Origin of the sequence: Streptomyces sp. NPDC048637 (assembly GCF_040650675.1) — a bacterium.
Lineage (GTDB): Bacteria > Actinomycetota > Actinomycetes > Streptomycetales > Streptomycetaceae > Streptomyces.
In genome coordinates this window covers 1-56,344 of sequence record NZ_JBEZHQ010000047.1, presented here as the reverse complement: position 1 = coordinate 56,344, position 56,344 = coordinate 1, and the positions used below count along the sequence as shown (strand labels likewise).

General features: G+C 70.1%; 50 protein-coding genes and 1 pseudogene (1 of these 51 cut by a window edge). 33 read left to right on the top strand and 18 right to left on the bottom strand.

What is annotated here, in order from left to right:
• Positions 1-632, top strand: the 3' portion of a protein-coding gene (locus tag AB0C46_RS35890; RefSeq protein ID WP_362833160.1) for a 3-oxoacyl-ACP reductase family protein. 187 nt of this gene lie to the left of the window's left edge; 632 of the gene's 819 nt are visible here — the last part of the coding sequence; its start codon lies beyond the left edge, outside the window; its stop codon occupies positions 630-632.
• Between the two features lie 31 nt (positions 633-663).
• Here AB0C46_RS35890 and AB0C46_RS35885 read toward each other — a convergent pair whose 3' ends face one another.
• From AB0C46_RS35885 to AB0C46_RS35860, 6 genes are all read right to left on the bottom strand, one after another.
• Positions 664-1,335 carry a FadR/GntR family transcriptional regulator gene (locus AB0C46_RS35885; protein WP_362833159.1) on the bottom strand — a complete coding sequence of 224 codons (672 nt, stop codon included), beginning with the start codon at positions 1,333-1,335 and terminating at the stop codon, positions 664-666.
• 58 nt (positions 1,336-1,393) lie between these two features.
• Entirely contained in the window at positions 1,394-2,434 is a 1,041-nt protein-coding gene (locus AB0C46_RS35880; RefSeq protein WP_362833158.1) for a hypothetical protein, read from the bottom strand.
• A 222-nt stretch (positions 2,435-2,656) separates the two neighbouring features.
• Positions 2,657-4,261: a glycerol-3-phosphate dehydrogenase/oxidase gene (locus AB0C46_RS35875; RefSeq protein ID WP_362833157.1), complete on the bottom strand. Its 1,605-nt coding sequence runs from the start codon at positions 4,259-4,261 to the stop codon at positions 2,657-2,659.
• A gap of 2 nt (positions 4,262-4,263) precedes the next feature.
• Entirely contained in the window at positions 4,264-5,826 is a 1,563-nt protein-coding gene (glpK, locus tag AB0C46_RS35870) for a glycerol kinase GlpK (protein WP_362833155.1), read from the bottom strand.
• 49 nt (positions 5,827-5,875) lie between these two features.
• Positions 5,876-6,664 carry an MIP/aquaporin family protein gene (locus AB0C46_RS35865; RefSeq protein ID WP_018087788.1) on the bottom strand — a complete coding sequence of 263 codons (789 nt, stop codon included), beginning with the start codon at positions 6,662-6,664 and terminating at the stop codon, positions 5,876-5,878.
• Between the two features lie 229 nt (positions 6,665-6,893).
• Positions 6,894-7,658, bottom strand: a complete 765-nt coding sequence (locus AB0C46_RS35860; protein WP_362833154.1) for an IclR family transcriptional regulator — start codon at positions 7,656-7,658, stop codon at positions 6,894-6,896.
• 261 nt (positions 7,659-7,919) lie between these two features.
• On the opposite strand from AB0C46_RS35860, the gene metH reads away from it, so the two are divergent.
• The 4 genes from metH (at position 7,920) to AB0C46_RS35840 (ending at position 16,046) form a co-directional block, all read left to right on the top strand.
• Entirely contained in the window at positions 7,920-11,429 is a 3,510-nt protein-coding gene (gene metH, locus AB0C46_RS35855; RefSeq protein WP_362833153.1) for a methionine synthase, read from the top strand.
• 245 nt (positions 11,430-11,674) lie between these two features.
• Positions 11,675-12,388 (top strand): HAD family phosphatase, encoded by a 714-nt coding sequence (locus AB0C46_RS35850; RefSeq protein ID WP_362833152.1) that lies wholly within the window; start codon positions 11,675-11,677, stop codon positions 12,386-12,388.
• Positions 12,389-12,750: 362 nt separating this feature from the next.
• Entirely contained in the window at positions 12,751-14,358 is a 1,608-nt protein-coding gene (locus AB0C46_RS35845) for an ABC transporter substrate-binding protein (protein WP_362833151.1), read from the top strand.
• 89 nt (positions 14,359-14,447) lie between these two features.
• Entirely contained in the window at positions 14,448-16,046 is a 1,599-nt protein-coding gene (locus AB0C46_RS35840) for an ABC transporter substrate-binding protein (RefSeq protein ID WP_362833150.1), read from the top strand.
• Positions 16,047-16,138: 92 nt separating this feature from the next.
• Here the strand turns inward: AB0C46_RS35840 and AB0C46_RS35835 are convergent, their stop codons facing one another.
• Positions 16,139-16,810 (bottom strand): response regulator transcription factor, encoded by a 672-nt coding sequence (locus tag AB0C46_RS35835; protein WP_020929992.1) that lies wholly within the window; start codon positions 16,808-16,810, stop codon positions 16,139-16,141.
• Between the two features lie 13 nt (positions 16,811-16,823).
• A complete protein-coding gene (locus AB0C46_RS35830) occupies positions 16,824-17,810 on the bottom strand; it encodes a RecB family exonuclease (protein ID WP_362833148.1) in 987 nt (328 codons plus the stop codon).
• Between the two features lie 175 nt (positions 17,811-17,985).
• Between AB0C46_RS35830 and AB0C46_RS35825 the strand changes: the two genes are divergently transcribed.
• The 3 genes from AB0C46_RS35825 to AB0C46_RS35815 all read left to right on the top strand — a co-directional run bounded on the left by AB0C46_RS35825 (position 17,986) and on the right by AB0C46_RS35815 (position 21,047).
• On the top strand, positions 17,986-19,248 hold the full coding sequence (locus tag AB0C46_RS35825; protein WP_362833146.1) for a site-2 protease family protein: 1,263 nt from the start codon (positions 17,986-17,988) through the stop codon (positions 19,246-19,248).
• Positions 19,249-19,342: 94 nt separating this feature from the next.
• Positions 19,343-20,269: a tRNA (adenine-N1)-methyltransferase gene (locus tag AB0C46_RS35820; RefSeq protein WP_362833145.1), complete on the top strand. Its 927-nt coding sequence runs from the start codon at positions 19,343-19,345 to the stop codon at positions 20,267-20,269.
• A gap of 202 nt (positions 20,270-20,471) precedes the next feature.
• A complete protein-coding gene (locus AB0C46_RS35815; protein ID WP_362833177.1) occupies positions 20,472-21,047 on the top strand; it encodes a hypothetical protein in 576 nt (191 codons plus the stop codon).
• Positions 21,048-21,092: 45 nt separating this feature from the next.
• Here AB0C46_RS35815 and AB0C46_RS35810 read toward each other — a convergent pair whose 3' ends face one another.
• Positions 21,093-21,386, bottom strand: a complete 294-nt coding sequence (locus AB0C46_RS35810) for a ferredoxin (protein WP_362833143.1) — start codon at positions 21,384-21,386, stop codon at positions 21,093-21,095.
• 249 nt (positions 21,387-21,635) lie between these two features.
• On the opposite strand from AB0C46_RS35810, the gene arc reads away from it, so the two are divergent.
• From arc to prcA, 6 genes are all read left to right on the top strand, one after another.
• Entirely contained in the window at positions 21,636-23,402 is a 1,767-nt protein-coding gene (gene arc / locus AB0C46_RS35805) for a proteasome ATPase (protein WP_362833142.1), read from the top strand.
• A 276-nt stretch (positions 23,403-23,678) separates the two neighbouring features.
• Positions 23,679-25,190, top strand: coding sequence for a depupylase/deamidase Dop (gene dop / locus AB0C46_RS35800; RefSeq protein ID WP_362833141.1), 1,512 nt, complete (start codon positions 23,679-23,681; stop codon positions 25,188-25,190).
• Positions 25,191-25,379: 189 nt separating this feature from the next.
• On the top strand, positions 25,380-25,598 hold the full coding sequence (locus AB0C46_RS35795; RefSeq protein ID WP_042157149.1) for a ubiquitin-like protein Pup: 219 nt from the start codon (positions 25,380-25,382) through the stop codon (positions 25,596-25,598).
• Positions 25,599-25,769: 171 nt separating this feature from the next.
• Complete coding sequence (locus AB0C46_RS35790) at positions 25,770-26,066, top strand: endonuclease domain-containing protein (RefSeq protein WP_362833139.1); 297 nt, start codon at positions 25,770-25,772, stop codon at positions 26,064-26,066.
• Positions 26,018-26,863, top strand: a complete 846-nt coding sequence (gene prcB / locus AB0C46_RS35785; RefSeq protein ID WP_362833138.1) for a proteasome subunit beta — start codon at positions 26,018-26,020, stop codon at positions 26,861-26,863. Before AB0C46_RS35790 ends, prcB begins: the two co-directional genes overlap by 49 nt.
• A gap of 91 nt (positions 26,864-26,954) precedes the next feature.
• A complete protein-coding gene (gene prcA, locus AB0C46_RS35780; RefSeq protein WP_362833136.1) occupies positions 26,955-27,788 on the top strand; it encodes a proteasome subunit alpha in 834 nt (277 codons plus the stop codon).
• A 48-nt stretch (positions 27,789-27,836) separates the two neighbouring features.
• Here the strand turns inward: prcA and AB0C46_RS35775 are convergent, their stop codons facing one another.
• The gene (locus AB0C46_RS35775; protein ID WP_362833134.1) at positions 27,837-28,958 is read right to left on the bottom strand and encodes a LacI family DNA-binding transcriptional regulator; all 1,122 of its coding nucleotides are present in this window, start codon (positions 28,956-28,958) and stop codon (positions 27,837-27,839) included.
• A 121-nt stretch (positions 28,959-29,079) separates the two neighbouring features.
• On the opposite strand from AB0C46_RS35775, the gene AB0C46_RS35770 reads away from it, so the two are divergent.
• The 13 genes from AB0C46_RS35770 (at position 29,080) to AB0C46_RS35710 (ending at position 42,076) form a co-directional block, all read left to right on the top strand.
• Positions 29,080-30,339 (top strand): MFS transporter, encoded by a 1,260-nt coding sequence (locus AB0C46_RS35770; protein WP_362833132.1) that lies wholly within the window; start codon positions 29,080-29,082, stop codon positions 30,337-30,339.
• Between the two features lie 9 nt (positions 30,340-30,348).
• Entirely contained in the window at positions 30,349-31,710 is a 1,362-nt protein-coding gene (pafA, locus tag AB0C46_RS35765; RefSeq protein WP_018087769.1) for a Pup--protein ligase, read from the top strand.
• A gap of 135 nt (positions 31,711-31,845) precedes the next feature.
• Entirely contained in the window at positions 31,846-32,832 is a 987-nt protein-coding gene (locus AB0C46_RS35760) for an FKBP-type peptidyl-prolyl cis-trans isomerase (RefSeq protein ID WP_362833130.1), read from the top strand.
• A 68-nt stretch (positions 32,833-32,900) separates the two neighbouring features.
• On the top strand, positions 32,901-33,275 hold the full coding sequence (locus AB0C46_RS35755) for an FKBP-type peptidyl-prolyl cis-trans isomerase (protein WP_018087767.1): 375 nt from the start codon (positions 32,901-32,903) through the stop codon (positions 33,273-33,275).
• A gap of 139 nt (positions 33,276-33,414) precedes the next feature.
• Entirely contained in the window at positions 33,415-34,383 is a 969-nt protein-coding gene (locus tag AB0C46_RS35750) for a WYL domain-containing protein (RefSeq protein WP_362833128.1), read from the top strand.
• A 16-nt stretch (positions 34,384-34,399) separates the two neighbouring features.
• Complete coding sequence (locus AB0C46_RS35745; protein ID WP_159747659.1) at positions 34,400-35,350, top strand: WYL domain-containing protein; 951 nt, start codon at positions 34,400-34,402, stop codon at positions 35,348-35,350.
• Between the two features lie 55 nt (positions 35,351-35,405).
• Positions 35,406-35,660, top strand: a complete 255-nt coding sequence (locus tag AB0C46_RS35740; protein WP_362833127.1) for a hypothetical protein — start codon at positions 35,406-35,408, stop codon at positions 35,658-35,660.
• Positions 35,661-35,676: 16 nt separating this feature from the next.
• Positions 35,677-35,880 (top strand): hypothetical protein, encoded by a 204-nt coding sequence (locus AB0C46_RS35735; RefSeq protein ID WP_362833126.1) that lies wholly within the window; start codon positions 35,677-35,679, stop codon positions 35,878-35,880.
• A 218-nt stretch (positions 35,881-36,098) separates the two neighbouring features.
• Entirely contained in the window at positions 36,099-36,398 is a 300-nt protein-coding gene (gene tatA, locus AB0C46_RS35730; protein ID WP_362833124.1) for a Sec-independent protein translocase subunit TatA, read from the top strand.
• A 66-nt stretch (positions 36,399-36,464) separates the two neighbouring features.
• Positions 36,465-37,424, top strand: coding sequence for a twin-arginine translocase subunit TatC (gene tatC, locus AB0C46_RS35725; protein ID WP_362833123.1), 960 nt, complete (start codon positions 36,465-36,467; stop codon positions 37,422-37,424).
• Between the two features lie 862 nt (positions 37,425-38,286).
• Positions 38,287-41,103: a DEAD/DEAH box helicase gene (locus AB0C46_RS35720; RefSeq protein ID WP_362833121.1), complete on the top strand. Its 2,817-nt coding sequence runs from the start codon at positions 38,287-38,289 to the stop codon at positions 41,101-41,103.
• 174 nt (positions 41,104-41,277) lie between these two features.
• Positions 41,278-41,634 carry an L-rhamnose mutarotase gene (locus tag AB0C46_RS35715; protein ID WP_362833120.1) on the top strand — a complete coding sequence of 119 codons (357 nt, stop codon included), beginning with the start codon at positions 41,278-41,280 and terminating at the stop codon, positions 41,632-41,634.
• Between the two features lie 76 nt (positions 41,635-41,710).
• Positions 41,711-42,076, top strand: a complete 366-nt coding sequence (locus AB0C46_RS35710; protein ID WP_362833118.1) for a VOC family protein — start codon at positions 41,711-41,713, stop codon at positions 42,074-42,076.
• 83 nt (positions 42,077-42,159) lie between these two features.
• On the opposite strand, the gene AB0C46_RS35705 is transcribed toward AB0C46_RS35710, so the two are convergent.
• The 4 genes and pseudogenes from AB0C46_RS35705 to AB0C46_RS35690 form a co-directional block, all read right to left on the bottom strand.
• On the bottom strand, positions 42,160-42,888 hold the full coding sequence (locus tag AB0C46_RS35705) for an SRPBCC domain-containing protein (protein WP_362833117.1): 729 nt from the start codon (positions 42,886-42,888) through the stop codon (positions 42,160-42,162).
• Between the two features lie 67 nt (positions 42,889-42,955).
• Positions 42,956-43,300: pseudogene (locus AB0C46_RS35700) on the bottom strand (ArsR family transcriptional regulator); the annotation flags it as partial.
• Positions 43,297-43,779, bottom strand: coding sequence for an ABA4-like family protein (locus AB0C46_RS35695; protein ID WP_362833116.1), 483 nt, complete (start codon positions 43,777-43,779; stop codon positions 43,297-43,299). The gene AB0C46_RS35695 and the pseudogene AB0C46_RS35700, both read right to left, overlap by 4 nt.
• A complete protein-coding gene (locus AB0C46_RS35690; protein WP_362833175.1) occupies positions 43,776-44,741 on the bottom strand; it encodes a hypothetical protein in 966 nt (321 codons plus the stop codon). Before AB0C46_RS35690 ends, AB0C46_RS35695 begins: the two co-directional genes overlap by 4 nt.
• A 187-nt stretch (positions 44,742-44,928) precedes the next feature.
• Here AB0C46_RS35690 and AB0C46_RS35685 point away from each other — a divergent pair, with 187 nt between their 5' ends.
• Entirely contained in the window at positions 44,929-45,582 is a 654-nt protein-coding gene (locus AB0C46_RS35685) for a MerR family transcriptional regulator (RefSeq protein ID WP_362833174.1), read from the top strand.
• Between the two features lie 128 nt (positions 45,583-45,710).
• On the opposite strand, the gene AB0C46_RS35680 is transcribed toward AB0C46_RS35685, so the two are convergent.
• Positions 45,711-46,568: a siderophore-interacting protein gene (locus AB0C46_RS35680; RefSeq protein ID WP_362833114.1), complete on the bottom strand. Its 858-nt coding sequence runs from the start codon at positions 46,566-46,568 to the stop codon at positions 45,711-45,713.
• A 49-nt stretch (positions 46,569-46,617) separates the two neighbouring features.
• Complete coding sequence (locus AB0C46_RS35675) at positions 46,618-47,532, bottom strand: 5'-3' exonuclease (protein WP_362833173.1); 915 nt, start codon at positions 47,530-47,532, stop codon at positions 46,618-46,620.
• A 227-nt stretch (positions 47,533-47,759) separates the two neighbouring features.
• On the opposite strand from AB0C46_RS35675, the gene AB0C46_RS35670 reads away from it, so the two are divergent.
• The 4 genes from AB0C46_RS35670 (at position 47,760) to AB0C46_RS35655 (ending at position 53,135) form a co-directional block, all read left to right on the top strand.
• Positions 47,760-49,019, top strand: coding sequence for a glycine betaine/L-proline ABC transporter ATP-binding protein (locus AB0C46_RS35670; RefSeq protein WP_362833113.1), 1,260 nt, complete (start codon positions 47,760-47,762; stop codon positions 49,017-49,019).
• Entirely contained in the window at positions 49,012-51,618 is a 2,607-nt protein-coding gene (locus AB0C46_RS35665) for an ABC transporter permease/substrate binding protein (RefSeq protein ID WP_362833112.1), read from the top strand. The genes AB0C46_RS35670 and AB0C46_RS35665 overlap by 8 nt, the downstream gene beginning before the upstream one ends.
• A gap of 268 nt (positions 51,619-51,886) precedes the next feature.
• The gene (locus AB0C46_RS35660) at positions 51,887-52,327 is read left to right on the top strand and encodes a hypothetical protein (RefSeq protein WP_362833110.1); all 441 of its coding nucleotides are present in this window, start codon (positions 51,887-51,889) and stop codon (positions 52,325-52,327) included.
• Between the two features lie 64 nt (positions 52,328-52,391).
• On the top strand, positions 52,392-53,135 hold the full coding sequence (locus tag AB0C46_RS35655; protein WP_362833108.1) for a helical backbone metal receptor: 744 nt from the start codon (positions 52,392-52,394) through the stop codon (positions 53,133-53,135).
• Positions 53,136-53,143: 8 nt separating this feature from the next.
• Here AB0C46_RS35655 and AB0C46_RS35650 read toward each other — a convergent pair whose 3' ends face one another.
• Positions 53,144-54,289 carry a TDT family transporter gene (locus AB0C46_RS35650; RefSeq protein WP_362833107.1) on the bottom strand — a complete coding sequence of 382 codons (1,146 nt, stop codon included), beginning with the start codon at positions 54,287-54,289 and terminating at the stop codon, positions 53,144-53,146.
• An 86-nt stretch (positions 54,290-54,375) separates the two neighbouring features.
• Here AB0C46_RS35650 and AB0C46_RS35645 point away from each other — a divergent pair, with 86 nt between their 5' ends.
• Positions 54,376-55,305: a LysR family transcriptional regulator gene (locus AB0C46_RS35645; protein WP_362833105.1), complete on the top strand. Its 930-nt coding sequence runs from the start codon at positions 54,376-54,378 to the stop codon at positions 55,303-55,305.
• 228 nt (positions 55,306-55,533) lie between these two features.
• Here the strand turns inward: AB0C46_RS35645 and AB0C46_RS35640 are convergent, their stop codons facing one another.
• Positions 55,534-56,232 carry a gamma-glutamyl-gamma-aminobutyrate hydrolase family protein gene (locus AB0C46_RS35640; RefSeq protein ID WP_362833103.1) on the bottom strand — a complete coding sequence of 233 codons (699 nt, stop codon included), beginning with the start codon at positions 56,230-56,232 and terminating at the stop codon, positions 55,534-55,536.
• Positions 56,233-56,344 lie beyond the last annotated feature (112 nt).

Sequence of the window (56,344 nt, the reverse complement as noted above, 5' to 3'; positions counted from 1 at the left end):
ACCGGAACGGGCAGGACCAGGCCGAGCAGGTCGCCAAGGAGATCGGGCGGGCCGGCGGGCAGGCCTGGGCGGTACGGGCCGACAGTGGTGACGCGGAAGCGGTGTGGGCGTCGGTGGCCGGCACCGCCGACCGGTTCGGGCGGCTGGACATCCTGGTGAACAACGCGGGCATCGGTGTGCTCGGACCGTTCGAGGGGATCTCCCTCGACGAGGTCGACCGGGTGCTGTCGACCAATGTCCGGGCGCCCTTCCTGGCGGCGCAGGCCGCGGCCGCGCATCTGACCGAGGGCGGACGGATCATCTCCATCGGCAGCTGTTTGGCCGAGCGGGTCGCCTTCCCCGGCGGCACCCTCTACGCCACGAGCAAGGCCGCGCTCACCGGCCTGACCAAGACGCTGGCGAAGGAGCTGGGGCCGCGCGGCATCACCGCCAACCTCGTGCACCCGGGCCCCATCGACACCGATATGAACCCCGCCGACGGCGAGAGCGCGGAGATGCAGGCCGGGCTCACCGCGCTGGGGGTGTACGGCCGGGCCTCGGATGTCGCGGCGACCGTGGCCCATCTGGCGGGCGACGGCGGACGGTACATCACGGGCGCCTCGATCGCGGTGGACGGCGGCTTCGCGGCCTGACCCCGGGCGCGGCGGCGGGCGCCGGCCGGCCTCACAGCGACGCGCGCAGCCACTGCTCCACGCTCGCGATGTGCACGGTCGCCCAGGCCCGCGCCGCCTCCGCGTCCCGGTCGCGCAGCGCGCCGAGGATCGCCCGGTGCTCGGTGAGGGTGCGGGCCACCGCGTCCTTCTGCGTCAGTCCCCGCCAGACCCTGGCCCGGGTGGTTGGCCCGGACAGCCCGTCCAGCAGCGAGCAGAGCACGGAGTTGCCGGACGCCGCGACGATCCCGCGGTGGAACTCCAGATCGCAGGCGACCAGGTCCTCGACCGAGGGGCTCGGCCCCAGCGCGTCCAACTGGGCCTCCAGGAGGTCCAGTTCCTCCAGGCCGATCCGGCCGGCCGCCATCGCGGTGGCGGCCGGCTCCAGGATCCGGCGGACGGCGAGGAACTCCAGCACCGTGTCATCGCGGTGGAAGTCGACCACGAAACTCATGGCCTCCAGCAGGAGTTGCGGATCGAGGCTGGTGACGTAGGTGCCGTCGCCCTGGCGCACATCCAGGATGCGGATGAGGGAGAGCGCGCGCACTGCTTCACGCAGTGAGTTGCGGGACAGTCCGAGCTCGGCCGCCAGCTCGCTCTCCTTCGGCAGCCGGTCGCCCGGCCGCAGCGCCCCGGAGACGATCATGCCCTTGATCTTCTCGATGGCCTCGTCGGTGACCGCCATGCCGACCTCCCCGCTGCACCCGCCCGGATACGCCACAGACGTCCGATGTCTTGGCTCATTATGACCGGTCACGCCGGCCCCAGCCGCTCCCGTACGCGGCCCAGTCCTCCTCCGTGGCGGCGAAGTCGACATACAGCGCCGTTCCGAACCGCCGGCGGCCCGGGTCCTCCCGGGTCAGCCCCAGACGTATGCCCCGCACCGCGGCCCGTACCGTCTCCGCCGAGGCGTGATGGCCGACGCTCTCGGTGTGGAAGAACGGCAGCCCCATCAGCAGATCGGTGCGCGGCCCCGTCGCCGCCAGTGCCAGCCGGGTCTGCTGCGCCACATAGCCGCCGTAGAGGCTCTCGGCCGGCAGCCCGGTGTCGTACGACATCAGCGCGATCTGGTCGACCCGGCGCGCCACCTGACCGAAGAACCGCTGGGATATCCACTTGCGGTGGCCCGTCAGCGCCCCGCTGACCGTGTGCAGTCCGGGCAGCGGGTCGATCTGGTGGACGGCGACGGACAGCACCGCGCCCCGGCCCCGGACCGCGGGCCCGAGCCGGTCCAGCAGCCGCAGATAGTCGGGGTTGTCGGAGTGCAGCGGCTCCAGATCGAGATGGACCCCGGCGAACCCGGCCGCCAGCACCTGACGGGCACTGGCCACGATCGCCGCACGGGCCGAGGCGTCCGACAGCCGGAGCCCGCCTCGCTCGCCCGGCTCGTACACCAGCCGGTCGCCCAGCCAGGCATGCACCCGCACCGACGGCAGCTCGCGGTGGAGCGCGGAGATCAGCCGGCCGGCCCGCGGATAGGCCTCGCGGGCCGGCGGCAGGGTGCCGTCGTGCTCCAACGGCCCGGCGTGGACGTACAGATCACGGATTCCGGAGCCCTCGATACGCCGGCGCAGCGTCGCCACATCGGAGGCGTCCCGCCGGCCGTCCACCCAGGCATGGCCGAGCCAGAGCGCATCGCGCCCGCGGGTCGTGGCCTCCGGCGCGGCCTCGCCCGCGTACTGGGCGCGCAGCGCCGTCCCCGCGACCGTCACCGGCAGCACGATCAGCACGGCGACCGTCCAGGCCGCCCATTTCACCGCACGCCGCCATCGTGGCCGAGCCATCGTCATCCCCCCGTTGATGCGTTCCGTCCCACATCATCGCAGCCGCCACTGACAGTCACCGCCGATGGCCATCCCGCCCCGTCCCGCCCCGCTCCGCACGCGGAAACGGCGATGGGGCGGCCCCGTGGACCGCCCCATCGTCACTCGCTGCACGCGCCATGGCGTGCCGTCAGCTGTTCTCAGCCGTGGTCCGCAGCTGTTCTCGGCCGCGGTCCGCCGGCGTCAGTCCGTCAGCATGTCCTTGACCTTGGCCCGGACGTCCTCCGAGTCGAGGCCCCGGATCATCAGGGTCGTACGGCGGCGCAGCACATCGTCGACCGTCTCGGCCCACTCGTGGTCGCGGGCGTAGGCGACCTGCGCCCAGATCTCCGGGGCGTCGGGGTGGATGCGCTCGGCCAGTGCCGGGTTCTCGTTCGCCAGCCGGGCGATGTCGAAGGACAGCGAGCCGTAGTGGGTGGCGAGGTGCCGCGCGGTCTCCGGGGCCATCCGCGGGCCGGGCGTACCGCCGTCGACGAGCAGCCGGTGCGCGACCGCGTTCGGGTTGGCGATACCGGGCAGCGGGAGCTTCTTCGGCAGATGCGCGATCGGCTCCATGTCCTCGGCCAGCGGGTGTCCGGGCAGCGCGGCCAGCTTGTTCATGACCGTACGGCCGATGTGGCGGAAGGTCGTCCACTTGCCGCCGGCGACCGACAGCATGCCGCCGCTGCCCTCGGTGACGACCGTCTCGCGCTTGGCCTTGGAGGTGTCGCCGGGGCCGCCGGGCAGCACCCGCAGACCCGCGAAGGAGTAGGTGATCAGATCGCGGGACAGCTGCTGGTCGCGGATGGAGAAGGCGGCCTCGTCCAGGATCTGGGTGGTGTCCTTCTCGGTGACCGCGACATCCGCCGGGTCGCCCTCGAACTCCTCGTCCGTGGTGCCCAGCAGCAGCATGTCCTCCCAGGGGAGGGCGAAGGTGATGCGGTACTTGTCGATCGGGGTGGCCAGCGCGGCCTTCCAGGGCGCGGTCCGCTTGAGGACCAGGTGCGCGCCCTTCGACAGCCGGATGGAGGGGGCCGCGTTCGCGTCCTCCATCTTGCGCAGGTGGTCCACCCACGGGCCGGTCGCGTTGAGCACCAGGCGGGCGTTGACGCCGAACTCCTGGCCGTCCATCCGGTCCTTGAGTTCCGCGCCGGTGACCCGGCCCTGGGTGAAGCGCAGACCGGTGACCTCGGCGTGGTTGAGGACCGTGGCGCCGGCCGCGGCCGCCGCACGGACGGTCATCAGGGCCATCCGCGAGTCGTTCATCTGGTCGTCGCCGTACACGGCAACGGCCTTGAGGTTGTCCGTCCGCAGCTCCGGCACGTCGCGCTGCGCCTTGGCCGGGGATATGACATGGCCGACGCCGTCGCCGAATGCGGACAGCGCGGAGTAGGCAAAGACACCCGCGCCGAGCTTGGCCGCGCCGTGCGGGCCGCCCTTGTAGACGGGCAGGTAGAAGGTCAGGGGGTTGGCGAGATGCGGTGCCACCTGGCGGGAGACCGCACGCCGCTCGAAGTGGTTCTCCGCCACGAGCTTGACCGCGCCGGTCTGCAGGTAGCGCAGACCGCCGTGCAGCAGCTTGGAGGAGGCGGAGGAGGTGGCGCCGGCGAAGTCACCGGCGTCCACCAGGGCCACCCGCAGCCCGGCCTGTGCGGCGTGCCAGGCGGTGGAGATGCCCAGGATGCCGCCGCCGATCACCAGGAGGTCGTACGTCGCCTTGGAAAGCTGCTCCCGGGTCTCGGCACGGCTCGCGTGCGAACCACTGGCCGGGTGCGTCCCGAGTGCCGGGACGCTCTGCAGGGTGCTCATGTTTACTCCTCGTCCTCGATCCAGCCCATGGTCCGCTCGACGGCCTTGAGCCAGCTCTTGTACTCGCGGTCACGGGTGGCCGCATCCATCCGGGGGGTCCACTCGGCGGCCCGGCGCCAGTTGGCGCGCAGCTCGTCGGTGCTGGACCAGAAGCCGACGGCCAGTCCGGCCGCGTAGGCAGCGCCGAGGCAGGTGGTCTCGGCGACCATCGGGCGCACCACAGGCGCGTCCAGGAAGTCCGAGATGGTCTGCATCAGCAGGTTGTTGGAGGTCATACCGCCGTCGACCTTGAGCGCAGTCAGCTCGACGCCGGAGTCCTTGGTCATGGCGTCGGTGATCTCGCGGGTCTGCCAGGCGGTGGCCTCGAGCACGGCACGCGCGATGTGCGCCTTGGTGACATAGCGGGTCAGGCCCGCGATGACACCGCGCGCGTCCGAGCGCCAGTAGGGGGCGAACAGGCCGGAGAAGGCCGGCACGAAGTACGCGCCGCCGTTGTCCTCGACCGTACTGGCCAGGGTCTCGATCTCGGCCGCGCTGTTGATGAGCCCCATCTGGTCGCGCATCCACTGGACGAGCGAGCCGGTGACGGCGATGGAGCCTTCCAGGGCGTAGACCGGCTGCTGGTCGCCGATGCGGTAGCCGACCGTGGTCAGCAGCCCGTTGTAGGAGTTGACCGGCTCGTGACCGGTGTTCATCAGCATGAAGGTGCCGGTGCCGTACGTGGACTTGGCCTCACCCTGCTCGAAGCAGGTCTGGCCGAACAGCGCGGCCTGCTGGTCACCGAGCGCCGAGGCGACCGGGACACCGGCCAGCACGCCGTCGACGGTGCGGCCGTAGACCTCGGCGGAGGACTTGATCTCCGGCAGGACGGCCGCCGGGATCTCCATCGACATGAGGATCTTGGGGTCCCACTCAAGGCGGTGGAGGTTCATCAGCATGGTGCGCGAGGCGTTGGTGACGTCGGTGACGTGCACTCCGCCGTTGACACCGCCGGTGAGGTTCCAGATGACCCAGGAGTCCATCGTGCCGAAGAGGATGTCGCCGCGCTCGGCGCGCTCGCGCAGGCCCTCGACGTTGTCGAGCAGCCAGCGGATCTTCGGGCCCGCGAAGTACGAGGCCAGCGGCAGGCCGGTCTCCCGGCGGAAGCGGTCCTGGCCGACGTTGCGGCCGAGCTCCTTGCAGAGCGCGTCGGTGCGGGTGTCCTGCCAGACGATGGCGTTGTGGACCGGCTCACCGGTGGTCCGGTCCCACAGCACGGTGGTCTCGCGCTGGTTGGTGATGCCGATCGCCTTGACGTCGGCGGCGGTGAGCCCGGCCTTGTGGACGGCGCTGTCGACGACCTGCTGGACGTTGGCCCAGATCTCGGTGGCGTCGTGCTCCACCCAGCCCGGCTTCGGGAAGATCTGCTCGTGCTCCTTCTGGTCGACCGAGACGATCCGGCCGTCCTTGTCGAAGACGATGCAGCGGCTGGACGTGGTGCCCTGGTCGATGGCCGCGATGAACGGGCCATGCCCGTGGGAGGAAGCGCCGTGGCCGTGCGAGGAGGTGCTGGGGGTGTCGCTCATGGGTTGCTCCAAGAAGTCTGTGCGGGCGGAGTCGGGGCGGTCCGGCGGCTCAGGCGAAGGCCACCTGGTAGATGCCTCCGGCGATGGCTCCGCCGATGAGCGGGCCGACGACCGGGATCCAGGCGTAGCCCCAGTCTGAACCGCCCTTGTTCCGCAGCGGCAGAAGGGCGTGCACGATGCGCGGACCGAGGTCGCGGACCGGGTTGATGGCGTACCCGGTCGGACCGCCCAGCGACAGACCGATGCCGGTGACCACCAGCGCGACCAGGAGCGTGCCGATGACGCCGACGCCCTTGCCGTTGTCGCTCAGCCCGAGCGTGAGGATCGACAGCACGAGCACGACGGTGGCGATGATCTCGGTGAGCAGGTTCTGCGCCACGTTCCGGATCTCCGGGCCCGTGGAGAAGATGCCGAGGACCGGTCCGGCCTTCGGGGCGGCCGACTGGTCGACCATGCCCTCTTCGCCGGTGTGGTCCGCCAGGACCTCGGGGTCACTCAGGTGGGCCTGGAACTGCCCCATGTAGGTGATCCACACCAGCACCGCGCCGATCATGGCGCCGAGCATCTCGCCGGCCAGGTAGACCGGCACCTGGCTCCACTCGATGCCGCCCTGGATGGCGATGCCGATGGTGACCGCAGGGTTGAGGTGTGCGCCGGACTTCGCGGCGATATAGGCACCCGTGAGGACGGCGAAGCCCCACCCGAAGGCGATGGCGACCCATCCGGCGTTGAACGCCTTGGAGCGCTTGAACGTGACGGCGGCGCAGACGCCACCGCCGAGCAACAGCAGAACAGCGGTACCGATGGTCTCGCTGATGAAGATGTCGGAGCTGGACACCCGCGACTCCTTTGTCCTTCGTCCAGGGGAAGGCGAACCCCGGGTCCCGTCCGGTGGTCCGCGCCCTCCTAGAGGGCGGTGGTCGGCCCGCGGCAATGCCCCACCATAGCGAATATTGCCGTTAGGTGTTCGACAATGCCGACCGACGAACGGCAGTTTTGTTCACCGGTAGAACCCCGTCAAGGGTTCCGTGGCGAAAAACTTAGGTGAACTTATGGTGTGAAACCGGTCAGAATCGCCCTGCACCAAGATCCCGGGACACGGCGCGTGCGCAATCCCTCACGGCAGCGATGATTTCCGGCCGCAGCTCGCCGTCCTGGCAGACCCGCTCCACCGCTCCCGTGACCCCTACCGCACCCACCGGCATCCGCCGCCGGTCATGGATCGGCGCGGCCACCGAGGCCACGCCCTCCCAGGTCTCCTCCACGTCCGCCGCCCAGCCGCGCGCCCGGGTCAGGTCCAGCAGCCCCTCGAAGTCCCCGAGCCCGGTCACCGTGTGCGGGGTGAATGCCGCCCGGTCCGCCTCGACGATCTCGCTGTGCGCCACCGGGTCGTACGCCGAGAGCACCTTGCCCAGCGCCGTGCTGTGCAGCGGCTGCATCGCGCCCACCTCCAGCACCTGCCGGCTGTCGTCCGGCCGGAAGACGTGGTGGACGATCAGGACGCCCTGCTGGTGCAGGACGCCCAGATAGACCGCCTCACCGCTGGAGCGGGCCAGATCGTCGGTCCATACGAGGGCGCGGGCGCGCAGCTCGTGCACGTCCAGGTAGCTGTTGCCCAGCCGCAGCAGTTCCGCGCCCAGCTGATAGCGGCCGGAGGCGGCGTCCTGCTCGACGAAGCCCTCCTGCTGCAGCGTGCGCAGTATCCCGTGGGCGGTGCCCTTGGCCAGTCCCAGGGAGGAGGAGATGTCGGAGAGCCCCAGCCGCCGTTCCCCTCCTGCGAGCAGCCGCAGCATCGCTGCGGCGCGCTCCAGCGACTGGATGGTGCGTGCCATCGGGCAACCTCCGAAGTTTTGCGGTTCGACAATGCTGAACGATATCGGTCCATGCCGACTGAAGTCAGCGGTCTGGAGTTTCTTGTCGAGCGCACCGGAGTCTGTCAACGATCACGGATAGTGCAGGCAGGGGGGTGGAGCGGTGCTGTCCAGGGCGTGAAACGGGGAACACGTGTACCGGACCGGCAGCTACGCTGGCCGGGTGCGCCCTCTGAAGGAGGGTGCAAAGCCGACAGCCGTCGCAACCACGGGAGCATCTCCATGGCCTCGAACACGCCATCGTCCGACAGCACGTCCCGCATCGCCTCGTTCCGTGAGGCCCTGGCCTCGCGGGTGGTGGTCGCGGACGGCGCGATGGGCACCATGCTGCAGGCGCAGGATCCGTCCATGGAGGACTTCCAGCAGCTGGAGGGCTGCAACGAGATCCTCAATGTGACCCGGCCCGACATCGTGCGGTCGGTGCACGAGGAGTACTTCGCGGTCGGTGTCGACTGCGTGGAGACCAACACCTTCGGCGCGAACTTCGCGGCGCTGGCCGAGTACGACATCCCCGAGCGGGTCTTCGAGCTCTCGGAGTCCGGTGCGCGCATCGCCCGGGAGGTCGCCGACGAGTTCACGGCCTCGACCGGGCAGCAGCGCTATGTGCTCGGGTCGATGGGCCCCGGCACCAAGCTCCCGACCCTGGGACACGCCCCGTACGTCACCTTGCGCGATGCCTACCAGCAGAACGCCGAGGGCATGATCGCCGGTGGTGCGGACGCGCTGCTGGTGGAGACCACCCAGGACCTGCTGCAGACCAAGGCCGCCATCCTCGGCGCCCGCCGCGCCCTGCAGGCCACCGGCAGCGACCTCCCGGTGATCTGCTCGGTCACCGTCGAGACGACCGGCACGATGCTGCTGGGCTCGGAGATCGGCGCGGCGCTGACCGCGCTGGAGCCGCTGGGCATCGACATGATCGGCCTGAACTGCGCGACCGGCCCGGCCGAGATGAGCGAGCACCTGCGCTACCTGGCCCGGCACTCCCGCGTCCCGATCGCCTGCATGCCCAACGCGGGGCTGCCGGTGCTGGGCAAGGACGGCGCGCACTACCCGCTGACCGCCGCCGAGCTGGCCGATGCCCAGGAGACCTTCGTCGGCGAGTACGGCCTGTCGCTGGTCGGCGGCTGCTGCGGCACCACCCCCGAGCATCTGCGCCAGGTCGTCGAGCGGGTCCGCGGGGTCACCCCGCCGCCGCGCAGGCCGCGCCCCGAGCCGGGTGCCGCCTCGCTCTACCAGACGGTGCCCTTCCGCCAGGACACCTCCTACCTCGCGATCGGTGAGCGGACCAACGCCAACGGGTCGAAGAAGTTCCGTGAGGCGATGCTGGAGGGGCGCTGGGACGACTGTGTGGAGATGGCCCGCGACCAGATCCGCGAGGGCGCCCACATGCTCGACCTGTGCGTCGACTACGTCGGCCGGGACGGCGTCGCGGACATGGAGGAGCTGGCCGGCCGGTTCGCCACCGCCTCCACCCTGCCCGTGGTGCTGGACTCCACGGAGCTGAACGTCATCCAGGCCGGCCTGGAGAAGCTCGGCGGCCGTGCGGTGATCAACTCCGTCAACTATGAGGACGGGGACGGTCCCGAGTCGCGGTTCGCGAAGGTCACGGCGCTGGCGGCGGAGCACGGCGCGGCGCTGATCGCGCTGACCATCGACGAGGAGGGCCAGGCCCGCACCGTCGAGCACAAGGTCGCCATCGCCGAGCGGCTGATCGACGATCTGACCGGCAACTGGGGCGTTCATGAGTGCGACATCCTCATCGACTGTCTGACCTTCACCATCTGCACCGGCCAGGAGGAGTCCCGCAAGGACGGCATCGCCACCATCGAGGCGATCCGGGAGCTGAAGAAGCGTCACCCGGACGTCCAGACGACCCTGGGCCTGTCGAACATCTCCTTCGGTCTGAACCCGGCCGCGCGGATCGTGCTGAACTCCGTGTTCCTGGACGAGTGCGTCAAGGCCGGTCTGGACTCGGCGATCGTGCACGCGAGCAAGATCCTGCCGATCGCGCGCCTGGAGGAGGAGCAGGTCAAGGTCGCCCTCGACCTGATCTACGACCGGCGCAGCGAGGGCTATGACCCGCTGCAGAAGCTGATGGAGCTGTTCGAGGGCGTCAACACCAAGTCGATGAAGGCCGGCCGGGCCGAGGAGCTGCTGGCGCTGCCCCTGGACGAGCGCCTCCAGCGGCGCATCATCGACGGGGAGAAGAACGGCCTGGAGGCGGACCTCGACGAGGCGCTGCAGGAGCGGCCCGCGCTCGACATCGTCAACGCCACCCTCCTGGAGGGCATGAAGGTCGTCGGTGAGCTGTTCGGATCCGGTCAGATGCAGCTGCCGTTCGTGCTGCAGTCCGCCGAGGTCATGAAGAGCGCGGTGGCCTACCTGGAGCCGCACATGGAGAAGACCGACGACGAGGGCAAGGGCACCATCGTGCTGGCCACCGTCCGCGGCGACGTCCATGACATCGGCAAGAACCTCGTCGACATCATCCTGTCCAACAACGGCTACAACGTCGTCAACCTCGGCATCAAGCAGCCGGTCTCGGCGATCCTGGAAGCCGCCGAGGAGCACCGGGCCGACGTCATCGGGATGTCCGGACTCCTGGTCAAGTCCACGGTGATCATGAAGGAGAACCTGGAAGAGCTCAACCAGCGCAAGATGGCCGCCGACTTCCCCGTCATCCTGGGCGGCGCCGCCCTCACCCGCGCCTACGTCGAGCAGGACCTGCACGAGATCTACGAGGGCGAGGTCCGCTACGCCCGGGACGCCTTCGAGGGCCTGCGCCTGATGGACGCCCTGATCGCGGTCAAGCGCGGGGTGCCCGGCGCCAGCCTCCCCGAGCTCAAGCAGCGCCGGGTGCCCAAGCGGGACACCGCCGTGCCGGAGGCCGAGGAGCCTGAGGGCGCGGTGCGCTCCGACGTGGCCATCGACAACCCCGTCCCGGCGCCGCCGTTCTGGGGAACCCGGGTCGTCAAGGGCATCCAGCTGGCCGACTACGCCTCCTGGCTGGACGAGGGTGCACTGTTCAAGGGCCAGTGGGGCCTCAAGCAGGCCCGCACCGGCGAGGGGCCGACGTACGAGGAGCTGGTGGAGACCGAGGGCCGCCCCCGGCTGCGCGGCTGGCTCGACAAGCTGCAGACCGAGAATCTGCTGGAAGCGGCCGTCGTGCACGGCTACTTCCCGTGTGTGTCCAAGGGCGAGGACCTGATCCTGCTGCACGAGGACGGCACCGAGCGCACCCGCTTCACCTTCCCCCGTCAGCGCCGCGGCCGGCGGCTGTGCCTGGCCGACTACTTCCGCCCGGAGGAGTCCGGCGAGACCGATGTCGTCGGCCTGCAGGTCGTCACCGTCGGCTCGAAGATCGGCGGTGCCACCGCCGAGCTCTTCGAGGCCAACTCCTACCGCGACTACCTCGAACTGCACGGCCTGTCCGTCCAGTTGGCCGAAGCGCTCGCCGAGTACTGGCACGCCCGGGTCCGCGCCGAGCTGGGCTTCGCCGGCGAGGACCCCGCCGACGTCGAGGACATGTTCGCGCTCAAGTACCGCGGCGCGCGCTTCTCGCTGGGCTACGGCGCCTGCCCCGACCTGGAGGACCGCGCCAAGATCGCCGACCTGCTGCAGCCGGAGCGGATCGGGGTCGAGCTCTCCGAGGAGTTCCAGCTCCACCCCGAGCAGTCCACCGACGCCATCGTCATCCACCACCCGGAAGCCAAGTACTTCAACGCGCGGTAGCGGGCGGGAGCCCGCCGGAGCCCACGTGTTGCCCCCGGTCACGGCAGCAACACACGGTAACTCTGCGTGAGCATGCCAGGGCCGTCCCGGGGTTCCGCCCCGGACGGCCCTGACCTGTATCACCACGCATTCCGGCGCGTACCGTCGTACACTTATCGGTCCGGTGGCGGCCGGTCGTTTCCCCAGCCGGGGATGGCGACCGGCCCTTTCGTCCCCTTGGGGGACGTCGTAACGGAGGTGGATGGATGACCAGCAGCATCCCCGCAGTCGGCACCCGCACGGCCGAAGCCGCGACCCTCCAGGCCGTATTCCTCGATCTGGACGGCACCCTCGTCGACACCGAGGGCTTCTGGTGGGAGGCGGAGGCGGAGGTCTTCGCCGAGCTGGGGCACATCCTCGACGACACACACCGCGAGGTCGTGGTCGGCGGTCCGATGACCCGCAGTGCCGGCTATCTGATTCAGGCCACCGGCGTCGACATCAGCCTGACCGAGCTCAGCGTGCTGCTCAACGCGGCCTTCCTGGCCCGCATCGGGCGCGGTGTCCCCCTGATGCCGGGCGCCCGCAGGCTGCTGGCCGAACTGGCCGCCCATGAGGTCCCCACTGCGCTGGTCTCCGCCTCGCACCGGGCCATCGTCGACCAGATGCTGCACTCGCTCGGCCCGGAGCATTTCCGGCTGACCCTGGCGGGCGACGACCTGGAACGCACCAAACCGCACCCCGACCCGTATCTGACCGCCGCCGCCCGGCTGGGGGCGGACCCGGCGTGCTGTGCGGTCATCGAGGACACCATGACCGGTGTGACGGCGGGTGAGGCGGCGGGCTGCCCGGTCGTCGCGGTGCCCTCGGTGACACCGATCCCGCCGTCCCTGGGGCGTACGGTCGTGCGCTCGCTGGAAGAAGTCGATCTGCCATTTCTCCGGACGCTCATCACGGAAAGCCGTGGAACCGTGCACTGAGCGTGCTGCGGGAAAGGCGCCGGGAACCGAGGGGAGTGACCCGCTCATTTTCCGTGACGAATGCGCTGACTGAATTGTTGCCTCGCCATGGATCTTTGAACGCGTGACGTTTCTCACGTGCCGGGCCGTCGACAGCGGACTCCACAGGTGTTCCAGGAAGCCTCCGGGGTGGTTTCCGCGGGGGTAAGTGTCCGGATTGGTGAGGCAACGTGTGAATCGTTCCGCCGTCCGGATATCGATCCCCTTGCCGTCGCTATCCAGGTGCCATATCGAGACAACTCCTTTGTGTCTCAGCGCGGCTGGCCGTTCCTACTAATGTCGTCGCGAGCAACATTGCTGCGCTGATAAGGAACCTGCCGACGATGAATCGCAAGACCCTGGTGCTGCCGGCGCTGGCCGGTCTCCTCGCCCCCGTCCTCGCCGCCTGTGGCAGCTCGGACGGTGCGGGCGAGGGTGTCGATCCGATCGTCGTGGGGGTCGCCACCCCGATCGAGGCGACCAAGGCGGCGCCCGCTCCGCTCGACCCGTCGCAGGCCTACGACGTCGACGCGTGGAACATCATGCGCAGCACCCTGCAGACGCTGATGCGGCTGCCCCGGTCCGGTACCGCTCCGGTGCCCGAGGCCGCCAAGTCCTGCGGGTTCCGCGACACCCAGAACGAGCAGTACCGCTGCACCCTCCGCAGCGGCCTGAAGTTTTCGAACGGGCATGCCCTGACGGCGCAGGACGTCAAGTTCTCCATCGAGCGCATGAAGACCATCAACAACACCAACGGTCCGGTGCCGTTGCTCGACGGCGTCGACAAGGTCGAGGCGCCCAGCGACAGCGAGGTGGTCTTCCACCTCAGCAAGCCGGACGCCACCTTCCCGCAGAAGCTCACCACGCCCGCCGCGTCCATCGTCGACTCCGAGGTGTACCCCAAGGGCCGCCTCTACAGCGGCTTCGACGTGGTCGGCTCCGGCCCGTACACCCTCAAGATCGAGCGCAGCGGCAACCGCATCGCCAAGGCCCTCTTCACCAGGAACCCCGACTACAAGGGCGGGGTGAAGGCGAAGAACGACAAGGTCGAGATGCGCTTCTTCAACGACTCCGCCTCCACGGAGAAGGCGCTGCGCAAGGGCAGCGTCGACGTGATGAACCGCGGTCTGTCGCCCGACCAGGTCAGGGGCCTGGAGAAGGCCCGCGACAAGGGCATCATGCTCCAGGAGCAGCCGGGCCAGGAGATCCGCTACCTCGCCTTCAACACCAAGGACCCGGCCGTCTCCAACAAGGCCGTGCGGCAGGCCATGGCGCAGATCGTCAACCGCTCGGACCTGGTGCGGAACGTCTACTCCTACACCGGCGACCCGCTCTTCTCGATGGTGCCCACGGGCCTCACTGGCCACATCAACTCCTTCTTCAACAAGTACGGGAACCCCAGCGCCACGGCCGCCCGCAAGACGCTGCGGCAGGCGAACATCACCTCCCCGGTGAAGTTCACCCTCACGTACACCACGAGCCACTACGGTTCCAGCACCGCCAAGGAGGTCCGGGCGCTGCAGAGCCAGCTCAACAGCACCAAGCTGTTCGACGTCAGCATCAAGAGCGTCGACAGCTGGCAGCAGTTCCGTACCGAAGCCCTGGACGGCAAGTACTCCGTCTACAACATGGGCTGGTTCCCGGACATCCCGGATGCCGACAACTACATCGCGCCGTTCCTCGGCAAGCAGAACTTCCTCGGCTCCCCGTACCGCAACGGCAAGATCGAGTCACAGCTGATCCCGTCCAGCCGCCAGCAGTCCGACCGCAACGCCGCGGGCGCCGACTTCAAGCAGGCGCAGGACATCATCGCCGACGACGTACCGCTCCTCCCGCTGTGGCAGGGCAAGCAGTACGTCGCCGCCCACGATGACATCACCGGCCTCGAGTGGGCCCTCAACTCCGCCTCCGGACTGCAGATCTGGGAGCTCAGCCGCGGCGTCGCCGACTGAGCGGGCGGATGCGACCCCTGCAGCACACCACCGCCGCGGCTTCCCCGCCGCGGCCCGACAGGCACGACCCAGAACGTGAGGACCGTTTAGTGAGGAAGCGTGACCAGTGGCTGGCCGCCCCGATCGGAGCGGGGCTGACGACAGCTCTGCTCGCGGTCGCCGGGTGCGGCACGGACGACTCGGGGGCGGCCGGCAACGGCGAGCCCGTGGTCATGGGAATGACGGACAAGGTCGTGTCCACCGACCCCGCGGCCGGTTACGAGCCCGTCTCCTGGCTGTTGTTCAACAACGTCTTCCAGTCCCTGCTGAGCTTCCCGAAGGGAGGCACCACCCCCGAGCCGGAGGCCGCCGAGCGCTGCGGCTTCACCGACCGGGACAGCAAGGTCTACCGCTGCACTCTGAAGGGCGGCCTCACCTTCAGCAACGGGGACAAGCTGACGTCCAAGGACGTCAAGTACTCCTTCGACCGCACCCGGCGCATCAAGGACAAGAACGGCCCCGCCGTGATGTTCTCCGCGCTCGACAAGGTCGAGGCCCCGGACTCCAAGACCGTGGTCTTCCGGCTGAAGACGCCCGACGCGACCTTCCCCATGAAGATTGCCTCGGGCGCCGGCTCCATCGTCGACCACGCCGAGTACCCCGCCGACCGGCTGCGCACCGACGGCAAGGCCGTCGGCTCCGGTGTCTACACCCTCAAGGAGTACAGCTCCCAGAAGGCTGTCTTCGCCGTCAACGACTCCTACAAGGGCCCGGCCAAGGTCAAGAACTCCGGCATGACCGTGAAGTTCTTCAACGCCGCCGGCAAGCTCAAGAAGGCCGTCGAGGGCGGCGACGTCGATGTCGCCTACCGCGGTCTGGCCATGAAGGACATCGCGGAGCTGACCAACGCCTCCCTGAAGCAGCAGCACGGCACCCAGGTCGTCGAGGGCGCCAGCGCCGAGGTCATGCACCTGGTGTTCAACCTCAAGGACCCGGTCGCCGGCAAGCAGGGCGTCCGCAAGGCGATCGCCTACCTCCTGGACCGCTCCACCCTCGTCCGGGACGTCTACCAGCGCACCGCGGTGCCGCTGTACTCGATCGTCCCGGCCGGCATCACGGGCCACAGCACCTCGTTCTTCAACACCTACGGCGACCGCCCGAAGCCCGACAAGGCGAAGGACGCGCTGCGCTCCGCCGGCTTCAACGGCAAGGTGCCGCTCACGCTGTGGGCCACCCCCGACCGCTACGGCCCCGGCACCGTCCCGGCCTTCGAGGAAATCGCCCAACAGCTCAACGCCAGCGGGCTGTTCGACGCCAAGGTGCGCACCCTGCCCACCAAGGAGTACGAGCAGGGCATGGCCGCCGGCCGGTTCGGCGTCTACGTCAAGGGCTGGATCCCCGACTATCCGGACCCCGACAACTTCACCGCGCCGTTCTTCGGCAAGGACAGCGTGGTGGCCAACAACTACAGCTCGCCCACCATCACCGGCCGGCTGCTGCCCAAGACGGCCGACCAGCCGAACCGCGGCGCCACCAAGTCGCAGTTCCGGGAGCTGCAGGACATCGTCGCGGAGGACGTGCCGATGATCCCGATATGGCAGGGCAAGCAGTACGCGGTGGCCCGCGACGGGATCTCCGGCCTGGAATGGACCCTGGACCCGTCGACCGTCTTCCGCTTCTGGGAGATCAGCAAGTCGGCCGAGGCCTGACCGGACCGGTACACCACGGCGGGGCCGGCCCGGGAAATTCCCCGGGCCGGCCCCGCCGTCATCCGTCTGCCGGGCCGTCAGGCCCCCGTCGCCTACTGGGCGCCGGGGCGCACCAGCCCGCTCTCGTATGCGTATACCGCCGCCTGCACCCGGTCGCGCAGCCCCAGCTTCGTCAGCACATGGCCCACATGCGTCTTCACCGTCGTCTCGCTCACGAACAGATCCGCGGCGATCTCCGCATTCGACAACCCGCGGGCCACCAGCTTCAGCACCTCCACCTCGCGCTCGGTGAGGGTGTGCAGGGTGTCGGGCACCGGCTCCTCGCCCGACGGCAGATGCCCCGCGTACTTGTCCAGCAGCCGGCGCGTGATGCTCGGCGCGAGCATCGCCTCGCCGCCCGCCACCACCCGGATCGCCTGCACCAGCTCATTGGCCGGCGCGTCCTTGAGCAGAAAGCCGCTCGCCCCGGCCCGCAGCGCCTCGACGACATACTCGTCCAGATCGAAGGTCGTCAGGACCAGCACCTTCGCCGGGCCGTCCTTCGCCGGACCGGTGATCTGCCGGGTCGCCTCGACACCGTCCATCCGGGGCATCCGGATGTCCATCAGCACCACATCGGGCTGCAGCGCCCGCACCTGCTCCAGTGCCTGGAGACCGTCACCGGCCTCCCCGACGACCGCCAGATCCTGCTCCGCCTCCAGAATCATCCGGAATCCCGTACGCAGCAGGGGCTGGTCGTCGACCAGCAGGACGCGGATGGCCACGAGCTCTCCTTCGTTAGATGTCCCCCATTCTGCCCTGCGGCGGCACACCGCCCTCCGCCGGGCGCACCTGGAGCGGATACACCGGGGGAGTGCCGCCGAATTCCGGACAGTGCGCCTGGTGGTCGCACCAGCCGCACAGCTTCGTCGGCCGCGGCCGCCAGTCGCCGGTCGCCGTCGCCAGCTGGATCGCCTCCCACAGCGCCAGCAACTTCCGCTCCACGCCCCGCAGATCGGCCTCGCCCGGGTCGTACGTCACCACATCGCCGCTGCCCAGATAGACCAGCTGCAGCCGCCGCGGCACCACACCGCGCAGCCGCCACATCACCAGGGCGTAGAACTTCATCTGGAATAGCGCGCCCTCGGCGAACTGCGGACGCGGCGCCTTGCCGGTCTTGTAGTCGACGATCCGCACCTCGCCCGTCGGCGCCACATCCACCCGGTCGATGAACCCCCGCAGCTGCAGCCCCGAATCCAGCACCGTCTCCACATACAGCTCACGGTCCGCCGGCTCCAGACGCGTCGGATCCTCCAGCGAGAACCACCGCTCCACCAGCGCCTCGGCCTCCGCCAGCCACCCCGCCAGCCGCTCGCCCTCCGCGTCCTCCGCGAACAGCTCGGCCAGCTCCGGCCGCTTGGCGAGCAGCTTCGCCCACTCGCCCGGCACCATCGACCGCGCCCCGGCCGCCGTACGCTCCGCCGCCGGGGCGTCGAAGAGCCGCTCCAGCACCGCGTGCACGACCGTGCCACGGGTCGCCGCCGCGCTCGGCTTCTCCGGCAGCCGGTCGATCACCCGGAAGCGGTAGAGCAGCGGACACTGCATGAAATCGCTCGCCCGCGACGGCGACAGCGCCACCGGCGGCCGCGGCTGCTCCCCGCCCCGCGCCGCAGCCCCGGCCGCCGCAGCCCCGGCCGCCGCAGCCCCGGCCGCCTCCGCGCCCGGCTCGCCGCCGCTCTGCCCACTCTGTGTGCCCGCCTCGGCCTGCTCCGTGCTCCATCCCATGCCACAAAACCCTACGGCCCGCCACTGACATGCGCGGACGGGTCACCGGCGCAAGGGCCCCGCAGCGGACCGGGCCCGGCCGCTCCGCATACCATCGACGGCGGACCCCTTCGCCCTGCATGATCGAGATATCAGGCCGAGCAGGGGCGAATGCCGTATTCGATGAGGGGACGCCGTGGACGAGAGCGGGAAGTCGCAGGACCCCGAGGAGTCCGTGCGGCCCCAGCCGCCCGAGCCGCCCGAGCACAACAACTCACCCAAGGGACCCACCCCGGGCAAGAAGAAGAGCGGCGGCGGCATCCTGATGGGCCGCCCCTTCGGCGTGCCCGTCTACGTGGCGCCGAGCTGGTTCCTCGTCGCCGCCCTGATCACCTGGGTCTTCGGAGGCCAGCTGGAGCGTGTGCTGCCCGAGCTCGGCGCCGCCCGCTATCTGGTCTCGCTCTTCTTCGCCGTCGCCTTCTACGCCTCGGTGCTCGTCCACGAGCTGGCCCACACCGTCGCCGCGCTCCGCTTCAAGCTCCCCGTACGCCGCATCCAGCTGCAGTTCTTCGGCGGCGTCTCGGAGATCGAGAAGGAGAGCGAGACCCCCGGCAGGGAATTCGTCCTCGCCTTCGTCGGCCCGCTGCTCTCCCTCGTCCTCGCCGGGGTCTTCTACGGCGGTATGCAGCTGGTCGAGCCCGGCACCGTCCCCGGTGTCCTGCTCGCGGGCCTGATGATCTCCAACCTCATCGTCGCGGTCTTCAACCTGCTGCCCGGCCTCCCGCTGGACGGCGGCCGGATGCTGCGCGCCCTCGTCTGGAAGATCACCGGCAGGCCCATGAGCGGCACCATCGCCGCCGCCTGGGTCGGCCGTGCGCTCGCCGTCACCGTCCTCATCGGACTGCCGCTGCTCACCCACACCGGGGCCCTCGGCACCGCCCGCCCCGAGATCGGCGGCGCTGACTCGCTCACCGACGCGCTGCTCGCCGCGATCCTCGCCGCGATCATCTGGACCGGCGCCGGCAACAGCCTGCGCATGGCCCGGCTGCGCGAACGCCTCCCCGACCTCACCGCCCGCACCCTGACCCGGCGCGCCGTCCCCGTCGAGACCGACACCCCGCTCTCCGAGGCGCTGCGCCGCGCCAACGACGCCGGCGCCCGCGCCCTGGTCGTCGTCGACCGCCAGGGCACGCCCACCGCCCTCGTCCGGGAGGCCGCCATCGTCGGCGTCCCCGACCACCGCCGCCCCTGGGTCCCCGTGGGCACCCTCGCCCAGGACCTCAAGGACGGCATGCGGGTCTCCGCCGAACTCGCCGGCGAGGACCTCCTGGAATACCTGCGGGCCACCCCCGCCACCGAATACCTCGTCGTCGAGGAGACCGGTGAGATCTACGGCGTGCTCTCCACCGCCGACGTCGAGCGGGCCTTCGTCTCCGCCATGGCCCGTAAGGCTGCCTGACCGGGCCCGGTTCGCCTCCGGGGGCGCGCGCCCTTCGGCTCACTCGCCCGGCCCACTGGTCCGCGGCGTCCCAACGGGCCGGTAGGCTGGTCACATGTCCGAACCGACCGGTGCCGCCCGCCGTCGCGGGCCCTTCAAGGTCGGGGACCAGGTCCAGCTCACCGATCCCAAGGGACGCCACTACACCTTCACGCTCGAAGAGGGAAAAAGCTTCCACACCCACAAGGGAGCCTTCCCCCACGACGAGCTGATCGGTGCTCCCGAGGGCAGCGTTGTCCGTACCACCGGGAACGTCGCCTACCTCGCGCTGCGCCCGCTGCTCCCCGACTACGTCCTGTCCATGCCCCGCGGCGCCGCCGTGGTCTACCCCAAGGACGCGGGGCAGATCCTGGCGATGGCCGATATCTTCCCCGGCGCCCGCGTCGTCGAGGCCGGTGTGGGCTCCGGGTCGCTCAGCAGCTTCCTGCTGCGCGCCATCGGCGACGACGGCATGCTGCACTCCTACGAGCGCCGCGCCGACTTCGCCGAGATCGCCACCCAGAACGTGGAGCGCTACTTCGGCGGTCCGCACCCCGCATGGACGCTCACCGTCGGTGACCTCCAGGACAACCTCTCCGACACCGAGGTCGACCGGGTCATCCTCGACATGCTCGCCCCCTGGGAGTGCCTGGAGGCCGTCTCCAAGGCCCTGGTCCCCGGCGGCATCCTCTGCGCCTACGTCGCGACGACGACGCAGATGGCCCGCACCGTCGAGGCGATCCGTGAACACGGCACCTTCAACGAGCCGTCGGCCTGGGAAACCATGGTCCGCACCTGGCACGTCGAGGGCCTCGCCGTCCGCCCCGACCACCGGATGATCGGCCACACCGGCTTCCTGCTGACCGCCCGCCGCCTCGCCGACGGCGTCGAGCCCCCGCTGCGCCGCCGCCGCCCCGCCAAGGGCGCGTACGGCGAGGACTACACCGGCCCCGGCAAGGACCCGGCGGCGGCCTCCGGAGGCGGCTCCGCCGACCGCGGCTGACCGTCCAGAACCGGCCACCGAATCACCAGGCGCCGCCGACGAGTTCCCGTACGGGAATCCGCCGGCGGCGCCGCTGCGTTTCCGCCCTGGATCTGCACGGAAAACTCCGGCCCTGCTGGTTCCTTGGCGCCCCCTCCTGTGGAACGATGCTGGGCACTCCCACCGCTTCAGCACCTCACAGGAGTTACCCCGCGTGCAGCCCATGGCAGGCCAGGACCTCTTGCACACCCAGCCGCGCCCCATGCACTGGCTCGCCACCGCCACCGCCATCTCGGCGGTCGTCGCGGCCGCGTCCTTCGTCCAGCCCCCCGACGCCACGGCCACCACCTCCCGCGACGCCACGGCCGGCCGGCACCCCGCCGCCGCCCCCGACCCGAGCAAGGTGACCTTTCCGGTCGACTGTGGCCCCAACCGCCTCGACGTGGTGAAAAAGGCCTCCGGAGACCTGGACGGCGACGGTACGACCGAGACCGTCGCGGTGGTCCGCTGCCACACCGGGGCGGGCTCCCCGCCCAGCGGCGTCTACGTCCTTGCGCAGCCGGCCGAGCGCCGGGCCGCCCCGCGGATCGTGGCGACACTCCTCGCGCCCGCCCAGCAGCGCAGCGTCCAAACCCTCACCGTCAAGGATGGCGCGATCTCGGCGGCGGTCCTGGGCTACTCCACGCGCGATGTCCCGCGCTGCTGCCCGGACGTGCGCAAGAGCCTCAAGTGGCAATGGAAGGGCGGGAAGTTCGTCCAGAGCGAACTCCCCGCCACCATGAGCACCCGGCGCGTCTGACCGGTCACACGGTGTGCGCGCCGGGAGCGTTCCGCCTCAGCGGGGCTACTCCGCGTCCGGGCCGTAGACCTCGACGAGGTCTTGGACGCGGCGGACGTGGATGCAGTCCCCGGGGCACTCCTTCGCGGAGTCCCGCACGTCATTGAGCAGCTTCAGCGGGACGGGCGTTGTCGCGCCCTTGTCCTGGAGCAGCTCGTCGTCGCCGCTCTTCACATAAGCCAGCCCGTCGATGTCGAGCTCGAAGACCTCCGGCGCGTACTGCGCACAGATGCCGTCCCCGGTGCACAGATCCTGATCGATCCATACTTCCAGCTCTGGGGCTTCGTCCTGTGCGGTCATCTCGCCTGCCGTTCCTGCGTACGTGAAGCGTTTTTGTCTAAGTGGCGCCAGCCCTGACGGGTGTTGACCAAGTCGACGATACAACCGCTCGCTTTCCGATGTTGTTGGGTGGGTATTCCCTTGGCGTGAGGACGTGCGCAAGGGTGAAGATCGGACACGCCCCGACAGTCTTTTCGATCTAGGGGTTTCAACCTGCACCGGCCCAGGTAGGGTCAGGAAGCGTCCAGCTCCTTGGAGGAGGTGAGGACCGTGGCAGCCCACGACGACGACATCAACCGCGGCATCCGGCCGGGGCGAGGGTCTGAAGATCCCGCCGGTCAGGTTGCCTATCTCGAGCAGGAGATCGCCGTCCTGCGACGCAAGCTCGCCGACTCTCCGCGTCACACGAGGATTCTCGAAGAGCGGATCGTCGAGCTGCAGACCAACCTGGCCGGCGTCTCGGCGCAGAACGAGCGTCTCGCCAATACTCTCCGCGAGGCCCGCGACCAGATCGTTGCCCTGAAGGAGGAAGTCGACCGGCTCGCGCAGCCGCCGGCCGGCTTCGGAGTCTTCCTGCAGGCGAACGATGACGGCACGGTCGACATTTTCACCGGAGGCAGAAAGCTCCGGGTGAATGTCAGCCCCAGCGTGGAGACCGAGGACCTCAGGCGCGGCCAAGAGGTCATGCTCAATGAAGCGCTCAACGTGGTCGAGGCCATGGAGTACGAGAGCGCCGGCGACATCGTCACCCTCAAGGAGATCCTTGAGGACGGCGAGCGCGCCCTGGTGATCGGGCACACCGACGAGGAACGGGTGGTGAGGCTCGCCGAGCCGCTGCTGGACATCACCATCCGCCCCGGCGACGCCCTGCTCCTCGAGCCCCGCTCCGGCTACGTCTACGAAGTCATCCCGAAGAGCGAGGTCGAGGAACTCGTCCTCGAAGAGGTCCCGGACATCGACTACACCAAGATCGGCGGTCTGGGCGGCCAGATCGAACTGATCCGGGATGCGGTCGAGCTTCCGTACCTCTACCCCGACCTCTTCAAGGAGCACGAACTCCGCCCGCCCAAGGGCGTCTTGCTCTACGGCCCACCCGGCTGCGGCAAGACGCTCATCGCCAAGGCGGTCGCCAACTCCCTTGCCAAGAAGGTCGCCGAGGTGACCGGGCAGCCCGCGGGGAAGAGCTTCTTCCTCAACATCAAGGGCCCCGAGCTGCTCAACAAGTACGTCGGCGAGACGGAGCGGCACATCCGGCTGGTCTTCCAGCGCGCCAGGGAAAAGGCGAGCGAGGGCACCCCCGTCATCGTCTTCTTCGACGAGATGGACTCCCTCTTCCGCACCCGGGGATCCGGCGTCAGCTCGGACGTGGAGAACACCATCGTTCCGCAGCTGCTCTCCGAGATCGACGGTGTCGAGGGCCTGGAGAATGTGATCGTGATCGGCGCCTCGAACCGCGAGGACATGATCGACCCGGCGATCCTGCGACCCGGCCGTCTCGACGTGAAGATCAAGATCGAGCGTCCGGACGCGGAGGCCGCCAAGGACATCTTCTCGAAGTACCTCACCGAGCGTCTGCCGCTGCACACGGACGATCTCTCCGAGCACGGCGACTCGCGGAAGGCCGCGGTCAGCGGGATGATCCAGTCGGTCGTCGAGCAGATGTACGCGGAATCCGAGGAGAATCGCTTCCTGGAGGTCACCTACGCCAATGGTGACAAGGAAGTCCTTTATTTCAAGGACTTCAATTCCGGTGCGATGATCGAAAACATCGTAGGACGCGCAAAGAAGATGGCCATCAAGGCCTTCCTCGAACACAATCAGAAGGGGCTTCGGGTTTCCCACCTCCTCCAGGCATGCGTGGATGAGTTCAAGGAGAACGAGGACCTGCCCAACACCACCAACCCGGACGACTGGGCCCGGATCTCCGGAAAGAAGGGCGAGCGGATCGTATACATCCGTACGCTGGTCACCGGAAAGCAGGGCGCAGACACCGGTCGCTCCATCGATACGGTGGCGAATACCGGCCAATACCTGTAACACCGCTCTCCGGCTGCGGATGTCCTGCACGGGGCGTCCGCAGCCGGACGCTTTTCCGGGGGCGCCAGAACCGCTCCTCTTAAGGGCGCGGTGAACCAGGGAAAACCGGACTGGAGCAATGACTGTAATGATCTCCCCAGCGCCGCAAAGGCGTTCTAGGCTCATCGGTACCGCTGCGTCACGCTGTGCGGGCGTGGGGCACGCACACGGACCGGAAGCACAGCGGTACTTGAGCGCCGACCCCATCCGGGGGCGCCGCCGGGCTAGGAGGGCCGCATGACCGTACGGCGAGTAATGGGAATCGAGACGGAGTACGGGATCTCCGTCCCCGGCCACCCGAACGCCAATGCCATGCTCACCTCGTCCCAGGTCGTCAACGCCTACGCGGCCGCGATGCACCGGGCACGCCGTGCCCGCTGGGACTTCGAGGAGGAGAACCCGCTGCGGGATGCCCGCGGCTTCGACCTCGCACGGGAAAACGCCGACGCCAGCCAGCTCACGGACGAGGACATCGGCCTGGCCAATGTGATCCTCACCAACGGGGCCAGGCTCTACGTGGACCACGCACACCCCGAATACAGCGCCCCCGAGGTCACCAATCCGCGCGACGCCGTCCTGTGGGACAAGGCCGGCGAGCGGATCATGGCCGAGGCCGCCGAGCGGGCCGCCCAGGTCCCCGGCGCCCAGCCCATCCACCTCTACAAGAACAACACCGACAACAAGGGCGCCTCCTACGGCACGCACGAGAACTACCTGATGAAGCGGGAGACCCCCTTCTCGGACATCGTGCGGCACCTGACGCCGTTCTTCGTCTCCCGCCAGGTGGTCACCGGCGCCGGCCGGGTCGGTATCGGCCAGGACGGCCACGAGCACGGCTTCCAGCTCAGCCAGCGCGCCGACTACTTCGAGGTGGAGGTCGGCCTGGAGACGACGCTCAAGCGGCCGATCATCAATACCCGCGACGAACCGCACGCGGACGCGGAGAAGTACCGCCGGCTCCACGTGATCATCGGGGACGCCAATCTCTCCGAGATCTCGACGTATCTGAAGCTGGGCACCACCGCTCTGGTGCTCTCCATGATCGAGGACGGCTTCATCGCCGTCGATCTGGCCGTCGACCAGCCCGTCCGCACCCTCCACCAGGTGTCCCACGACCCCACTCTGCAACACCTGATCACGCTCCGCAGCGGGCGCACGCTCACCGCGGTACAGCTCCAGATGGAGTACTTCGAGCTGGCCCGTAAATACGTCGAGGACCGTTACGGAGCGGATGCGGACGACCAGACCAAGGACGTACTGACCAGGTGGGAGGACGTGCTCGGCCGGCTGGAGAACGATCCGATGAGCCTGTCCGGCGAGCTGGACTGGGTCGCCAAGCGTGAGCTCATGGAGGGCTACCGGCGCCGTGACGGCCTGGACTGGGACGCGGCGCGGCTGCACCTCATCGACCTGCAGTACGCCGACGTGCGCCCCGAGAAGGGCCTGTACAACCGTCTGGCGGCCCGCGGCAAGATGAAGCGGCTCCTGGACGAGCCGGACGTCACACGGGCCGAGCAGAAGCCTCCGGAGGACACCAGGGCGTACTTCCGCGGTCGCTGCCTGGAGCAGTATGCGGACGATGTTGCGGCGGCCTCATGGGATTCGGTCATTTTCGACCTGCCCGGCCGTGACTCCCTGCAACGGGTTCCCACACTGGAGCCGCTGCGCGGGACCCGTAAGCACGTCAAGGAGCTCCTTGACCGCTGCCGTACCGCAGAGGAGCTGGTCAGGACGCTCTCCGGCCGCTGATCCGCGGCAGGTGCACGACAAAATTCGTGGCGATCCGTGGCCGATGCACGGCTGAAATCGCCGCGGGGCGGGAATCATCGAGGTGACTCCCGGGCGTTGCAGCAAGTGCAGGGCCGATGTCGGACCCTGCTTGTAGGGTCGGATCTTGAAGGTCACATCGAGCGGGGCGAACCGAGCGGGGTGAGGGACATGGCGACCAAGGACAGCGGCGGCGGACAGGCCAAGGCCACGCGTTCCACCGAAGAGGTCGAGGAGCAGACGCAGGACGCGGAGGCTTCGGAAGACCTCAAGGAACGCCAGGAAAAGTTGTCGGACGACGTGGATTCCGTCCTGGACGAAATCGATGATGTGCTCGAAGAGAACGCCGAGGACTTCGTTCGGAGCTTCGTGCAAAAGGGCGGAGAGTAGAGCAGACCGGACAGGTTCGATTCAGGGGGCCGAAGCGTTGCGCGCGGTGCGGAAAGGAACGGCCGCGCGCAGCCTTCGGGCAGCGTCCGGGGAGATCCAGGGAGCGTCCGGGCCCCAGCGGGTCGTACGTCCTGGAATGCGCCACGGACGGAGTCGTCGCAGCGGCGAGCAATGCCGTGCACTGACAGCCGGCCCGCCGGTCCCGGTGGGCGCGGGCACCGCCGGGCGGGGCGCGATGATCAAGAAGCGGCCGGTATCCGCCAGATCCGTCTCGAGCAGGGCCCCGAACATGTGGATCACGCCCCCGATACGGGTAAGGTCCGAGGCGTACGGTGCATCAACTGCAACTCGGCACTCGGCAAGTTGAGGGATGACCCCGACGCCATGCGCAGGGCCATCGCATATCCGGAAGGAAACGTGTGGAAGCCAATACTCGAAGCACCGGGCGTCTACCAGCTGCCTTCCTGACGCCTGGATCCTCGTCGTTCATGGATTTCCTCGGCGAGCACTCGCCCGATCTGCTGCCGGGCAATCGCCCGCTGCCGCCGGTGCAGGGTGCCATCGAGGCGCCGCACGGCACGACGATCGTTGCCGCGGCGTTCCCCGGGGGCGTGGTGCTCGCCGGTGACCGGCGGGCGACAATGGGCAATGTCATTGCGCAGCGTGACATCGAGAAGGTTTTCCCGGCCGACGAGTATTCGGCGGTCGGCATCGCGGGCACGGCAGGCCTCGCGGTGGAGATGGTCAAGCTCTTCCAGCTGGAGCTGGAGCACTTCGAGAAGGTCGAGGGTGCCCAACTCTCCTTGGAGGGCAAGGCGAATCGTCTGTCGACGATGATTCGCAGCAATCTCGGGATGGCCATGCAGGGCCTGGCCGTGGTGCCGTTGTTCGCCGGCTATGACCTGGACCGCGAGAAGGGCCGTATCTTCTCGTACGACGTGACCGGCGGACGCTCGGAAGAGCAGGGCTTCGCGGCGACGGGTTCCGGTTCGGTCTTCGCGCGCAGCTCGCTGAAGAAGCTCTTCCAGGAGGACTTCACGGAGAGCCAGGCCGCCATGGCCGTCGTCCAGGCGCTCTATGACGCCGCGGACGACGATTCGGCGACCGGCGGACCCGACATGGCACGGCGGATCTACCCCATCGTCACGGTGATCACCGAGGACGGCTTCAGGAAGCTGACCGAGGCAGAGGTCTCGGAGATCGCCCGTGCCATTCATGAGCGCCGCCTGGAGCAGCCCGACGGTCCGCGCGCCGCGCTGCTCTGACGGGACGGATGTTCCGCAATGCTCCCCCAGCTACCGCTGGGTGTGCCCCCAGCCACTGAGAGAGCTCTTGACAGGAAGGGACGGATAGCCGGTGTCGACGCCGTTCTATGTCTCACCCCAGCAGGCCATGGCCGATCGCGCCGAATACGCCCGCAAGGGCATCGCGCGCGGCCGCAGTGTCGTGGTGCTGCAATACACCGACGGCGTGGTCTTCGTCGCCGAGAATCCCTCCCGCGCCCTGCACAAGGTCAGCGAGATCTATGACCGGATCGCCTTCGCGGCCGTCGGCAAATACAACGAGTTCGAGAATCTGCGGATCGGCGGTGTGCGCTATGCGGATCTGCGGGGCTACACCTACGACCGCGAGGATGTGACCGCCCGCGGCCTGGCGAATGTCTACGCCCAGACGCTCGGCACGATCTTCTCCAGCGCCGCCGAGAAGCCGTACGAGGTCGAGCTGATCGTGGCCGAGGTCGGCAGTGCGCCCGAGGACGACCAGATCTACCGGCTGCCGCACGACGGCTCGATCGTGGACGAGCACGGCTCGGTGGCCGTCGGTGGCAACGCCGACCAGATCAGCAGCTATCTCGACCAGCGGCACCGCGACGGAATGACGCTGGCCGAGGCGCTGAAGCTGGCGGTGGAATCGCTGTCGCGGGACACCAACGGCGGTGAGCGCACGCTGACCGCCGAGCAGCTCGAGGTCGCCACCCTCGACCGCACGCGACCGCAGCAGCGCAAGTTCAAGCGGATCCTGGGGCGGCAGCTGTCGCTTCTCCTGGACGAGCATGCCACTGCGGACGCCGAGGAGCCGGCGGCGGACGCGGCTGCGGACGCCGATGCCGGGGCGTCCGACGAGGGCGGCAAGGGCAAGGGGAGCAAGGGGAAGGACGACTCCGAGGGGGAGTCCGGCCCCAAGCTCTGACGAGGTACCGCTCACGGGCCCGAGGCCCGGTTCACGCGCCCCGGTGGGTCACTTCCCGCCGGGGCGCGCGGCATTGCCGGGGGCGTCCACGGGCGGGGCGGTGGAGCCGCGGGTGACCAGTTCCACGGGCAGGGTGGGGGCGTCCGCCGGGCGGCCGTCGAGCACCGCCATCAGGGCCCGCATCCCGGCCTCGCCGAACTCCTCGGCGGGCAGCCGTACGGTCGTCAGCTCCGGTTCGACGGCGACGGCCAGGGCCAGGTCGTCGAAGCCGGTGACGGAGACGTCCTCGGGGACGCGCAGGCCCAGGCGGCGGACGGCCTTGCAGGCGCCCGCGGCGATGATGTCGTCGTCGCAGAGCAGCGCCGTGGGGCGGGGGCCGGGCCCGGTGAGGGCGGCGTGTGCGGCGTGCAGCCCGGCGTCGACGCGGAGGGCGGCCGGCTGACGGCGCAGCAGCGTGCCGGGGACACCGCGGAGGCTGTCGGCGACGGCGCGGGCGCGCAGCTCGAAGGTCCAGGACGGGACATCCGCCGCGAGGTGGGTGATACGACGGTGGCCCAGGGCGCTCAGATGGCCGGTCAACTGCCGTACGCCGTCGGCGATATCGAGGTTGACGGTGGCGCCGGCCCGGTCGTCGTCGGGGTCGCTGTCCAGCATGACCAGGGGCAGATCCGCGTCCCGGAGCGCGGTGAGCGCCTCGGCGGCCATGGACGAGGCGATCACGCCGTCCAGGGTGGCCGCGGCGGAGTCGAACGGGTTGCGGGCGGGGCCGATGCCTTCGGGGGAGGGGTAGAGGACGACGCCGAAGCCGTGGTCGGCCGCGACCCGGGCCGCGCCGGTATAGACGCGGGCGAAGAATTCGCTGGTCAGGGCGGGGACGACCAGCAGCACCGTGCGGGTGCGGCCCATCCGCAGGCTGCGGGCGGCGAGGTTGGGCCGGTAGCCCAGCTCGCGGGCGGCGGCGCGGACGGCTTCCGCCTTGCCGGGGGAGACCCGGCCGCGCCATTTGCCGCCCAGGACGAGCGAGACGGCGGCCTGGGAGACCCCGGCGGCGCGGGCCACGTCCCGGCTGGTGACGCGGGCGGCGGCCGGCCTGCCGGGGTGTGCGGCGCCGGCCGCTCCGGTGGAGCCGGTGCCGGCGCCGGGGGGTGTGGTGGCCTCGTTACTCGTCACCGGGTGTCTTGCTCCTCATGTTCGGCCGCCGCGGGTGGACCGCGGGGTGGGGTCATGGTACTTATAGCGACGGAAGTTATACGTAACACGTCCGGCCCGGCCGGACCGGAAAGGGGCGCGGATGGCCGCGGGATACGCGGAGCTGCTCAGGACCCGGCATGCAGCCCGGCTCCTGGCGGGGACGCTGGTCGGAAGACTGCCGAATGCCACCGCGCCGCTGGCCGTGGTCCTCTTCGTACGTGCCGACGGCGGCAGCTACGCCCTGGCGGGTGCGCTCTCCGCGGTCTACGGCGTCTGCAACGCCATCGGCCAGCCGCTGCTCGGCCGGGCCGTGGACCTCTACGGACAGCCGCGGGTGATGTTGCCCGCCTCGGTGCTCTCCGCGCTCGGCATGGCGCTGCTGGCGGCCGTCGGCCTGGATGTGCTGTGGCTCGCCTGCGCCGCCATGGTGATCGCCGGTTTCTTCACCCCGCCCCTGGAGGGCGGTCTGCGGGCACTGTGGCCCGGGGTCCTCAAGCGCGCGGACCGGGTGCACGCCGCCTATGCGCTGGACGCGGTGGCGCAGGAAGTCATGTTCGCGGTGGGGCCGTTGCTGGTGACGCTGTGCGTGGCGGCCTGGTCCGAGGGGGCGGCGCTGCTGGTGATCAACCTGATCGGGGTGCTCGGCGCGCTCTCCGTCGTCGTCTCCGGGCCGTCCCGGCAGTGGCGCAGCGGGCCCCGGGAGGCGCACTGGCTGGGTGCGTTGCGCTCGGCCGGGCTGTTGGTGCTCATCGGGGCGTTCTTCTTCGTGGGACTGGCGATGGGGTCGATCGCGGTCGCGGCGGTGGCGTACGCCGATGAGCACGGCGGGGGGATGGTCTCCAGCGCGCTGCTGTCCGCGCTCGGTGTCGGCGCGCTGGCCGGCGGACTCGTCTACGGAACCCGGGAGTGGCCGGGACGGCCGGAGAGCCGGCTGCGGCTGCTGACCGGCCTGCTGGCACTGGGCTATCTGCCACTGGTGCTGGTGCCGGGCGTCGTCGGGATGACGGCGCTGACCGGTGTCGCCGGTGTGTTCCTGGCGCCGGCGCTGGCCTGTGCGTTCGTGGTGGTGGACCGGCATGCGCCCAAGGGCACGGTGACGGAGGCGTTTTCCTGGCTGGTGACGACGTTCGGCGTCGGATCGGCGGTGGGCAATTCGGTGGTGGGCCCCTCGGTCGAGAGTGGCGGCGCGGTCGCGGGCTTCGCGGTGGCGGGAGCCGGTGGGGTCGCCGCGCTGCTCGTCCTTTTGTCGACGAAGCGATTCCTTGGGGATCCCGTGCGGCGTACGCCCAGTGGGGCCTCGGCGGAAAATGATCGAAACGGGGCCGCCGAACCCGGTTTCAGAGCAGGGCATCAGGCGTAATGTTCAGTCATGGACCGCCGCATTTTCGGGCTGGAGAACGAGTACGGCGTCACGTGCACGTTCAGGGGACAGCGCCGACTGTCGCCTGACGAAGTGGCGCGGTACCTCTTCCGCCGTGTCGTGTCATGGGGCCGCAGCAGCAATGTCTTCCTGCGGAACGGCGCCCGCCTGTACTTGGACGTGGGTTCGCACCCGGAATACGCAACTCCCGAGTGCGACAACGTGACCGAGCTGGTCACTCACGACAAGGCCGGCGAGCGCATTCTCGAAGGCCTGCTCGTCGACGCCGAGCGCCGCCTGCATGAGGAGGGAATCGCGGGCGACGTCTATCTCTTCAAGAACAACACCGATTCGGCGGGAAACTCCTACGGCTGCCACGAGAATTATCTCGTCGCCCGCCACGGTGAGTTCTCCCGGCTCGCGGACATCCTCATTCCGTTCCTTGTCACCCGTCAGCTGCTGTGCGGCGCGGGCAAGGTGCTGCAGACTCCGCGTGGCGCCGTCTACTGCGTCAGCCAGCGCGCGGAGCACATCTGGGAGGGCGTTTCCTCGGCGACGACCCGCTCCCGGCCCATCATCAATACCCGCGATGAACCGCATGCGGACGCCGAGCGCTATCGCCGGCTCCATGTCATCGTCGGCGACTCCAATATGTCCGAGACGACCATGATGCTGAAGGTCGGCGCCACCGATCTCGTGCTGCGCATGATCGAGGCGGGCACGGTCATGCGCGATCTGACGCTGGAGAACCCGATCCGGGCCATCCGCGAGGTCAGCCATGACATCACCGGCCAGCGCAAGGTGCGGCTGGCCAGCGGGCGCGAGGCGTCGGCGCTCGAGGTCCAGCAGGAGTACTACGAAAAGGCCGTGGATTTCTGCGACCGCCGCGGAATCCGTACGGGTACCGTCGAGCGGGTCCTGGAACTGTGGGGCCGTACGCTCGAAGCGATCCGGGACGAGGAGCTCGACCGTATCTCCACCGAGATCGACTGGGTGATGAAACATCAGCTCATCGAGCGGTATCGCACAAAGAACAACATCACCATGTCCCACCCACGAGTGGCGCAGATAGACCTCGCGTATCACGACATCCACCGTCGCCGGGGGCTTTATTACCTCCTGGAGCGGAAGGGCCAAGCGGCGCGGATCTGCAATGACTTGAAGATCTTCGAGGGTAAATCGGTGCCGCCGCAGACCACCCGGGCCAGGCTGCGCGGCGACTTCATTCGCCGCGCGCAGGAGCAGCGCCGCGATTTCACGGTCGACTGGGTGCATCTCAAGCTCAATGACCAGGCGCAGCGCACGGTGCTCTGCAAGGACCCGTTCCGTTCCGTGGACGACCGGGTGGAGAAGCTGATCGCAGGTATGTGACCCGCGGGGAATGCGGTGGTGTGCCGGGAGCGGGAGCTCCCGGCACATTGCCGTGTTGTGCCGGGAAACGTCCGGCGGCACAGGTCGTAGAGTGGCGGGCATTGCCCACCCACCCCACGAGCCCGAGTTGGACGAATGAACCTCACGAAGAACACCCGTCGCGCCGCCGTCGCGCTGACCGTGCCCATCCTGCTGTTCACCGCCGCCTGCGGGTCCGACGACGGCAAGGGCGCGTCGGGCGGAGCTGTCGTCAAGGTCGAGGGCAAGGCAGGGGAGAAGCCCAAGATCACGGTGCCGAAGGGTGCCAAGCCGTCCGACAAGGCCGTCACCAAGACCCTCGCCGAGGGCAAGGGCGCCACGGTCAAGAAGGGCGATCTGGTCCGGCTGGATTTCTCGGCGCAGTCGATGAAGGGCCAGAACCTCGGCAGCAGCTGGACGCCGCAGCCCGGTAGCAAGCCGGGCGGGCCGCGTACCCAGGTCGTCACCGAGGTCACCGACCAGATGACGCAGCAGATGCTGCCGCCGAAGGTGCTGTCCGCGGCCGCCGGGCAGAAGGTCGGCAGCCGCTTCGAGGTCGAGGGCACCGCCAAGGCGCTGATCGGCGCGGGCCTGAACCCGCAGGCCGGGATCAAGCCGGAGGACGGCCTGGTGTGGGTCGTCGACGTCGTCGGGGCGAAGAAGGTCGACAAGAAGGCGAAGGCCGAGGGCGAGCAGGCGGAGCCGGAGGACGGACTGCCCAAGGTGACGGCGCCGGACGGGAAGGCCGCGAAGATCGAGGTTCCCAAGGGCGAGAAGGCGCCCAAGGGCCTCAAGGAGCAGGTGCTGATCGAGGGCAAGGGCCCCGAGGTGAAGGCCGGTGACGGGCTGATCGCGCAGTACACCGGGGTGAAGTGGGAGGACGGCAAGAAGTTCGACTCGTCCTGGGACCACGGTGGCGCGACCGCGTTCCAGATCGGCACCGGGCAGGTCGTCCAGGGCTGGGACAAGGCGCTGGTGGGCAAGCACGTCGGTGACCGGGTGGAGATCGTGATCCCGCCGAAGCTGGGCTACGGCGCGAGCCCGCAGCACGAGCTGGCGAAGAACACCCTGGTCTTCTCGGTCGACATCGTCGGCACGGTCTGACGGCGGCCCCCGCAAGATCTGCAAGACTGGCCCGGTAATCGTAAAGATTCGTAAGTAGGAGCACATCCGTGAGCATCGACAAGCCCGAGATCGACTTTCCTGAGGGCCCGGCTCCCACCGAGCTCGAGATCGTGGACCTGACGGAGGGCGACGGGCCGGTCGCCAAGGCCGGGGACACCGTCTCCGTCCACTACGTCGGCGTGTCGTTCAGCACCGGCGAGGAGTTCGACGCCAGCTGGAACCGCGGCAAGCCGCTGCAGTTCCAGCTGGGCGCCGGCCAGGTCATCGCCGGCTGGGACCAGGGCGTGCAGGGCATGAAGGTCGGCGGCCGCCGCCGGCTGACCATCCCCGCGCACCTCGCGTACGGCGACCGTGGCGCCGGCGGCGGCCGGATCGCCCCGGGCGAGACGCTGATCTTCGTCTGCGACCTGGTCTCCGTCTGAGACCACAGCCGGTCGCCGTGCGCGACCGCTGCTGACCCGACCGAGGGCCCGTGCCGCGATGGCACGGGCCCTCGGCTTTTGCCCTGACCACCCCGAGCGGTACGGTCAACGATCGGGAGTTCAACGAGAAAGGGCGTCGATGGCCATTGCCAAGGCCGAGCGGCTGATGAATCTGGCGCTGTGCCTGCTGGGGACGCGACGCCCGCTGACCAAACGTGAACTGCGGTCGTCCATCGAGGCCTATATCGAGGCGAGCAGCGACGACTCGTTCAACCGCATGTTCGAGCGGGACAAGGACGATCTGCGCGAGCTGGGCCTCGTCATCGAGACCGTCGAGGGCATCGAGGGCGACATCGGCTACCTCGCCCGCCGCGACAGCAACCGCCTGCCCCCGATCACGCTGGACGCCGAGGAGGCCGCCGCCCTCGGGCTCGCCGCCAAGATCTGGCAGCAGGCCCGGCTGGCCGGCGCCGCCAGTGGTGCGCTCCAGAAGCTGCGCGCGGCCGGTATGCCGCTGGCCGCGGACGGTGCCGACTACGACGCCGGACAGCCGCACAGCGCGCTGGAACCCCGTATCCCCGCCCATGAGGCCGCCTTCGAGCCGCTGATGCTGGCCTGCCGCGACCGCCGCCCGGTCGTCTTCGACTACCGCAAGTCAACTGCCGCCCACCCCGAGCAGCGGCAGGTCGAACCCTGGATCCTCGAATGCTGGCGGGGCCATTGGTACGTCGCCGGCTGGGACCGCGAGCGCAAGGCCGAGCGGGTCTTCCGGCTCTCCCGGATCACCGGCAAGGTCCGTTCCCGGCAAGGGGCGTTCACCGCGCCGGTGCCCGATCACGTCACCGTCCGCGAGACCGTCGAGAGCTGGGCCGGCGAGACCGCCACCGGCACCGCCAGGATCAAGCTGCGGGCCGAGCACGGGTATCCGCTGCGCGCCCGTGCGCTCACCGTCCGCGAGCTCGGCGACGGCTGGGACGAGCTGGAGATCCCCAACGGGCACGGACTCGACGCCTGGCTCGTGGAGTTCGGCCCCGACGTGGTCGTACTGGAACCCGCGGAACTGCGCGCCGATGTCATCGACCGGCTGCGTGCCGTGGCCAAGGGCTGAGAGGGATACGAGACCCATGGCGACGAACGCGATCGACCAGACCCGCCGGATGCTGTCCCTGGTGACCTACCTGCGTGAGCGCCCCGGCGCCCGCGTCGGGGACGTCGCCCGCGCCTTCGGTATCACCGAGGACGAGCTGATCGCCGACCTCGATGTCCTGCCGATGTGCGGAACGAGCTTCCGCGGCGGCGACCTCCTGGACATCGACACCGACGGCGACCGTATCTGGTGGCACAACCCCGACGATGTCGCCGAGCCGCTGCGGCTGGCCGCCGACGAGGCGACCGCCCTGCTGGTCGCCGCCCGTGCGGTGGCCACCCTGCCCGGACTGCGCGAGGGCGACCGGCAGGCGCTGCTGCGGGCCACCGCCAAGCTGGAGGCGGCGGCCGGCGAGGCGGCCGGTGCCAGCTCCCGGCTCTCGGTGACCTTCGAATCCGAGGGCGGGGTGTTCGCCGACGTGGACCGCGCCATCGCCGAGCGGCGCCGGCTGTGGCTGCGCTACTACTCACCGGCCCGCGACGAGCTGACCGAGCGCGAGGTGGACCCGATCCGGCTGTTCGCCGTCGGCCACACCTACATGGAGGCGTGGTGCCGCCTCTCGGAGGCCCGGCGTACCTTCCGGCTCGACCGGGTCGCCGAGATCAAGCTGCTGGACGCGCCCGCCGATCCGCCCCCGGTCGAGCTGCGCGATCTGTCCGAGGGCCTGGTGCAGCCCGCGGCCGAGGACCCCGAGGTCTCCATCGAGGTCGGGCCCGGCGGCCGCTGGGTCGCCGAGTACTACCCGCACGACAGCGCCGAGGAGCTGCCCGACGGCGGGCTGCGCATCACCCTGCGCACCCCCGACCCGGCCTCGCTGCGGCGGCTGGCCCTGCGGCTGGGCCGGGACGGCCGGATCGTGGCGCCGCAGGCGCTCGCGGACAGCGCGCGGCAGGCCGCCGAGCTGGCCCTCGCGGCGTACGGCGAGTGAGCGCGGCGTGCCGGGCGCGCCGTCCGGCGTAGGGCGAAGGACGAGGCAGCGAAGGATGACGATGGTGACCACCACCTTGGCGGGCATGACCGCTCCGGTGCTCTTCAAGGCGGCCTGCCCGGACTGCCGGGGCCGCTTCGAACTGGCCTCGGACGCCTTCCGGCTGGCGATCGGCGCCAGCAGCCGCACCACCTTCTACTCCTTCACCTGCCCCGACTGCCGTCGCGCGGTGCGCAAACCGGCCGGCGAGCGGATCATCGAGCTGCTCACCGGCGGCGGGGTCCGCACCCTGCGGCTGCACACGGGCTGACCGATAGGCTCGTCGCATGCTCTGGCCCATGATCGCAATTGCCCTCGGCTTCGTCGGGATCGCCGTGCTCGGCGTCCTCGCCGTCCGTGTCTTCGTCGAAGTGCGGCGGCTGGGCCGGCAGGTCGGGGCGACCTCGGAGCGGATCCAGCGGGCCAGCGAGGACCTGGAGCGGGCGGCGCTGCCGCTCGCCTCCCGAGCGCACGAGGCCGGCCGGGACTGATGGTGCCGCCCGGCTACGCGCTCTGCTCCGCCGGAGGGCAGAAGGGTAGGCTTCCTCTGCGGTTCATACAGCGCGGCGGTCGAGGCAATTCGGAAGATGCACGGGCATTGCCCGGCGTTCACCACCGAACGTTACGATCGATCGAGCACCAGGACGCCAGTCCGACCCCATCGGCAGGCACCACAGCAGACGCCGCCCCGGCGAGAAGGTAGTCGCACATGTTCAGCAACTTGAGGGCCCCCGAGATTATTCTGATCCTCGTCGTCATTGTGCTGCTGTTCGGCGCGAAGAAGCTTCCGGACATGGCGCGTTCGCTCGGGAAGTCCGCTCGCATCCTCAAGAGCGAGGCCAAGGCGATGAAGAAGGAAGGCGACGCGGAGGGCGGCGCCTCGACGGCCACCTCCTCCGAGGCTCCCGCTGACGCTGCTCAGCAGGCCCCTCGTACGATTCAGGCGGCTCCCGGTGATGTGAGCAGCTCGCGCCCCGTGGCCGAGCCGAACCGCACCAACCAGAGCTGACCGAACCGATCCAGTCGCACCGGCTGCCCGGTCGGCAGCGGCTGATGTACGAGACGAGGATGTGGGTTGCCGAAGTCTGCCCGCAAGCATGAGAAGGACCCCGAGGGGCGGATGCCGCTCGCGGCGCACCTGCGTGAGCTGCGCAACCGGCTGCTGAAGTCGGTGCTGGTGATCATTGTGGTCACCGTCGTCGCGCTGTGGCAGTACGACGCGATCGCCCACTTCGTCACGGGCCCGGTCATCGATTCGGTCGGCTGCCCCAAGGGCTCGACCGGCCCGCGCTCCCATCCCTGTGCCCAGGTCGTCGCGAACGGTCTGCTCGCACCGTTCACGATCATGCTCAAGCTGTCCCTCACCGCCGGCGTCGTCCTCGCCAGCCCGGTGTGGCTCTACCAGCTCTGGGCCTTCCTCGCCCCGGGCCTGCACCGCCACGAGAAGAAGTACGCGCTGAGCTTCGTCGGCGCCGGTGTCCCGCTCTTCCTCGGTGGTGCCTACCTCGCCTACGCGGTCCTGCCGACCACCGCGAGCGCGTTGGTCGGACTGACCCCCGGCGACTGGGGCAACCTTTTCCCGGCCGACGAGTTCATCGACGTCGTCACGCGCATGGTCCTGGTCTTCGGTCTCGCCTTCGAGCTGCCGCTGCTTCTGGTGCTGCTCAACTTCGGAGGGGTGCTCACCGGCCGCCGGATCATGAGCTGGTGGCGGTTCATGGTGCTCGGCATCACGGTCTTCGCGGCGCTCGCGACGCCGACCGGTGATCCGCTGGTCATGGGGCTGCTGGCCGCTCCGATCGTGGTGCTGTACTTCGGCGCCGTCGGCATCTGCCTCTTCAACGACCGCCGCCGCAAGCTCGGCAACCCGGATGCGGAGCTGAGTGACGACGAGGCCTCGGAGCTCGATCTGACGCCCACCGAAGTCGGTGAGATCGAGCCGGTCGCCTCCGGCCGGATGCTTCCGGAGCAGGCGAGTGGCCAGGCGGGCGAGAGTGGTGCGGGACGTCGTGGTGGGTACGACGACTTCACGTGACGGTTTGTGACCTGGCGTAGTTGAGGTCGGGGCCGCTCTGTGGGGCTGCTCTGTGGGGGCGAGGGGTTGTCGTCGTTCGGCTGCGGCTGCGGCTGCGGCTGTGTTGTGGCTGGGCGCGCAGTTCCCCGCGCCCCTTCGTGGCGCGGCCGATCCGCTGTCTGACTTCCGGGTCGGTGGGGGTTGGGGTGTTGCGGGGTTGGTGGTTGCCGCGGGGGCTGGAGGGGACGCACCGGTACCCGTCCTCGGCGCGGGCGACGCGGCTACGTGGGATTGGTTGCCCCGGCGTTCGCTCCAGTCCTGCGGGCGGGCACCGGTACATCCCCTCCAACCGTCCGGCGTTGCCGACTGCGGCCCGGTGACACCGTCCGTCACCGCCACACCTCGCCCGCCGCCCAAGGTGCGGGTGGCCTGGCCAGGTCCCTGCCAAGAGGTGCCGCGCATGGTCGTGACGGTGATTGGTACGGCGGGAGGGCCGCCCACGTACGGAGGTCGGAGGGGATGTCCGGTGAGCCGCCCGCAGGACCCGGAGCGAACAACGGGGCTCCCAACCTCTGGGACCAGGGCCGCCCGCGCCGAGGACGGGTTACCGGGCGTCCCCTCCGACCCGCCACCCACCGCCCGTAGGCGCACCGGTGCCAGCCCACGGCAAACCCGCACCGGCCCCAGCCCACGGCAAACCCGCACTGGCCCCAGCCCACGGCAACCCGTACCGGCCCGAAGCCCACGGCAACCCGCACCGGCGCCAGCCCACGGCAACCCGTACCGGCCCGAAGCCCACGGCAACCCGCAAGAGCCCGGGCCGTAACGGGGCGGCATAAAGATCGGGTCGTTGTCAGAGGTGGCCGGTAGGCTCGTAAGCACGATGACCGAGGACATGTCCCCTGCTGAGCGCTATGCCGCCGCCAAGCTCCGGGCGGCCGAGCAGGCCACCGCACTCGCCCCTTTCCGCGAAATGTACGACTTCGGTCTGGATCCGTTCCAGGTCGAGGCGTGTCGGGCCCTGGAGGCCGGCCAGGGCGTGCTGGTCGCGGCCCCTACTGGATCCGGCAAGACGATCGTCGGCGAATTCGCCGTCCACCTGGCCCTGGAGCAGGGCCGAAAATGCTTCTACACCACGCCCATCAAGGCGCTGTCCAACCAGAAGTTCCAGGATCTGGTCAAGCGTTACGGCGCCGAGAAGGTCGGTCTGCTGACCGGCGACAACAGCGTCAACTCCGAGGCTCCGGTGGTCGTGATGACCACCGAGGTGCTGCGGAACATGCTCTATGCCGGCTCGCAGTCGCTGGTCGGCCTCGGCTATGTGGTCATGGACGAGGTGCACTACCTCTCCGACCGCTTCCGTGGTGCCGTGTGGGAAGAGGTGATCATCCATCTTCCCGAGTCGGTGACGCTGGTGTCACTGTCGGCGACGGTCTCCAACGCCGAGGAGTTCGGCGACTGGCTGGACACGGTTCGGGGCGACACCGCCGTGATCGTCTCCGAGCACCGGCCGGTGCCACTGTGGCAGCACGTCCTCGCGGGGCGCCGGATATACGACCTGTTCGAGGAGCGGGACGGGCAGAGCGGCGGCCGCCGTGAGGTCAACCCCGATCTGGAGCGGCTGGCGCGGATGGAGAACAGCCGGCCGACGTTCGGCCGGGACAAGCGCCGGGGCCGCAACATGCGCGAGGCGGACCGGGAGCGTGAGCGGCGGCAGCGCGCCCGTATCTGGACGCCGAGCAGGCCCGAGGTCATCGACCGCCTCGACAACGAAGGCCTGCTGCCCGCGATCACCTTCATCTTCAGCCGGGCCGGCTGCGAGGCGGCCGTCCAGCAGTGCCTGGTGTCCGGCCTGCGGCTCAACGACCAGGAGGGCCGCGAACAGGTCCGCCGCATAGTGGAGGCGCGGACGGCCGGCATCCCGGACGACGACCTTCATGTCCTGGGCTACTTCGAGTGGTTGGAGGGCCTGGAGCGGGGCATCGCCGCGCACCATGCCGGCATGCTGCCGACCTTCAAGGAGGTCGTCGAGGAGCTGTTCGTGAAGGGCCTGGTCAAGGCCGTCTTCGCCACCGAGACACTGGCGCTGGGCATCAACATGCCCGCACGTTCCGTGGTGTTGGAAAAGCTGGTGAAGTGGAACGGTGAGCAGCACGCCGACATCACCCCCGGCGAGTACACCCAGCTGACCGGCCGGGCCGGGCGCCGCGGTATCGACATCGAGGGCCACGCGGTGGTGCTGTGGCAGCGGGGGATGGACCCGGGCGCGCTGGCCGGGCTCGCCGGGACGCGTACCTATCCGCTGCGGTCGTCCTTCAAGCCGTCGTACAACATGGCGGTCAACCTCGTCTCGCAGTTCGGCAGGCACCGTTCGCGGGAGCTGCTGGAGATGTCCTTCGCGCAGTTCCAGGCCGACAAGTCGGTGGTCGGGATCTCGCGGCAGGTGCAGAAGAACGAGGAGGGACTTGAGGGTTACCGCGGCTCGATGACCTGCCACCTGGGTGACTTCGAGGAATACTCGCGGCTGCGGCGGGAGTTGAAGGACCGTGAGACGGAGCTGGCCAAGCAGGGCGCGGCACAGCGCCGGGTGGCGGCCGCGGCGGCGCTGGAGAAGCTGAAGCCGGGCGATGTGATTCATGTGCCGACGGGCAAGTACGCGGGTCTGGCGCTGGTCCTGGACCCCGGTATGCCGTCGGGGCGGACGAACGGCCACCGCGGCTACGATGCGCAGGACGGTCCGCGGCCGCTGGTGCTGACCGCCGAGCGGCAGGTCAAGCGGCTGGCCTCGATCGACTTCCCGGTGCCGGTCAAGGCGCTGGACCGGATGCGGATTCCCAAGTCGTTCAATGCCCGCAGCCCGCAGTCGCGCCGCGATCTGGCCTCCGCGCTGCGGACGAAGGCCGGTCATATGGTGCCGTCGCGGCATCGTAAGCCCCGCTCGGAGGCGGCCGACGACCGTGAGATCGCCCGGCTGCGTACGGAGATCCGGGCGCATCCCTGCCATGGCTGCGCCGAGCGTGAGGACCATGCCCGCTGGGCGGAGCGCTATCACCGACTGCTGCGCGACACCCGCCAGTTGGAGCGCCGGATCGAGGGACGGACGAACACCATCGCCCGTACCTTCGACCGGATCTGTGCCCTGCTGACCGGGCTGGACTACCTCGAAGGCGACACCGTCACCGACGAGGGCCGCCGGCTCGCCCGGCTCTACGGCGAGCTGGATCTGCTGGCGAGCGAGTGTCTGCGGGAGGGCGTCTGGGAGGGGCTGGGCCCCGCGGAGCTGGCGGCCTGTGCCTCGGCGCTGGTGTACGAGTCGCGGCAGGCGGACGACGCGGTGGCGCCCAAGCTGCCGGCCGGCAAGGCCAGGGACGCACTGGGGGAGATGGTCCGTATCTGGGGCCGGCTGGACGCCCTGGAGGAGGACCACCGGATCAACCAGGCGGAGGGCGTCGGCCAGCGTGAGCCGGACCTCGGCTTCGCCTGGGCCGCCTACCGCTGGGCCTCCGGCTTCGGTCTCGACGAGGTGCTCCGGGAGGCCGAGATGCCCGCCGGTGACTTCGTCCGCTGGTGCAAGCAGCTGATCGATGTCCTCGGCCAGATCGCGGCGGCGGCCCCGCCCGGCGGCACGGTGGCACGTACCGCCCGTAAGGCCGTGGACGGTGTGCTGCGCGGCGTGGTGGCGTACTCGTCGGTGGGCTGAGCAGGACGGGCCGGGCCTGGCCCTCGGGCCTGTCCGGCCCGTCGGACAGGCCCGACACGCGCCCCAACAGGCGGATGGATGTGCCGTCAACCCATTCCTGGTGCGGTGCGAGGAGTTCACGGCGGTTCGGACGACCGGGTGTACCCGGCGGGGCGGTGGGTGCAGGATGCCGTCATGAGTGCGACAAGCGACGAGGCGGCCGCCCCGGTGCGGCGCTTGGGGAAGCTCATCAAGCTGCGCCCGGAACACCGCGAGGAGTATCTGCGGCTGCATGCAGAGGTCTGGCCGGAGGTGCGGGCCACGCTCACCGCCTGCGGTCTCCGCAACTACTCGATCTTCCTGGAGGGCGAGCTGCTGTTCTCGTACGCCGAGTACGCCGGCGACGATTACGCCGCCGACATGGCCAGGATGGCCGCCGACCCGGTGACCCGGCGGTGGTGGCAGCTCACCGACCCCTGCCAGGAGCAGACCGAGGGCGCCGTACCGGGGGAGTGGTGGACGCCGATGCGGGAGGTCTTCCACCAGGACTGAGGCCACCGGCCTGCGCTGACCGGCTGCTGGCGGAAAACCGCGCGACGATTTCCCGCTCCGGTGGAACGCTGGCGGCATGATTGATCACATGGCGATCCAGGTGGCGAACGTCGCGGCAAGCGCGGATTTCTACGACCGTGCCCTGGCCCCGCTCGGGGCCCGACGGACCAAGGAATTCGGCGAGTTCATCAGTTTCGGCACCACCGGGCACACCCTCTGGCTGGTCCCCGCGGCCGACGACGGTCCCGCCCGTGAGGTGCACCTCGCCTTCGCCGCGCCCGATCGTGCGGCGGTGGACGCCTTCCATGCCGCCGCCGTCGCGGCCGGCGCCGAGTCCCTGCACACACCACGCCTGTGGCCCCAGTACCACGAGTCGTACTACGGGGCTTTCGTCCGTGACCCCGACGGCAACAACATCGAAGCGGTCTGCCATACGCCGTAGCTGTGGTGTCCCGCAGCGGCACAGGCGGGCGGCGGGCGGTGCGTGCGGCGAACGGGGCGCGGGACGCGCCGTTCGCCGGCTCCTCAGCCGGCGCTGTCCGTCGCGTAGACGCCGTCCAGCCAGCTCTGCCAGACCTCCCCGGCCTTCTCGCCGGTGCCGTCGAAGAGATGGAGGGAGAGGCCGACCGGTGCGTGGAAGGCGTTGCGTCCGAAGAAGCGGTACAGCCCGCCGTCGGTCCGCAGGCCGAGGAAGTGCTCGGTGCGGTAGTCGACGACCGCGTCCAGCGGGTCCACGCCCGGCAGTTCGACACGCAGCCGGTCGCCCACGGCCATCGTGCCGGTGATGCCCAGCGCGCGCAGCAGCACCGCGAATCCGTCGGGAGTGAGGGACGCCGCCGGGCCCCGGACGTCGGCGAAGGCCGCCGGGCGGCCGGCGAAGTACTGGAGGTACTGCCCGAGGGTGTGCAGATAAAAGTCGGTGTGCAGGGAGGCGCCGTCGTACTGGCTGTCCCAGTCGTCGTCGCTCATGACGCCGCTGTGGACGTAGCGCAGTACGGCCGTGCCGCCGTCGCGGGCCTCGATGACGTACTCCAGCGCGTTGAACCAGCCGTCCTCGCCGTCCTGGCGGACCTCGAAGCGATGCGGCGGTTCCCAGGCCTTGACCGCGGAGTCGTCCGGGCCGCTGCCCTCGACGGCGGACACCTGCTCCTTGGGGAACAGCCATCCGCCGGTGCCGGTGGTGACGGCCGCGAAGACCTCTTCGGGGATGGCCGGCAGCACGACCTCGCGGCGGATCTCGAACTCTCTGGGCATGACTACTCCTCGGTCGGTGCGGTGGTCCGGTGCGCCGGGTCCGCCACGGGTCGTCGGTGCGGCGGGTGATGCTGGGGTGCAGGGCGACGATCAGCCGGTGCGGTCGCCCGCCCGCCGCCTGTTCGTCGTGGTACTTGGCGACGAGGTGGTTCACGGTGGTGCCGAGCTCCTCGGCGAACGCGGCCCGGTCGGCGGCCGAGGCGAACCGGATCTCGCCGTCGATGGCGAAGGTCGCCAGCCGCTGCCTGGCCCTGGCCGCGCGGGTGATGAGCTCGCCGACCTCGCGCACCAGCCGGGCCGCGAGGGCCAGCAGCCACCGGGCGGAGAGCTGGTCCGGCGCCCGGCCGGGGTCGGGGGCGACCGCGGGCAGCGCGGCGGGCGAGATGACATAGGACGCGGCCGTCGCCCTCAAGGAGTGGAAAGTCGTCGGTCCTCAGTGGTGTGCGGCGGTGTGGTGTCGGACGTGCGGGCGCGGCGGCGGAAGCCCGCGCGGATGGCGAGGAAGAGGAGTACGCCGATGGGGGAGAGCAGCACGGTGAGCACCAGCAGTGGACCCATCACCAGGGGATGGATTCCCAGCTCCCGGGCTTCGCGGTACATCCACTGCCCCAGGAAGAGATCCCAGGCGATCACCTGTGCCCAGATCGCGCCCGCACCGCCGCCGAGCCGCAGCAGTTCCTGGAACCCCGCCAGGCCGGGATGGCTGACAGCGGCCCACAGCTGCGGGAACACCGGGACGGCCAGGGCGAGATAGACCGCGATGACCGGCACCATCGGCAGTGGTGAGGCGGCGATCCGGTCGGTCCAGCGCCATCCCGGGGCCAGGATCAGCAGCGCCCAGAACGGCGCCGCGAGGGCGAAGGCCAGATCGAAGAGGGTGCGGGTGGTCATGCCGGCAACTCCTGTGCGGGGTCGGGGGAAGGGGCGGATGCGCCGGTGGTGGCCGCGGACGGGGCCGGGGTGCCGTGGCCGGTCCGGTCGCCGTCCGCGGGAGCGGGGCGTCGCAGCGCGGCGCAGGTGCCGGCCGCCGTGGCCACCGTGATGGCCGCGAGCACGCCGAGGGTCGCCCCGTCCGGGTGGATCAGGGCCTGACCGCGCAGGGCCTGCCAGGTCACCAGCGCCAGCAGTGCGGCGGTGCCGCCGGCCGCGACCAGCACCAGGCGGAGTCGTACCCGCTCGTCCCGCAGCCGGGTGAAGCGGCCGGCCAGCGCCTCGATCCCGTAGAGGAAGAGCGGCAGTGCCTGGAGGGCGTGCATGCCGACGAAGTGCGGGATGCGCAGATCGCCGCCGGTGGTGTTCCAGCCGGTCAGCGGCATGGCCGGGCCGCCGTCGGGAACGCCGACGCTGTGCGCGCCGAGGGCGGTGCGCAGCGCGCCCGCGGCTTCCTGCTCCGGTGTGGACATCGTCATCAGGCCACCGAGCAGCAGCCCGGCCAGGGCGAGCAGCAGTCCGAGCCGGATCGCCCAGGTCGCGGCCCGGTCACCCGGACGGGCGCGGAAGAGCAGGACCGCGATGACGAGGGTGGCGACCCACAGGACGGCGATGGTGACGCCCATGGTCGCGAACAGCCCCTGGTCCAGCGGGGTTTCGACATTGAAGTGGCTGCGCCGGCCGCGGATGGTCTGCCCGGTGATGACTGCCATCTCGACGACTCCGGCCACCACGACGGTGTGCGCGGCCCACCGTCCGGTCCGGGTCGGGGTGGTGAGCCGGGACAGCATCCAGGCCAGCGTCAGCCCGTACGCGGCGAATGACACCGCGAACTTGAAGGGCTTGAACCAGATGGGCGCGCCGACCAGGACCCGGTCGTCGGCGATCAGGCCGATCGCCGCGACGACGGCGAGCGCGGCCATCGCCCAGGAGAAGGCGAGTAGCGAGCGGTATCTGGACATGCGGATCCCCCAGTGAATGGATAGTAGCGCTTGCTGCTATCTGATAGCTGGACTATCTATGATGGGAACCGGAATGGCAAGGCCGGGTGCGGGCGCCCGGGACATGAGGAACGCCGGGATGCGGTTCCGGCGAGGGGAAGGGCAGCAGATGCGCATCGGGGAGTTGAGTCGCGAGACAGGGGTTGCGATCCCGACGATCAAGTACTACGTCCGCGAAGGGCTGTTGCCCGCGGGCCGGCTGACCAGCCCCAACCAGGCCAGCTACGACGACGGCCATGTCCGCAGACTGCGGCTGATCCGGGGGCTGATCGACGTCGGGGGACTCTCGGTCTCGGTCGTGAGCGAGGTGCTGGCCGCTGTCGACTCACCGGAGGAGTCGGTGCACGAGGTCCTCGGCGCGGCGCAGCACGCGATCACCCCGCGGCCGGCTGCCACGCCGGACGGTATGGAGCAGGCGCGGCGGACGGTCGCGGAGCTGATCCGCCGCCGCGGCTGGCGGGTCGGGCTGGACCACCCGGCCTTCGAGAAGGTGGCCGTCGCGCTGGCCACCTTCCGGGGTATCGGGCACGGCGAGTTCGAGGAGGAGGTCCTGGACGACTACGCCGAGGCCTGTGAGCGGGTGGCCGCCGCCGATCTGGCGTGGGCGGGCCGCAACGCCGAGGTCGACGGGCTGGTGGAGAGTGTCGTGGTGGGGACCGTCCTGGGGGATGCGGTCCTCACGGCGATGCGCCGGCTCGCGCATGTGGAGGCGTCGGCCCGTAGTTTCGAGGATGCCGCGGCGGAGAGGGCGGGCGGCCGGTAGGGCGCCATGCGCCCGGTACGTGCCGGGCGGGCCCGGAGCCGGCCGCGGCCGGCACCGGGCCTCGTGGAACGGATGGCCCTCCGGCTACGAGGAGTTCGCCGGGGAAGGGCCCGTGTCGGGCTGCCGGGTCAGGAGGCCGTCGCGGTCGCGGGCTCCTGCTCGGCCTCCACCTGCTGGTTCCAGTCGCGCTTGGAGGCCTGCCAGCCGTCCTCGTCGTGGCCGGTGCGCCAGTAGCCGGAGATGGACAGGTGCTCGCGGGGGATCTCGCGCTCGACGCGGAGCAGTCGCCGCAGTTCCTTCACAAAGCCGGCCTCGCCGTGCACGAACGCCTGGACCCGGCCGGACGGGAACTCCAACGCCCTGACGGCGGCGACGAGTTCACGGCCGACCGGGGCGGCGCCGCGGTACAGCCAGGTGATCTCGGCGCCGGCCGGAGTGTCCAGCTCCTGGCGCTCCTCCGCTCCCGCCACCTCGATGAAGGCGTGCACCGGCACCCCCGCGGGCATCCGGGCGAGGGAGGCCGCGATGGCCGGCAGGGCACTCTCGTCGCCCGCCAGCAGATGCCAGTCGGCAGCGGCCTCCGGGGTGTAGGCGCCGCCGGGGCCGAGCAGGAAGATCTCCTCGCCCGGCTGTGCCGCGGCCGCCCAGGGCCCGGCCAGGCCCTCGTCGCCGTGCACCACGAAGTCCACGGTCAGCTCGCGGGTCGCGGCGTCCCAGGCGCGGACGGTGTAGGTACGGGTACTGGGCCACTGGTTGCGGGGGAAGTCGGCGCGGATCTGGGCGATGTCGAACGGCTCCGGGTACGGCACGCCGGGCTGCGGGAAGACCAGCTTGACGTAGTGGTCCGAGTACTCGCCCGCCGCGAACTCCGCCAGCCCTTCACCGCCCAGCACCACACGGACCATGTGCGGGGTGAGCTGTTCGGTGCGCTGCACCCGCGCGCGGTGCACGGCGGGCTTCTTGCGGGACGGACGCTCTGCTACCACGGCAATCTCCCCTGACGTCAATGTAATTAGGTATACCTAACCTAACAGTTCACCGGTGGAGTGTGAGGAGCAGCCGCTGCAATGCGCCACCGAGGCCCCACTGCGCGGCCAGCGCTTCCAGGCGCTCGGGATCGGCCGGTTCGGCGGGGAGCGTGTGGTCGACGGCGGGCACCGGCACATCGGCGGCCACCATCACGACCTTCGGGGCGACCGCCAGGTACGGGCGCGCCTCCAGCAGTCGCTTGCGCTGTGCGGGGGTCACCTTCGAGGCGGGGTCGTCGGCGGCGGCCAGGATGCCCGCCAGGTCGCCGTAGGTGGCCAGCAGTTTGGCGGCGGTCTTCTCACCGATCCCTGGGACGCCGGGCAGGCCGTCGCTGGGGTCGCCGCGCAGCAGCGCCAGATCGGCGTAACCGGGGCCGTCTACGCCGTACTTCTCGCGCAGCACTGCCTCGTCGGTGATCTGGAGGGTCCCGACGCCCTTGAGCGGATACAGGATGCGGATGCCGCGCCGGTCGTCGACGAGCTGAAAGAGGTCGCGGTCGCCGGTGACGATGTCCACCGGGCCCTTGGCCTGCGCGGTCAGGGTGCCGATGACATCGTCGGCCTCGTAGCCGGCCGCCCCGATGCGGGCGATGCCCAGGGCGTCCAGGACGTCCTCGATGACCGGGACCTGCGGCGAGAGGGTGTCGGGGATCTCTTCCTCGTCGGGATCCGCGGAGCCGGCCGGGGCCTCCTCGGCGACCCGGTGCGCCTTGTAGGAGGGGATCAGATCGACCCGCCACTGGGGGCGCCAGTCGAAGTCCATACAGGCGACCAGGTCATCGGGGTGGTGGTCCTGGACGAGCCGGGCGATGAAGTCCAGCAGGCCGCGTACTGCGTTCACCGGGGTGCCGTCCGGGGCTTTGACTGATTCCGGTACCCCGAAATAGGCGCGGAAGTAGAGGGAGGCGGTATCGAGGAGCATCAGGCGTCGAGTCACATCCCGCATCTTGCCGTATGCCCCATACGTCACACAGATGTGAGCTGTCTCACCGTCGTGTTTGAGTCAGATAAAGAAGGGCAGGCGCGCAGCCGGAGTGGACCCGGTCGAGATTCAACTATTCGACCGGTAAAGGCGGGCCGAACCCGCGCCGCTCCACGACCTGGCTACGGGGGTGGCAGGTCGTTTCTCGCACAACAAGAGAGGCATATGTGTCCAGGCTGCAAGCCGAGCACCTGTACAAGGTGTTCGGCAGACGACCGGAGGACGCGGTCCGCAAGCTCGAAGCCGGCGCAAGCCGGGAAGATCTGCGGGCCGAAGGCACCACCGCCGCGGTGATCGACGCGTCGATCGAGGTGGACGAGGGCCAGATTTTCGTCGTCATGGGTCTGTCCGGATCCGGTAAGTCCACCCTGCTGCGTACGCTTAACGGGCTGCTGGAGCCGACCGCCGGAACCGTCCGGTTCGACGGCCAGGACCTCACCTCGCTCAGCGACAAGGAACTGCGCAAGGTCCGCTCCGAGAAGATCTCCATGGTCTTCCAGCACTTCGCGCTCTTCCCGCACCGCAGTGTGCTGGAGAACGCCGCCTACGGTCTGGAGGTGCAGGGCGTCCCGCGCGCCGAGCGCACCAGGCGCGCCACCGAGGCACTGGAACTCACCGGGCTCAAGGGCTGGGAGAAGTCCTGGCCCGACGAGCTGTCCGGCGGGATGCAGCAGCGCGTGGGCCTGGCCCGTGCGCTGGCCACCAACGCCGATCTGCTGCTGATGGACGAGTCCTTCAGCGCGCTCGACCCGCTGATCCGCCGCGATATGCAGGACCAGCTGCTGGAGCTGCAGAAGGCGCTGAAGAAGACCATCGTCTTCATCACCCACGACCTGAACGAGGCCATGCGGCTCGGCGACAAGATCGCCGTGATGCGGGACGGGCGGATCGTCCAGATCGGCAGTGCCGAGGACATCCTCGTCACGCCGGCCACCGACTATGTCGCCTCCTTCACCCAGGACGTGGACCGTACCCGGGTGCTGACCGCGGGCGCGATCATGGCCGAGGTCGGGACCGTGCTCGGCGCGACGACCCCGGAGGGCAGGAAGCTCACCACCGCGGCGGAGTTCCGGGCCGCGGCGCCCGCCACGGTCGGTGTGGACACCCCGCTGGTCGAGCTGTTCACCCCCTGCTCGACCAGCACCGTGCCGGTTGCCGTGACCGACGAGAACGGTGACCTGGTCGGTGCGGTGGCGGCCGAGCGGCTGCTCGCCGTCCTCGGTGAATCCGCGGCGCAGGACCCGGCCCCGGCCGTTCCCGTCGATGGCGAGGCCAAGATCAAGGTCAACGCCAAGGCCGCGGGCGACGGGATACCCGCGGACGAGACGCCCGCCGACGAGACCTCCGCGGATGACACCCCCGTGCACCCGTCCGGCGATGCGCCCACGGACCACGACCCCGAGGACAAGGTGAGCGCCGGTGCCTAGGATTCCGGTAGGCAGTTGGGCCGACAGCCTGGTCGAATGGCTGCGTGACCACGCCGAGTGGCTCTTCCACTTCGTCACGACCGTGCTGGGGGGCTTCTACGACGGCATCCTCACGGTCCTCTCCGGCCCCGAGCCGCTGCTCCTGACGGGCATCTTCGCGGTGATCGCCTGGTGGCTGCGCGGTCTGCCGGCCGCTGTGCTGACATTCCTCGGCTTCGCCTTGATCGATTCGATCGAGCAGTGGCACCAGACCATGCAGTCGCTCTCGCTGGTGCTCGTGGCCTGCATCATCACCATCGCGGTCGCCGTACCCCTCGGTGTCTGGGCGGCCCGCAACCGTGCCGTCAGCGGAGCGGTGCGTCCGGTCCTGGACCTGATGCAGACGATGCCCGCGATGGTCTACCTGATCCCGGGCATCCTCTTCTTCGGCCTCGGCGCCGTACCCGGCATCGTGTCGACCATCGTCTTCTCCATGCCGCCCGCGGTCCGCATGACCGAACTGGGTATCCGGCAGGTCGATGGTGAACTGGTCGAGGCCGCCGATGCGTTCGGCACCCATCCACGGCGCACGCTCTTCCGCGTACAGCTGCCGCTCGCCCTGCCGACGATCATGGCCGGTATCAACCAGGTCATCATGCTGGCGCTGTCCATGGTCGTCATCGCGGGCATGGTCGGCGGCGCCGGTCTCGGCGGTACCGTCTACCTCTCGCTCAGCTCGGTCGATGTGAAGCTGGGCGCGGAGGGCGGTCTCGCGGTCGTCATCCTCGCGGTGTACCTGGACCGGATGACCAGCGCGCTCAACCAGCGGGTCTCCCCGCTCGGCCGGCGTGCGCTGGCGAAGGCGCAGGCCGCGCTCGGCGGCCTGAAGTTCCTCCACTGGAAGCCCGCGACCTCGGTCGCGACGGTCGCGGTGGTGGTGCTCGCGCTGATCGCCGGAGGGATGAGCTTCGCCGGCAAGGAGAAGGGCGGCGCGGCGGGCACCGACGGCAACGGCCGGCCGGTCAGCCTCGGCTATGTCAACTGGGACGAGGGCAAGGCCACGACGTTCCTGTGGAAGGAAATCCTCGAACAGCGCGGGTACAAGCCCAAGGTCCAGGCCCTGGACGCCGGTCCGCTCTTCACCGGCCAGGCCCGTGGTGACATCGATGTGCAGACCAACGCCTGGCTGCCGACGACCCACGCGGAGTACTGGAAGAAGTACCAGGACAAGCTCGAGGACCTGGGCGCCTGGTACGACAAGACCTCCCTGGAGATCGCGGTCCCGTCCTACATGAAGGACGTCAAGACCCTGGACGATCTCAAGGGCAAGGGCGGCACGTTCGGCGGGAAGATCGTCGGCATCGAGCCCGGCGCGGGCGAGATGAAGATCCTCAAGGACAAGGTCCTCAAGGATTACGGCCTGGGCGGCGAGTACAAGGTCATGGAGTCGAGCACCTCGTCCATGCTCACCGAGCTGGACCGCTCGATCCACGACAAGAAGCCGATCGCCGTCACGCTGTGGTCGCCGCACTGGGCCTACGACAAGTACAAGCTGACCAAGCTCAAGGACCCCAAGGGCTCCTTCGGCTCCGGGGACAGCCTGCACATGCTGGGCCGCAAGGGCTTCTCGAAGGACGAGCCTCAGGTCGCCGGCTGGATGAAGAACTTCCACCTGGACGAGAAGCAGCTCACCAGCCTTGAGAGCGAGGTCAAGAACGCCGGTACGGGGCATGAGCAGGAGGGCGTGCGCGCCTGGCTCAAGCAGCACCCGGGCCTGGTCAACAAGCTGGCGCCGTCCGCCAAGGCCGACTACGCCAAGGGCAAGGACGCCGGCAAGACCCCGACCATGGGCTACCCCGCGTGGGACGAGGGCATCGCCACCACCTACCTCTGGAAGAACATCCTGGAGAAGCGGGGCTACCAGCCGAAGCTCCAGAACCTCGATGTCGGCCCGATGTGGACCGGCTTGTCGACGGGGCAGATCGATGTCGAAACCGATGCCTGGCTTCCGGTGGCGCAGAAGCAGTACTGGGACAAGTACAAGGACGATCTCGTCGATGTCGGGGCCTGGTACGACAAGACCTCGCTGGAGATCGCCGTACCGTCCTACGTCAAGGGCGTGAAGACCCTGGACGATCTGCGCAAGCACAAGGACACCTTCGGCGGCAAGATCATCGGAATCGAGCCGGGGACCGGCGAGATGAAGCGCCTCAAGAGCGTGGTGTCTCCCGCCTACGGTCTGGACGGCTTCGACGTCACCGAGGCCGGGACCAGCGCCATGCTCACCGAGCTGGAGCGGGCCTACGACAAGAAGGAGCCCATCGCGGTGGTCCTGTGGTCCCCGCACTGGGCGTACAGCAAGTACGACCTCACCAAGCTCAAGGACCCGCAGGGCACCTGGGGCGCCAACAACCAGATCAAGACGGTCGGCCACAAGAGCTTCCCGAAGAAGTTCCCGGAGTTCCACGGCTGGCTCAAGAACTGGAAGATGAACGCCAAGGAGCTCGGCAGCCTGGAGCAGGACATCCAGGACGCCGGCAAGGGCAACGAGAACAAGGGCGTCGAGAAGTGGATCGGTGACCATCCGGGCATCGTCGACAAGATGGCCCCGGTGAAGTAGGCGCGTACGGCGCCTGGTTCGCGCGCTCGCGCGGGCCGCGCCGTCGCGTGGACCACTCTGTGGTGCGGCGAGCCCCGTCCCCGGCAGGTGCCGGGCGGCGGGGCTCGTGGCATGTGGCCGCCGCGGCGCGGGACACCGGGGGACCACCCGACCGGCGGCGTTTGCTGCGCGGCGGGGCGGGACAGGTGATTCGCTCTGCTGTGTGCCTGTTTTCCCGTGTGTGCCTGTTTTTCCTGAGGGGCCGCCGTGGTCGCGGCCGGCGAAGGAGATGATCGTGAAGCCCGCACGCCCCGCCGCCGTCGCCCTGCTCACCGCCACCGCCCTGGGGCTCGCCGCGCCCACCGCCGCGGCCCGGGTCGAACCGGATCCGATGGTGGCCGGTCAACGGGTGAGTATCAGCGACGGCAGGCAGTGTGTCCCGGCCCGCGGTGCGCTGGTGTCATCGAGGCTGTTCGGCTCGGTGGTGCTGCGGCCGGGGGAGCGCGGGATGGCCGCCCAGGCCAGGGTCGCCGAGGGGGCTGCGCCGGGCCGCTACCCGGTCACCATCCACTGTGCGGCGGGCGGGGAGAGCTTCACCGAGACCGTCACGGTGCGCGATGGCCGGGTCGACGGGGTGAACGCCGCCCAGGCGGCCGGTGGTCTGGCGCTGCTGGCACTCGCCGCGGGGGCGGCGTTCTGGCTGCGGCGCACGGTCGGCGGCCGTTCCTGAGAGCCGGGTGGTGTGGTGACACCGGCCGGCTGCCCGCGCGGTGCCGGCCGCGTACCGTGAGCGGATGACCGGTCACCGTTCCCCCCGGCGCGTTGTGTCCCTGGTGCCCTCCCTCACCGAGGCGGTGGCGGCGTGCGCGCCCGAACTGCTGGCGGGGGTCACCGACTGGTGCAGCCACCCCGCCGGGCTCGACGTCCCCCGTATCGGCGGCACCAAGAACCCCGATGCCGGCAGGATCGCGGCGCTGGCGCCCGATCTGGTGATCGCCAACGAGGAGGAGAACCGTCCGCAGGATCTGGACGCGCTCCGGGCCGCCGGGCTGACCGTCCTGGTCACCGAGGTGCGGACGCTGGACCAGGCGTGGGGCGAACTGACGCGGGTGCTGGTGGCGGGCTGTGGACTGCCCAGGCCCGAGTGGCTGGATGCCGCCGAGGCCGCCTGGCGTGAGCTGCCGGTCCCGGCGGCGGAGCGGACGGCGGTGGTGCCGGTCTGGCGCCGGCCGTGGATGGTGCTGGGGCGGGACACCTTCGCCGGCGATGTCCTGGCCCGTCTGGGCGTACGGAATCTCTACGCGGACCACGCCGACCGCTACCCCCGAGTCCCGCTCGACGAGCTCAACGCCGGTGCCGCCGATCTCGTCGTCCTGCCCGACGAGCCCTATCGCTTCAGCGCCGAGGACGGTCCCGAGGCGTTTCCCGGTCTGCCCGCCGCGCTGGTCAGCGGCCGCCATCTGACCTGGTACGGGCCGTCGTTGGGGCAGGCCCCGGCCGTGCTGGCACAGGCGCTGGCCGGGGCCGGGGCCGGGTAGGGGGACGGTTACGGCGTGACCGGCGGGGGCGGGGTCAGCAGACGGCCGCGGGCCAGGCCGACGGCGGTGCGGGAGCCGGCCACCGCCACCGCCGTCACGAGGACGGCGAACAGGGCCACGGCGAGCCAGTCGAAGGCGCTCAGGCCGGTGTGCCGGGCCAGGCCCGCCGCGCCCGTCACGCAGGTCCCGAGGGGGAAGGTGAAGCCCCACCAGGTCATCGAGAAGCCCATGCCGCGGCGGACGGCGCGGACCACCATCGCGGTGGCGAGCGCCAGCCAGAGCAGCGCGAAGCCCATCACCGGGACGCCGTAGAGCACCGCGAAGGCGCCCATGGCGTGTGCGGTGGCGGAGTCCACGACGCCGGGTGCGGCGTCGGCGAGGTTGTTCACCGCGGTGGTGGACTGGCCCAGCGGGCCGAGGACGAGGAACAGCGTGGGGGTGAGCGCCAGGGGGAGCGGGCCGTGGTGGAGCAGCCGGGACAGCACGAGCGGCAGGACGAGCAGCGTGGCCAGCAGGGACATGCCGAACAGGGCGTAGCAGCCGAGCAGCAGGGCCTGCCGCCCCTGGCCGGCGGGCAGGTGCGGTACGAGCGCCGGACCGAGCGCCGCCGAGACCATGGGGGCGACCAGCGGCAGGAGCCAGACGGGGGACGCGCTGCCGGGCTCGATACGGTGCCGGGTCACCATCAGATACGGGATCACCGCGGCGCCCGCGAGACCGGCCAGGGTGCCCACGGTCCACAGCACGGCGTCGGCGGCCACCGCGGCCGGTGTGCCGATGACGTCCCGGCCCACCGCGAGCGTGCCGCCGCCGACCGCCAGCAGCGCCATGGCCAGGCAGCCGTAGAAGGGGGCGACGGCCGGGTCCAGCAGCTGGCGGCGCGCCTGGTCGCCGTGGCGGACCCAGTGCACGGTTCTGGCGGCCAGCAGCGTCAGCAGCATCAGCGCCGACAGCGCCCAGACCACCTGGTACGCGGTGCGCAGGCCGGGCGCGGTGAGCGGCAGCGCCGCACCGGCGTTGGCGACGATCGCCGTGCCCATGACGGCGGCGTACCAGTTCGGTCCGAGATGGCGGACCGAGGCCGAGGTGGGGGGAGCGCCGGTGGCGGTGGCGGTGGTGTCGGTGCGGGAAGGTGCTTGCGCAAGGGTTGCCATGGGACCAGCGTCGTGGCCCCGGAGGGCCGCCACCAGGGACCTTGCGTCTATGAGGGCATAAGCTGGGGTTATGTGCAGGGGGATTTATGGCTGAGGACGAGCCCGTCGCCGTATCGCTGTCGCACCGGGTCCCGGATCTCGGCGCGTTGGAGCTGTTGCTCGCCGTCGCCCGGCTCGGGAGTCTGGGGCGGGCCGCCCGTGCGCGGGGCATCACCCAGCCCGCCGCCAGCAGCCGGATCCGGTCGATGGAGCGGCAGTTGGGGGTCGCGCTGGTGGAGCGCTCGCCGCGCGGCTCCCGGCTGACGGATGCCGGTGCGCTGGTGACGGACTGGGCCCGGCGGGTGGTGGAGGCGGCCGAGGCGTTCGACGCGGGTGCGCAGGCGCTGCGGGGGCGGCGCGATTCCCGGTTGCGGGTCGCGGCCAGCATGACGATCGCCGAGTATCTGCTGCCGGGCTGGCTGATCGCCCTGCGCGCGCAGCGGCCCGACACCGCCGTGTCGCTGCTGGCGGGCAACTCCAGCGCGGTCGCCGAGCGGTTGCTGGTGGGTGCCGCGGATCTCGGTTTTGTGGAGGGGCTGGAGGTACCGGCGGGGCTGGACGGGACGGTCATCGGGCAGGACCGGCTGATCGTGGTCGCCGCCCCGTCCCACCCCTGGACCAGGCGCCGGGCGGAGCTGACCGCCGCCGAACTGGCCGCCACCCCGCTGATCCTGCGGGAGCGGGGCTCCGGGACCCGCCAGGTGCTGGACGCGGCGCTTGCCCGGCACGGCGGCCTGGCCGAGCCGCTCCTTGAACTCGCCTCGACCACCGCCGTGAAGGCGGCGGTGGTCAGCGAGGCGGCGCCGTCCGTCCTCAGCGAACTCGCCGTCGGTGAGGAGCTGACCGCACGCCGGCTGGTGGAGATTCCGGTGCGCGGGCTGCAGCTCGGCCGCGCGCTGCGCGCCGTGTGGCCCGCCGGCCAGCGGCCCGCGGGCCCGGCCCGCGAGCTGCTCGGGCTGACGCGCGGCGCGCCCTGAGACCCCCGGGGCGCAGCGGACCGAGCAGCCGGGCCGGACCGGTGCTTGTCACGCCTGCGTCTGACCGGACCGGTGCTCGTCACGTCCGCGTCTGACCGGACCGGTGCTCGTCACGCCCGTGTCTGACCGGATCGGCGCTTGTCACGCCCGCGGCTGGCCGGACCGGTGCTCGTCATGCCCGCGCCCGGCCGGACCGGTGCTTGTCACGCCCCGCCCGGCCGGAACCGGTCACTCCCCGGCGGACGCCTCGCGTGCCGCCGCCACCAGGGCGTCCATCACCCGGGTGTCGTCCCCGGCCTCCGGGTGCCACTGCACCGCCAGCACGAAGCCGTAGGCGCCCGGGAGTTCCAGCGCCTCGATGGTGCCGTCCTCCGCATGGGCCGAGGCCAGCAGCCCGCGGCCGATCCGGTCCGCGGCTTGGTGGTGGTACGTCGGCACGGTGACCGGTTCGGGGAGCGTACGGGCCAGCAGCGTCCCGGGGACCGGCTTGATCTCGTGCTGTTCGAAGACCCCGGGGGCTCCGGCATGTCCATCGAGGTGCTGGATGAGGGTGCCGCCCAGTGCCACGTTCAGCAGCTGGAGCCCGCGGCAGATGCCGAGCAGCGGGACGCCGCCCGCCAACGCGGCCTCGATCAGGGCCAGTTCCCAGGCGTCCCGGTCCAGGGCCGGCGGGCCGGTCCTGGGGTGCGGCTCCGCGCCGTAGCGCGCCGGCTGGACATCCGCGCCACCGGCGATCACCAGCCCGTCCAGGCGGGCGACGGTCGCGGCGGCGGTGGCCGGATCGTCCGGCGGCAGCAGCGCGGCCAGCCCGCCCGAGCGCTGCACGTGCCTGGGGTACCCGGTGGGCACCAGCGCGGCGGGCAGCGTCCACACCCCCCACCGTGCCTCTTCCTGGTACGTGCTGATGCCGATGAGGGGCTGGGACATGGGGTGTGGTCCTCCGTGCGTGGGTGGGTGGGGGTGCGGGTGCGGCCGTGGGGGGGGGGGGGGGGGCCCGCCCGCCCCCCCCCCCCGCGGGGTCCAGGATCGCGAGCGGCGC

What these genes read in the sequence shown, in the direction of transcription:
- AB0C46_RS35885 (WP_362833159.1), bottom strand. Translation starts at nt 1,335, where the DNA reads ATGGCGGTCACCGACGAGGCCATCGAGAAGATCAAGGGCATGATCGTC.
- AB0C46_RS35880 (WP_362833158.1), bottom strand. Translation starts at nt 2,434, where the DNA reads ATGGCTCGGCCACGATGGCGGCGTGCGGTGAAATGGGCGGCCTGGACG.
- AB0C46_RS35875 (WP_362833157.1), bottom strand. Translation starts at nt 4,261, where the DNA reads ATGAGCACCCTGCAGAGCGTCCCGGCACTCGGGACGCACCCGGCCAGT.
- glpK (WP_362833155.1), bottom strand. Translation starts at nt 5,826, where the DNA reads ATGAGCGACACCCCCAGCACCTCCTCGCACGGCCACGGCGCTTCCTCC.
- AB0C46_RS35860 (WP_362833154.1), bottom strand. Translation starts at nt 7,658, where the DNA reads ATGGCACGCACCATCCAGTCGCTGGAGCGCGCCGCAGCGATGCTGCGG.
- metH (WP_362833153.1), top strand. Translation starts at nt 7,920, where the DNA reads ATGGCCTCGAACACGCCATCGTCCGACAGCACGTCCCGCATCGCCTCG.
- AB0C46_RS35850 (WP_362833152.1), top strand. Translation starts at nt 11,675, where the DNA reads ATGACCAGCAGCATCCCCGCAGTCGGCACCCGCACGGCCGAAGCCGCG.
- AB0C46_RS35845 (WP_362833151.1), top strand. Translation starts at nt 12,751, where the DNA reads ATGAATCGCAAGACCCTGGTGCTGCCGGCGCTGGCCGGTCTCCTCGCC.
- AB0C46_RS35830 (WP_362833148.1), bottom strand. Translation starts at nt 17,810, where the DNA reads ATGGGATGGAGCACGGAGCAGGCCGAGGCGGGCACACAGAGTGGGCAG.
- AB0C46_RS35820 (WP_362833145.1), top strand. Translation starts at nt 19,343, where the DNA reads ATGTCCGAACCGACCGGTGCCGCCCGCCGTCGCGGGCCCTTCAAGGTC.
- AB0C46_RS35815 (WP_362833177.1), top strand. Translation starts at nt 20,472, where the DNA reads ATGGCAGGCCAGGACCTCTTGCACACCCAGCCGCGCCCCATGCACTGG.
- AB0C46_RS35810 (WP_362833143.1), bottom strand. Translation starts at nt 21,386, where the DNA reads ATGACCGCACAGGACGAAGCCCCAGAGCTGGAAGTATGGATCGATCAG.
- dop (WP_362833141.1), top strand. Translation starts at nt 23,679, where the DNA reads ATGACCGTACGGCGAGTAATGGGAATCGAGACGGAGTACGGGATCTCC.
- AB0C46_RS35795 (WP_042157149.1), top strand. Translation starts at nt 25,380, where the DNA reads ATGGCGACCAAGGACAGCGGCGGCGGACAGGCCAAGGCCACGCGTTCC.
- AB0C46_RS35790 (WP_362833139.1), top strand. Translation starts at nt 25,770, where the DNA reads ATGCCGTGCACTGACAGCCGGCCCGCCGGTCCCGGTGGGCGCGGGCAC.
- AB0C46_RS35770 (WP_362833132.1), top strand. Translation starts at nt 29,080, where the DNA reads ATGGCCGCGGGATACGCGGAGCTGCTCAGGACCCGGCATGCAGCCCGG.
- pafA (WP_018087769.1), top strand. Translation starts at nt 30,349, where the DNA reads ATGGACCGCCGCATTTTCGGGCTGGAGAACGAGTACGGCGTCACGTGC.
- AB0C46_RS35760 (WP_362833130.1), top strand. Translation starts at nt 31,846, where the DNA reads ATGAACCTCACGAAGAACACCCGTCGCGCCGCCGTCGCGCTGACCGTG.
- AB0C46_RS35750 (WP_362833128.1), top strand. Translation starts at nt 33,415, where the DNA reads ATGGCCATTGCCAAGGCCGAGCGGCTGATGAATCTGGCGCTGTGCCTG.
- AB0C46_RS35745 (WP_159747659.1), top strand. Translation starts at nt 34,400, where the DNA reads ATGGCGACGAACGCGATCGACCAGACCCGCCGGATGCTGTCCCTGGTG.
- AB0C46_RS35740 (WP_362833127.1), top strand. Translation starts at nt 35,406, where the DNA reads ATGACGATGGTGACCACCACCTTGGCGGGCATGACCGCTCCGGTGCTC.
- AB0C46_RS35735 (WP_362833126.1), top strand. Translation starts at nt 35,677, where the DNA reads ATGCTCTGGCCCATGATCGCAATTGCCCTCGGCTTCGTCGGGATCGCC.
- tatA (WP_362833124.1), top strand. Translation starts at nt 36,099, where the DNA reads ATGTTCAGCAACTTGAGGGCCCCCGAGATTATTCTGATCCTCGTCGTC.
- AB0C46_RS35720 (WP_362833121.1), top strand. Translation starts at nt 38,287, where the DNA reads ATGACCGAGGACATGTCCCCTGCTGAGCGCTATGCCGCCGCCAAGCTC.
- AB0C46_RS35715 (WP_362833120.1), top strand. Translation starts at nt 41,278, where the DNA reads ATGAGTGCGACAAGCGACGAGGCGGCCGCCCCGGTGCGGCGCTTGGGG.
- AB0C46_RS35710 (WP_362833118.1), top strand. Translation starts at nt 41,711, where the DNA reads ATGATTGATCACATGGCGATCCAGGTGGCGAACGTCGCGGCAAGCGCG.
- AB0C46_RS35705 (WP_362833117.1), bottom strand. Translation starts at nt 42,888, where the DNA reads ATGCCCAGAGAGTTCGAGATCCGCCGCGAGGTCGTGCTGCCGGCCATC.
- AB0C46_RS35695 (WP_362833116.1), bottom strand. Translation starts at nt 43,779, where the DNA reads ATGACCACCCGCACCCTCTTCGATCTGGCCTTCGCCCTCGCGGCGCCG.
- AB0C46_RS35690 (WP_362833175.1), bottom strand. Translation starts at nt 44,741, where the DNA reads ATGGCCGCGCTCGCCGTCGTCGCGGCGATCGGCCTGATCGCCGACGAC.
- AB0C46_RS35685 (WP_362833174.1), top strand. Translation starts at nt 44,929, where the DNA reads ATGCGCATCGGGGAGTTGAGTCGCGAGACAGGGGTTGCGATCCCGACG.
- AB0C46_RS35675 (WP_362833173.1), bottom strand. Translation starts at nt 47,532, where the DNA reads ATGCTCCTCGATACCGCCTCCCTCTACTTCCGCGCCTATTTCGGGGTA.
- AB0C46_RS35660 (WP_362833110.1), top strand. Translation starts at nt 51,887, where the DNA reads ATGATCGTGAAGCCCGCACGCCCCGCCGCCGTCGCCCTGCTCACCGCC.
- AB0C46_RS35655 (WP_362833108.1), top strand. Translation starts at nt 52,392, where the DNA reads ATGACCGGTCACCGTTCCCCCCGGCGCGTTGTGTCCCTGGTGCCCTCC.
- AB0C46_RS35650 (WP_362833107.1), bottom strand. Translation starts at nt 54,289, where the DNA reads ATGGCAACCCTTGCGCAAGCACCTTCCCGCACCGACACCACCGCCACC.
- AB0C46_RS35645 (WP_362833105.1), top strand. Translation starts at nt 54,376, where the DNA reads ATGGCTGAGGACGAGCCCGTCGCCGTATCGCTGTCGCACCGGGTCCCG.
- AB0C46_RS35640 (WP_362833103.1), bottom strand. Translation starts at nt 56,232, where the DNA reads ATGTCCCAGCCCCTCATCGGCATCAGCACGTACCAGGAAGAGGCACGG.